The organism is Fusobacteriaceae bacterium (genome assembly GCA_031272775.1).
Lineage (GTDB): Bacteria > Fusobacteriota > Fusobacteriia > Fusobacteriales > Fusobacteriaceae > JAISST01.
This window is the reverse complement of sequence record JAISTB010000033.1, coordinates 1-53,182: the sequence shown is the minus strand read 5'-3', so window position 1 is coordinate 53,182 and position 53,182 is coordinate 1. Positions and strand designations below refer to the sequence as shown.

Below are 53,182 nucleotides of genomic sequence, written 5' to 3'. Positions count from 1 at the left end.
GCGTAATGCCGCTTGTCCGTTTCGTACTCGATGTGGGCGGTATTGATCGTGATGCCCCGTTCTTTTTCTTCGGGGGCCGCGTCGATGCTGTCAAATTCGACTTTTTTATTGTGCTTGGGGTCCTTTTCGGAAAGTACTTTGGAGATCGCCGCCGTCAGCGTCGTCTTTCCGTGGTCGACGTGGCCGATTGTCCCTATGTTTACATGCGGTTTCGTTCTTTCAAATTTCTCTTTTGCCATTCAAATGTACCTCCTATAAATTAAATTTTTAAATTTCCACCGTATTCTCAAACGCATATACTTAATATATACAACTTTTCAGCTTTTTTTTCCACTTTTTTTTGAAAATTTTTAAAAAAAATCCCATACACGTGCATGGTCCGGAAAATTTGGATGGTGGTGAGGGAAGGATTCGAACCTTCGAAGGCAGAGCCGTCAGATTTACAGTCTGATCCCTTTGGCCGCTCGGGAACCTCACCATGTGATCTCTATATTGTTTTGTTGGTAGTCCCAAGGGGAATCGAACCCCTGTCTCCAGAGTGAAAATCTGATGTCCTAACCCCTGAACGATGGGACCGTAAGCGCGTAACGACACTGCCGGGCCGGACACATCCCCTTTCGTATGACCGGAAACATCACCGGATAAGCGAACGCGACAAGACACAAGATTTATAATACATTATTTTTCGCTATTTGTCAACCCTTTTTTTGTTTTGCGCCCTATCCTTTTATCCAGTCGGGAATCTTGATTTTTCCGGATCCTTTCGGCTTTCCCGGGCCGGAATTATCTCTGTCTTCCGCGATTTTTCCCTCGTCGGCGGGTTTGACGGATTTTTGCGTCTTCCCGAAAAAGGAAAGCCCGGGTTCTTTTTTTTCATAGGTCGCGATCAGGATGATCCGGATCCCGTCCCCGACGCTCTTGTCTTCGGTCACGCCGTTGACGATCTCTTCGAGCATGGGGCCGGCTGCGTCCCGGATCAATTCCTTGATCAGATCGATTTCCTGAAGTTCCAGGCTCTCGTTGGCGTAGATGTTGAGCAACGCCTTTTTCGCGCCGTAGAGCCGTTGGTCGTTGATCGTGAAGTTGAGCGCGTTGTAAAAAGCCTCTTTCGCCCGGTCGTAGCCGTTCCCTTCCCCGTAGAGGAAAAGGGCGTCGCCCGCGTTTTTCAGGATAAATTCCACGTCTTTCATGTCGACGGTCAGCGTCCGCGGCAGCGTCAGAAGATCGAAGAAATTTCCGATACATTTCCGGATCATGCCGTTCGCCTTATCAAAGGCGTCTTCGAGCTTGCAGGGGATGTTGAACAGACGGAACAATTGGTCGTTCCGGATGAGGAGCGTGGCGTCGGCGTATTTTCGCGCCATGCCCAGGGCCGATTTGGCAATGCTCCGACGAACAGGTCCCTCAAAGGAAAAGGGTTCGACGAGGATCGCGAACGTCAGAATCCCCATTTGCCGCGCGAGACGGATGATCACCGGGGCCGCGCCCGATCCCGTCGATCCGCCCAGGCCCGCCACGAGAAAAAGCAGATCCGTTTGCTTCAAAAATCCGGCCGCGATCTCTTCCCGCGCCTCCATGGCCTTGACGCAGACGTTGGCGTTTTCCTTGGGCACGTCCCCGAAGTTGAGACACTCTCCGATAGCCAGCTTTTCGTTGGCGATCAGCCCTTCTTCAAAGTCGTCAGACGCGCAATCCACGGCCATGTATTTTACGTTGAAGGGGGTACTGCCCCGTTCCCGCAGGATTCTCGCGCCGGCGCCGCCCACCGATATGATTTTGATCTGTAATATGCCGCCGATCATGAACTTCACTCCCGTAGTCCCTGTTTTCTTTCTTTACGCCCTGCTCGCCCGGATCAGTCGGAGGTCTTGAAAATTTTTTTGAATTCGTCCTCCCCGTATTCCCGCTTGTCCCGCATATTTTTCACCAGCTCGGCGTCGGGCGCGATTTTTTCCGCAAGCTCCCTGACTTCCCCGATGATTTCTATCTTTTCGGCCGCATAGCCGAGGGAAATGATTTTTTCCCGAATGCGCTTCATGACGCCTGGGCTTGCGGGCGCGACCCAGTCCTCGGCCCCCGCCCGGGCCAGCGTGTTGAGCTGCCATTTCGTGATCCGGAGCGTCTTCACAAAGGCCGTCAGATCCGCGATTTCTTCATCGCCGTCGTTCAGCCCTTCGATGATAAAGGTTTCGAGGTAAATTTCCCCCGGAAAAGCCCCGCAAAAGGCCCGTAAATTATCCGTAAAAGCCGTCAGATCCGTTTCCGCGCCGCGACAGATCCGGTCAAAGGTCTCTTTGCGAACGCTGTTGATTTTCGTAAGGATGAGATCCGCCGCCATAAGGTCCTCCCGGACTGCCGGATCCGAAAAGAGGAGTCCGTTTGTGATGACCGCGGTCTTGACGCGGTCGTCTTGCCTGAGATCCCGCAGGATCCCGCCGAGGCTCAGGGACAGCGTCGGTTCCCCCGCGCCGGAAAATGTGACGTAATTGGGCCGGAAGGCCGCCAGCGCCTCCTTCAGTTCTTTTTTTACTTCCGCGGGATCTTTGAACACCCCCCGCGTCAACGTGAGTTTCTCCGTCTTTCCGCATTCGCAAAAAACGCAGTCGAGATTACAGGTCTTGGCCGTGACCAAATCCACGCCCAGTGATACCCCCAGGCGCCTCGAGGGCACGGGGCCGAACAGATGCCGATACATAAAAGCCTCCCGTATAGAGAAAAAAAGCACCTATCAAAATAGCTGCCGAAAAAAACTTTTTGGAGGCGACGACCAGATTTGAACTGGTGATGGAGATTTTGCAGACCTCTGCCTTACCACTTGGCTACGTCGCCCCGTTATCAAAATAATGGATGGTGGTCGCTATAGGACTCGAACCTATGACCCTCTGCTTGTAAGGCAGACGCTCTCCCAACTGAGCTAAGCGACCGCATGACTCCTTTGCCTTATTATGATACCTTATTTTTTAAAATAAATCAACAGTTATTTTTGATATTTCTGATTATTCCGGTAAACTTCCGCGAAAATTGGGGATTTTCGCGCAGAAAAAATTTCAGTTTGTAAAAATCTGCATGAGGGCCAGCTTCATATTGACCGGAAAACGCAACATGGCTTTGACCTCCAGCCGGGCTTCAAGTCCCTCGGCATAGCTCTGGGCATAGACGGCGTAGCGGATCAGCTCTTTCAGAAGTTCGCGGTTGTTGCTGTTTTTCGCGATATCTTCCGTAAATTGAAGCTTGTCCTTCAGCGTCAGGTAGGGACGGTTGTCCAAAAAACTCCGGATGGCCTTATAGATACAGACTTTGCTGAAAAAATCGTTCTCTTCGGCGTATTTTCGCAGATACACGCCGATCTTGTCGTAGGGGATGTCCTGGGCGAGATTGATTTCCGATTGCTTCCAGGCCGCGATATCGGCGCTGGCGCCCAGGAAAAACCGGTATATGGGTTCGGGGACGTCCAGTTCCTCCGCCGACAACTCCGGAATCCGGACAATGGCGCAGCGGGACTTGATCGTCGGCAGGATATTGAGCGTATCGCTCAAAAGAATATAAAAACAATGGGGATAGGGTTCCTCGATCAGTTTCAGCAGCGCGTTTGCCGCGTATTTATTGATATTTCCGACGTCCTTCAGGATGAAAATCTTGTTTTTCCCCTCAAAGGAGGTCACCGAAGACTTCTGTATCATTTCCCGGACGGCGTCAACCTTGATTCCCGTCGGATCCTCGACCACCTCGAGGTCGCTGTAGACCCCGTGGTTGATCTTGCGGCACGTGGGACATTCGTCACAAAAATCGCCTTTCATCGTGTCACAGCAAAGGCCCTTTGCCAGGACCAGCGCGCTCTTGAAGGCCTGATCCCTGTCCTTTCCGTAAAAGAGCCACGTTCCGAAGGTTCTCCCTGATTTGAGCTCGTTTTTCAAAATATTCCGCAGGCTTTCGCTTGCGATGGCGTCATTGATCATCAGCGTACTGCCTTGTCGATTTTTTTCAGTTTGTCCAGCAGATCAAGGGCCATCCCCGCGCCGCGCACAACGCTTTCCAGAGGAGCTTCGGCCAGTCGTACCGGAAGGTTGGTGTAGGTCGATATCATCTTGGGGAAATTGCGCACGAGAGAGCCGCCGCCGGTCATGACGATGCCGTTGTCGACGATATCCGAGGCGAGCTCGGGGGGCGCCTGCTCCAGTACGGATTTGACGCATTCCACGATCTGCATCAGGGATTCCATCATGGCTTCCCGCACCTCTTCGGAGCTGATCGTAACCGGTTTCGGAAGGCCCATAATCAAATCCCGTCCTTTGATGATCATCTGCTCTTCCTCTTCGAGGGGAATGGCCGATCCGATTTTGATCTTGATGTCTTCGGCCATGCGCTCGCCGATAGCCAGATTATGGGTCTTTTTCACATATTTGACGATGTCGTTGTCAAAATTGTTGCCCGCGGTCCGGATGGTCCTGCAGACGACGGTATTGCCCAGCGAAAGGATCGCGACGTCTGTGGAACCGCCGCCGATATCGATGATCATATTTCCTTCGGGCGCCGAGATATCGAGGCCCGCGCCCAGAGCCGCCGCCCGGCCTTCCTCGATCAGATAGGCCGTCTTGGCGCCCGCGTTTATGGCCGCTTCCAGAACCGCGCGTTTTTCCACGTCCGTCACGTCGATGGGCACGCAAAGCATGATTTCAGGCAGGAAGAAATGATATTTTCCGAAAACTTTCGTGATGAAATGCTTGATCATGGCTTCGGTAATGTCGTAATCGGCGATCACGCCTTCGCTCAGGGGTTTCACCGCCACAATGGATCCCGGGGTCTTGCCGATCATCTCTTTCGCTTCGTTTCCCACGGCGAGCACCTTTTTCGTCTCCCGCTCGATGGCCACCACCGAGGGTTCGTTCAGGATGATCTTTTTGTGTTTTTTGCTGTAAATCAGTGTGTTGGCTGTCCCCAGGTCGATCCCGATGCTCCTGTTTGACATAAACGGAAAATTCATTGCGTTTCCTCCTCTGCGAATTTTTTGACGATCTCCCCGATCATCGCGGTTTTTCCATTGATATACAGACTTGCGATCACGGCCTCGAATGCCGTGGCTTCCCGATATTCCAGCTGTGTGCAGGAACGGGGATATGTCTTGATATTGGCGTTTTTTCCTTTTCTTCCGTACTCCCGCCATTGGGGCGCCAGCTCAGGGAGCATCCGGCGGTAGAGCGCGCTTTGCTTTTTCGCGTTGACCAGGGCCTTGACCTTTCGGTTCAGGGTCCTTACATTTAGACTCCTCGCGACGTAATATTTTCTGACAAATAATTCCCAGACGGCGTCGCCCACATAGGCAAGGGAAATCCCGCTGATTTCATTGCCGGCGAGAAGTTTCGCTAAATCGTCCATGTGGTCTTGTCCTTGCCGTCTTTGATTTTGACGCCCAATTTTTCGAGGCCGTCACGGATTTTGTCCGAAGCGCCCCAGTCTTTTCTTGCTCTGGCGTCCTGCCGCACTTCGAGCAAAAGCTCCACAAGGTCCGCCGTCAGATCGCCCGAAGCGTGTTTTTCCAGCTTCAACCGGACGCCCAGGACCTCTTCCAGGATTTTTTTGAGGTAAGCGGCGGTATCCGCAAGGACTTCCAGACCCGCGGCGTTTATTTTCTCCGTGCTTGTGGCGCGGTTGAGGGAGCGGATCAGTTCAAAGATGACGCCCAGACCCTGGGCCGTATTGAAATCCTCGTCCATGGCCTCTTTGAATTTTTCTTCGTATGTCTCGAGGTCTTTCCGCAACTCCGCCAGGTCTCCGCCTTCGGGGGCCGGCCCCGAGCCGATCTTGTCGTAAGCCGTCGTCAGGGCGTTTTCGATACGCTCGAGGGCGATTTTCGTCTGATCCAGCTCTTTGTCGGAAAAATCCACGATCTTCCGGTAGTGGGAACTGAGGATGAACAGCCGCAAGACATTGCCGTCGTAATGTTTCAGGATATCCCGCAGCAGCTTGAAATTCCCGAGGGACTTGGACATTTTTTCCCCGTCGATGTTGATGTAGCGGTTGTGCATCCAATAGCGCGCGAATTCCCCGCCCACAGAGCATCTGGACTGGGCGATTTCATTCTCATGATGGGGGAAGATCAGATCCTCGCCGCCGCCGTGGATGTCAAAGGTCTTGCCGAGATAGCGGCCCGACATGGCCGAGCATTCGATGTGCCAGCCCGGACGCCCCTTTCCCCAGGGCGAATCCCAGCAGGGTTCCCCTTCCTTGGCCTTCTTCCAGAGCGCGAAATCCAGCGGGTCCTCTTTTTGCTCGTTGACGTCAATTCTGACGCCGTTCAGGAGATCTTCCGTGTTTTTCTTCGATAAGGCGCCGTAGTCGCCGTAACTCTTGACGCGGAAATAGACGTCGCCGTCAACGGCGTAGGCATGGCCTTTTTTGACGAGCTCTTCGACGATTTCGATCATCTCGGGAATATTCTCGGTGGCCTTGGGCCGGATCATGCCCTCTTCCTTGAGATTGAGCTTCGCGGTGTCTTCAAAATAGGCGGCAATGTATTTGTCGGCCACTTCTTTGAGACTCGTGTGTTCTTCGTTGGCCCGCTTGATCATCTTGTCGTCCACGTCGGTAAAATTCTGGACATAGTTGACCTTGTATCCACTGTATTCAAACCAGCGCCGCACCGTATCAAAGAATATGGCCGGACGCGCATTTCCCACGTGAATATAGTTGTAGACCGTGGGCCCGCAGACATACATGGAGACTTCGCCGGCCTTTACCGGCACGAATTCATCCAGATTTCCGGTCAGGGTATTGTGTATCTTTATCATAACATCCTCCGTTTTTTTCTTGAATCGCTTATAGTATCATTATATGCTTACTTTGTCCCGATTGTCAACTGTTTCCCTTTTGTTTTACGGATTTTTCTTTTTCAGGGCCCCGAGCTCCCGCGCATACGCTTCGAGAGTACAGGAAGCCTTGATTTCCACGCGGTTCCCCGATCCTTTGCCGCTGATTTCCGGAAACATCCGGAGCGCTTCCCAACCGTCCTCCAAAAATGGCGTCAAAAGGGAAGTCGCGATTCTCGCTGAGAAGAATTGCTTTTTGAGTACGGGGATCAGCGTTTCCGCCGTGGGTTCCGCAGGCGACGGAAGCATATTCAGCGCCGAAATTTTCACGTTTACAATCTTTTTGGCGGCGTCCACGGTTAGCGCGTCCCCTCCGACCTTCAGTTTCCCCGTCAGTTTGCCGGCGCGGTCCGTATCCTTCAGCGCCGCGGAGAGCGTGCGCTCGTCGGGGGAAAAGAGGATTTCCCGGTCGATATTGGCCAGTTCCTTTGCGATCGAAACGCCGCTCAGCAGTTCGATAAAAAAGAGCGCCTCCTTGGTGGAATTATTGACCCGATAGGGGCCCGAGAGCATACGCGCGGCTTTTTCGGGATCGTCCCCGAGTTCCGTCAGGACATCGTAGGTCATGAGGATGGCCTCGATATCGGAAAAATTTCGGAGCGAAAGATAGATCCAGCTCGTCCCCTTGAGCTTCGTGAGTTTTCTTTCGTCGGAAGAATCGTAAAAGGGGGAGACGATCTCCCGGTCAAAGAGCAGCAAGGCTTCCGCCGTAAACGTCAAGGCCCCGGCGTCCAGGGTCGCCGCCGCCATATCGAGTCCGAGGGCGTTTTCCCCGGGAAAATCATAGACCGCCGTCACGAACTTTTTTTCCTGTTCCGTGATCAGACTCCTGATCCGCTCGCACTTTTGATCTTCAAGGATAACCATGGGGTCTTTTTTCCGTTCGCCGCTCCTGACCTTATCCCGCCGTTCGGGTTTTTTCTGAAAATAGGCGATGTCTTCGGCCTCCTGTCCCACAAAAATGAGCCCGTTGGCAAAATTGCAGCGGAGCGTCCTCAGGAAGGCCGCTTGATCCCCCGCTTCGGCGAGAAATTCCTCCTTCAGCCTGTAGACGCCCTTTTCCCCGTCGAGGAAGGTCTTGAGCCTCATGAGCAGCGGATAATAATACAGGCCGGGATCCGCCACAAGGATGGGGATATCCTTTTTTGCCGCCGTCCCGTCGAGGATAAACCAGAGTTTTTTTATATATTTTTTATTTTGTTCCAGGGCATCGAAATCTTCGGCGCTGAGTTCCGGAAACACCGCTTCCGCAAAGGGCCGGATTTCCGCGAAGTTCTTCTTTTTTACGCCTTCCATGGCGACGATGGCCTTTGTGGTCAGGTCCACATAGTCCGAAGGCGCGTTTTTGATCTTGAAGCGCCAGCCGAAAAAGGCGATTCCCGTCGCCCCGATCAGCGAGATAAGCCTGCGCAATACTTTTTTCATGTATTTTCCCTTCTTTTCAGGTTCTGTCGAGATACCGGAGATCTTCTTCGGTCGTAATTTTCACGTTGTCGTAATCCCCCGGGAGGATTCTGACGCGGCCGCCCGCCGCCTCCACGAGCTGAGCGTCGTCCGTGGACATCCGGCCCTGACGGGCCGCTTCGTCATAGGCCCGCTTCAATATTCCCCAACGGAAGACCTGGGGCGTATTGGCCGCAAAAAGTCTTTTCCGCTCGGGCGTATTTACGATAAATCCCGCCTCATCAACGATTTTGATCGTATCCTTGACGGGGACGCCGACCACGAGGCCGTCCAGCGTCTCATCGGCCTCCAGAGCCGCCGCGCATTCCGTAATGTATTTTTCCTTGCAAAAGATCCTGACGCCGTCCTGGATAAAGATCAGCGTCCCGGGATCGGGATCATAGCTTTCCAGGGCCTCAAGGGTCTTCCGGATGGACTCCTGCCGTTCGCTTCCGCCGGGGACAACTGCCCGCAGCTTCGTAATGCCTTCGGCCGCGCAGAGGTCCCGGATTTTTTCCACGTACGCTCCGGGGGAAATCACGAAAATGGCGTCGACGACCGCGCATTTTTCGGCGCAGAGAGTGGGCCAGAGGAAGAGCGCCTTTCCGCCGTGGGTGAGGAATTGCTTGGGGAAGCCCGCGCCCATGCGCGTGCCAGCCCCCGCCGCCGCCACTACGAAAACGACTTTCATTTGAGCGTGGCTACCGTGCATCCCAATCCCCCCTCGTTCTGGTTGCCGATCCGAAATTCGCTGACATAGGGACAGGCCTTGAGGTATTTCAAAATCCCCTCCCGGAGCGCGCCGGTTCCTTTGCCGTGGATGATATAGACCTCGTTGTAGGAATTCATGACGGCCCGGTCGAGATAATTCTCGATCTCATAGACCGCCTCGTCCACCATTTTCCCGCGGACGTCGATCTCGTTCCGGACCCGGGTCTGGATCCGGGCCATGGGGATGAATTTCTTTTTCTTTTCCTCCTTGAGCGCCTTGATGTCGGACAGGGGAACTTCCAGCTTGAGGATCCCCGCCTGGACCTGGGCCGATTCCCGGGCGGCGTTGATCTTGATCACGACGCCCGATTGGGCGAGACTTTCGATAAAGATCTTGTCTCCGGCCTGATAGGGAATTTTCGCTTCGGGCGTTTTTTTCCTGACGACGTTTTTTTCTTTTTCCTGTAAAATCGCGTTTCGGAGGAGATTGAGATTTTTCTGAACGCTTTTCAAGTCTTCCTTGCGGTTTTCCTCGCGCCGGATATTTTCGATCATGGCGTTGGCCCGGGCCTGGGTTTCCTTGACCATCCGCTCGGATTTTTCGTAGGCTTCTTTGAGAATTTCGTTCTTTTCTTTTTCGAGGGTTCGGAGTTTTTCCTCGTAGTCTTCCTTTTCCCGCTGGGCCTCGTCTTTAAGAAAGGTGATCCGCGCCCTCAAGGTGTCCAGCTCTTCGGATTTATCGCGGATATTTTTAATCATGATTTCAACTTTTTTGTTGTCGTCGCTGATATAACCCCGGGCCCTTTCGATGACGCTTTCGGCTACGCCCAGGCGTCTGGCGATCGTGAGGGCGTTGCTCTCGCCCGGGATCCCCATGAGGAGCCGGTAGGTGGGGGAAAGGGTATTGACGTCAAATTCCATGGACGCCGTCTCGATTTCAGGATCGTTGTACCCGTAGGCCTTGACCTGGCTGTAATGGGTCGTGATCACCGAGCGGCACTTCTTTTCCTTGAAAAAATCAATGGCCGCCATGGCAAAGGCCGAGCCTTCGATGGGGTCCGTGCCCGAGCCCAGTTCGTCCAGAAGAACAAGGGACGTCCGCGTCACGTTTTCGAAGATCTCCTGAATATTTTTGAGATGGGCCGAAAAGGACGAGAGGGACTGCTCTATGCTCTGCTCGTCGCCGATATCGGCGTAAATGGATCCGAAAAAGCCCACGCTGGTCTCTTCGGCGGCCGGGACGGGGATGGCGGAAAGGGCCATCAGGGTCAAAAGCCCCGCGGTTTTGAGCGCCACGGTCTTGCCGCCGGTGTTCGGGCCCGTGATCAAAAGCGTCGTATAGGTTTTTCCGATCTCAAAGCTGAGCGGGACGACCCGGTCGGCCGGGATAAAGGGATGGCGCGCGGCCGCAAGGGAGAGGATCTCGCGGTTGTTGATTTTGGGGATCACGCATTTTCCCGCGCTCGCGAAAAGCGCCCGGGCGTTCAGCGTATCGAGGTAGAGGATCGCTTCCCCGGCTTTATCGACTTCTTCCCGGCGGCTTCGGACGAGATCCGTCAAGCGCAGCAGGATTTTTTTGATCTCTTCTTTTTCGCGGGTTTCAAATTCCCGCATTTTATTGTTGAGGGAAACGATGGACATGGGCTCGATAAAGACCGTCTGTCCGCTCGAGGAACGGTCATGTTCAATTCCCTTGATCAGGCCCTTGAAATCCATCTTGACCGGAACGACGCTCCTGCCGTCCCGTTCGGTCACAATCCTCTCCTGAAAGGCGTTGGCGAACTGGGGCTGCTCAAAAAGCTCGTCAAATTTTTTCCGGATGCTTGCCGCCAAGGCCTTTTTTCCGATCCGGATATCCCGAAGATCCAGAGACGCCTCGTCCCGGATCTCCTTGTTGTTGTCGATGGCGTTGTTGACGGCGTCCTCGATGACCCGCAACGCCGGCATATCCCGGAAGCGCTCTTTCAAGGCCTTGTATTTTTCGAGGTCGTCGAGGCGGTTCTTGAAAAGCCTCAGCATTCTCAGATTTACGTTGATGTCCCACAGGTCCCCGGGTTCGAAATACGTTCCGATGAGCCGGGTCTTTTCCGTAAGGGCCGGAATATCTTTCATCCCGGCGCTTTCAAAGCCGCCGTCCCAAGTCACGAAGTCGATAAAATCCCTCAGGATGTCAAGCTCCCGGTTCAGGAGGTTGATGTCTTTGAAGGGGCTCAGGTTGATGATTTTATCCTGATTGCTTTCAATCGCCGCGTATTGGGCGAGATCTTCGCGCAGGCGGTCAAATTCCAGCACTTTATAGCTGTGTTCCATAGATTCTTCATCCCGTTTGTAAGGTTACCCCTATTATATCATGAGACACGCTTTTTTGCGAAGATATTTTTTGGAACATCTGAAAGCCCGCCGCGGATTGTTCCACGGCGGGCTTTCTTGTTAAAACTTATAGCTGAATCCGGCGCCGCCCGTTATGCCTTCGCGCCTTCCGGCGTAGGCCTGCACGCCCAATTCAATGGTCAGGTTGTCTTTATTTCCCGCTTTGATCTGAATGCCCGCGTCGGCCACAAACGTCGTTCCCTTGAGCGTGGGCGGATCGATCTTGTAGCCGTATACGCTGCCCCGGGCTTTTCCGGAAAATTCCCGCTCCAGGGCGATCCCCGCATAAGGTTTGACCGCCAGTTTTGAGTCTCCGGTTAGTCTCGCGGCTATTCTTGCCCGGTGGGAATCGATCTCTTCATAGGTGATTTTTTCCCCTGTGGTAAGCCGCGTCTCCGCGCCATTCATCCTTGTCCAGTAATAGCCCGCTTTGACGTCCAATGTCGCCGCGCCGGACAGTTTGATCGTCCGTCCCACGGCGCCATGGGCGCTCATATAACCTGTTTCCGCGTGCCAGGCCGCCACGGTTCCCATGGCGTCTTTGAGCGTCAGGCTGTCGTAGTTGACCTTGATCCGGCCGCCCCGAAGGGAGCCTTCAAAATACGTATGGGCGTCGGTTTTGCTTTTGAAATCATAGCGGCCCATGGCCCCCGCGCCGGCGTATTTGGTGTCGCCCGCGCCCTGAACGGGGTCCCTGTCCGCGAAGGTATTCCAGGTATCGTAATTTCCCCTGCCGTACTCAAGGAATACGCCTCCGGTCAAAGCGCTTCCGTCTTCGCCGCTTTTCCCGCCCGCGATGCCGGCGACAACGTTCGTCCCCCGGGTATCGATGTGGGAGCCTGTCTTATGCCGCAGCCGGTTGCCGTTGATTTTGGCGAAGGGGATGCCTCCGGCCATATTTTCGCTTGATCCCGCGGTCGCCGCGTCGTCGATCGCTTCCGCTACCAGGTCGCCGCCCCTGACGAGCTGCGTCATCCCGGCGAGCCAGCCTTCCAACAGCGATTTCAGCTGCGGATTGACCTTGGGAACGACCGGGGTTGGCGAGGCGGGCGTCGGATTCGGTTCCGGCGAAGGCGTCGGATCCGGATCGGGATCCGGCGTCGGGGACGGATCCGGGGCGGGTTCCGGATCAGGTTGGGGATCGGGATCGGGATCCTCTTCCTGATGCAGGGACGCAATCAGTTTTTTTGGATTTTTCGGATCGTCGAAGGTCAGATCATATTGACCGTAATCAAGACTTACCCCCACCCTGGCCGTGACCTGGCTGTCTTTATTGGCGGGAATTCCCGTAATTCCGTATACCGTTTGAATCAGGATAATTTTCTCCCCGGGTTGGAGCCCTCCGTCCTCGCCGGAAAAGAACAACTGTATCGTACTGCCGGAAATATTCGCTTTATCCGTGACCCAAACCATTATTGTCCCGTCTTTGACGGTTCCGGAGAAATAATAATTCAGATTCTGAAAATTGTACAAACCTCCGACTCTGATGTTTTCGCTTCTGATTTCCAGCGTATTGTCCGAAGAAAGGCCGGATCCGCTGCGCCCGCCTCTGAGGTTTCCGACAATGGTGATGTTGCCCTCAAGGGAAACCAAATTTCCGTTGGCGGTTCCCGTGGAGGTAATGGCCCCGAAGAGGTCTTCGTTGATCGTAATATCGCCTTTGAGGATAACGCTGTTGTTGTTTGCCTCTTTGTCGCCCCAGCCGCCGTACAAAGCCACATTGAGGTCCATATCGCCCTCGAGGGTAACCGTGTTCCCGTTGGCGACTCCTTTGGGCGCGTAGCCGCCGTACAGGGAGCCGTTCAATTCCAGCTTGCCTTTGGCGTCAACCGCATTGTCGTTGGCGTTTCCGTTGTCGCTGCTGCCGCCGATAAGCACGCCGTTGACGCGGTAATCCCCGTCGAGGGTAGCCGTAAATCCGTTGGCGTCGCCGTCTGTGACTTTGCCTCCGTACGTGCTCCCGAGATCTTCTCCCGGGGCCGGCGCCGACAGGTAAACTGCCGCGATCAAGCCCATAATTGCCGCTTTTGTGGTCCTTTCTTTTTTCTTCCCATCATTGCGCATTTTCATCCCATGCGTCTTCATGACCCATCACCTCGCATAAATTTCCATTCGTCTGAAATCGGCGGGTTTTTCTCCCAACCCCAAATTTTCCTTTTTTTGTACAACAAAAGGAACCCCTGACAAGTGTTCAAGACCCGGACCCATAGCATATTATACCATATAAATCCTGTTTTGTCAATTGATAGGATAAAAATATAGTATTTATTGACGCCTGCAGCGGAAAATAAAAACCCGCCGCAGAGCGCCCCGCGACGGGTTTCCTTTTAAAATTTATATCCGAATTTGACGCCGCCCGAGATTCCTTTGCGTCTTCCGGCGTGGGCCTGAACGCCCAATTCGATCATCAGGCCGTCTTTTTTCCCCGGCGTAATGAGCAAGCCCGCGTCTCCCACGACCGTCGTTCCTTTGAGGGAAGGCGGATCGATCTTGTAGCCGTAAACGCTGCCTCTGGCTTTCGCGGAAAATTCACGCTCGAGGGCCAGTCCGATATAGGGTTTGACCGCCTTTTTTTCATCTCCGGAGAGTCTCGCGCCGATCTTTACCCGGTGGGAATTGACTCCTTCGAAGTCAATCTTCTCTCCCGTCGTCAGCGTCGCTTCCGTGCTGTTCATCTTTGTCCAGTAATAGCCCGCTTTGATGTCAAGGGTCGCTTCGTTGGAGAATTTGATTACGCGACCCGCAGCCATGTGGGCGCTCATATAGCCCGCGTTTCCGTGATACGCCGCCACGGTTCCCATGGCGTCTTTAAGCGTCCGGCTGTCGTAGTTGATCTTGATCCGGCCGCCCCTGAGGGAGCCCTCCAGATAGGCGTGGGCGTCGGTCTTGCTTTTAAAATTGATCCGCCCGAGGACGCCGCCGCCCGCGTATATGGTGTCGCCCACGCCGTGTATGGCGGCTCTTCCGATAAAGGAATTATACGTATCGTAATTTCCCCTGCCGTACTCGAAGAACACGCCGCCGATGGCGCTGCCGCCTCCCCGGGTGGTTTTCCCTCCGGAGATTCCAGCGATGAGGTTTATGCCCCGGGTGTCGATGTGGGAGCCGGTCTCATGTCGCAGTCGACTTCCGGTGATCTTGGCGAAGGGAATCCAGCCCGTTTTCTTTTGACCGGGTTCGGCGTCCACGGAAAGACCGGATAGCGAATCCGCCGCGAGATCCCCCCCTCTGACGAGTTGAGTCATGCCCGCGAGCCAGCCTTCCATCAGCGATTTCAACTGCGGATTCACGGTCGGCGTCGGGACCGGCGCCGGTTCCACGGGTTTCGGCTTTTCCGGCTCGGGTTCGGGCGCCGGTTCGGGTTCGGGATCTTCGGGGAGCGAGGCGATCAGCTTGTTGTCTTCCGTATAGACGTCAAACTCATATTCGAGGGAAACGCCCAGCGTCGCCTTGGCTTTGTCGTTTTGCGGATCCCCGGAAAGTCCTCCCGTCGACTGTTCCGCGTCGATGAGGATGACTTTGTAGCCTTCCCGGATCGGCGTAGAAGCCCCGAAGAGAGCGAGACTCACATGGGCGCCGTCGATTTCGGCCGTATCCGAGACCGTAATCATGGTCGCGCCGTTGTCGGCCGTCCTGTCCACATGAAAAACCATTTCCTGGAAACCGCCGAGACTTCCGACCGAAATGCCTTTATGTTTTACCGTAAGCGTGTTGTCTGCCGAGAGGACATTGCTGAAGCCGCCGTAAAGCCCCGCGGCAATGGTAATATCGCCGTTGAGGGTCACGCTGTTGCCGCTTGCCTCGCCGGTGGGGGCATAGCCGCCGTAGAGATTTGAGGCGAGATTCATCTCCCCGTCGAGGTTCACGCTGTTGTCCTTTGCGTCTCCTCCCGGAGCGTAGCCGCCGAATACCGACGCGTCCGCCTGCAGCTTGCCGCGGACATCGAGCGTATTGCCTTCGGCGTTGCCCGCGCCGCTGTATGCGCCCATCAGATTCCCGCTGATGACGGCGTCGCCGTTGAGACTGACGCGGTTCTCCATTGCGTCGGCGTTGGCGGAGAGTCCGCCGTAAACGCTTGTGGGCGAATTGTATTCGCCCGCGATGGAAACCTCATTTTCCCTGACGTCGCTACGTGCGGAATACCCGCCGTAAACGCCGCTCGTGACCTCGGTCTTGCCGCTGAGTTCGACTTTGTTTTTCAAAACATCGCCGTATGCGGTGTATCCGCCCATGATATAACCGCCGACGGTCGTTTCCCCCTTGAGGGACACGAGATTTTCCGACACATGGCTGTCATCAGCGGTAGGGGTAGTTTTATAATTCATCCCGCCGTAGATCGTGCCGCCGAATTTGTTTTTCCCTTCGGCCGTCACGCTGTTCTTTTCGACGATGCCCTTCCCAAGGCCGACGGAGGCGTAGCTTCGCCCGCCGTAGACAGTCCCTGTGATTTCGGTATTTCCCCTGAGCTTGACCTCGTTGTTTTGAACGAGTCCCTGATAACTCTGGCCGCCGCTGACGCTACCCGTTACTTTGATCAGCCCCGTATTTTCAGAAAGCGTGACGCGGTTTCCCGAAACTTCCCCGTAGTCTCCCTGCGCGCCGTAAATGTCCCCGGTCAGCTGGCTGGACCCGCTTACCGTGACCTGATTGTTCTTCGCGTCCGCGAACTTGGATTCGGCCCCGAAAATTTTCCCTGCGACAATACTGTCCGCAACGCTTACGCTGTTGTTCCGGACTTCCTGCTGGGCATAGGCCCCGTAGATCAGATCCGCCTTCACATAGCCCGAGCCGTTGACCTGACTGATCGTCACGGTATTGTCAATGCCTCCGGTATTGGTCCCGCCCTTTCCCCCGATAATCGATCCGTAACCGGGTGCCGCGCCGGAGGTATAGGTGACGTCGATCTGAGTCGCGCTTCCGCTGATCGTGACGCTGTTGCGCTCCACATTATTGGCGCCGGTCACGCTGCCTGCGCGTTGACCCACAGTGGCCCCCACGACGCCTGAGTAGGCGCCGCCCTTCGTGTGGTTGATGATGGTCCCGCCGGTAATCGTGACGCTGTTGTCCGTGGCGTAACCCTGTACGACCGTCGCCCCCTGCACCCAGGAGGAAAAGCTCCCGCCGCTGATCGTGACGCGGTTATTGACGGCGTTTCCGCTGCTCATGGAGCGCGCGCCGTCAACGGATTCCAAGATGGTCCCGCCTGAGACCGTGACGCTGTTTCCTGTCATTTCCCCGAGCGTTGTGTCCGCGCCCATGACATGGCTCACTTGCCCGCCTTCAATGACGACGCTGTTGCCGCTGACATCCCGGAGGGCGCTGACGCCGCCCACGTCGGTCATGATCCCGCCTCTGACGTGGACGGTATTCCCGGAGGCCGTTCCGTTGGTGAAAGCGCCGTAGACCTCGCCGACGTTTGCGCCGGGGTCAACCGTTACCGTATTGTCGTTGGGATCCGACGAGTACGTATCGTGGTTTGTCCCGTCATGATTGCCGTAAATATTCGTATTTTCCGCTGTGTTAATGGTTGTGTCCTGTCCCCCTTCGGCGTTTACCCCCATGAACGCCGCCGCTAAAAAACCCATAATTGCCATTTTTTTGCTCAATTTTAATTCCGCGGCGTCGCATCCGCCATGCTTGTGTTTTTTATTCATTTTTCATCACCTCATGTAAGTCCGCTAAGTAAAAAAATGGTGATACAAAACATCACACTACCGCTATTCCGCCTATGTTAATCTGTTTTTCGCCCGATGCGTTTCTCCAAAACGCCATATTTGGTATTATACCATATTTGCAATATTCTGTCAAATAAATTTCTTATAAATTTACGTTATAGACTTCTTCGGAAAACATTGAAAATGGCGATATACAGACGTTTTTTGCATTTGCTTCGAAAGGATCGATACACAAATTTCACATTTATTTGATATTCTCACCTTGGCGACAGTTCTCTTTTTTGTAAACAAAAAGACCCCGGCGGGGTCCTTTCGTCTTTTGCTGATTTTGCTTTATTTTCTCATTTGATCTTGTCAAACCCGTAGGCCATGGTATCGGGATCCGCCCCGAAAATCCGCTTGTCCCGGTTGAGCTCCTTGATTTTGGCGAGATCGTCGTCATCGAGACCGAAGCCGCCCAGATCATAGTTTTCCTTGATCCGTGAAGGCGTCACGGACTTGGGAAGCGGAATATATCCGTTTTGCAGATGCCATTTGAGAATGACCTGAGCGACGGACTTGCCATACTTTGCCGCGATAGCGAGCAATACGGGATTTTCCAGATTTCCCCGCATGAGCGGACTCCAGGCCTCGATCTGAATGCCTTTCCCCCGGCAGTAGGCCACGGTTTCCTCCTGCTGCATCTCCGGATGAAGCTCGATCTGATTCACCATGGGGACAATGGTCGCATGGGGCAACAGTTCTTCGAAATGATGGGGTTTGAAATTGCAGACGCCGATGGCCCGGGCTTTCTTGTCCCGGTAAATCTTTTCGAGGGCCTTCCACGTGTCGATGGTGGTCTCCATGCGCTTCGTGTTGGGCCAGTGGACGAGAAAGAGGTCCACATAGTCGAGCCCCAGACGCGTGAGGGAATTCCCGAATTCCGCCAGCGTCGCGTCATAGCCTTGATTGGCGTTCCAGAGCTTTGTCGTCACGAAGACGTCCGCCCGCTTTTTGTCGGGATTGGCCTCCAGGTAGGCTTTTATCCCCTTTCCCACAAATTCTTCGTTCTTGTAGATCTTGGCCGTATCGATATGGCCGTAGCCGGTCTCAAGGGCCAGTTTTACACAATCCGCGCATTTCTGCGGATCCGTCGATTCCCATGTCCCGAAGCCGATGGCCGGGATCAGGACGTCGTTTGCCAGTCTGAACATCATGATGGTATATCCTCCTTTTTTATTCCTTGCTCTTATTTGGCCTCATTTTCCATGGCTCTGATTTCGTTTACGGCCGCTTCCATGACGTTGGAAAAATTGTCGTGGATCACGAGGGACGCGTCCGCGTCATACTGCGTCGAGTCGGCGTTGATGATTACGAGATTTTTTCCCTCAAAATAACGGATGTAGTAGGCCGCGGGATAGACCGTGAGGCTCGTCCCCGCGATCAGGAGCGTGTCGGCTTTGCGGATTTCCGCAATGGCCTCGGAGGTCACGCGGTCATCAAGCATTTCTCCGTAGAGCGTAACCCGGGGTCGGACGACGCCGCCGCAGTCGCAGGTAAAATTGTGATCGGCTCGTTTGCCGCAGCTGAGGCAGTACCAGTCCTTCAGCGTACCGTGCAGTTCCAGTACCCGGCCGCTCCCGGCGTCCTGATGGAGATTGTCGATATTTTGTGTGATAATGGTCTTGAGTATCCCCATTTTTTCAAGCTCTACCAAGGCGGCGTGGCCTTTGTTGGGTTTGACGTTTTCGATGCTCATTTTTTCGGCCACATATTCGTTGAAGAGCTCCCGGTGGGACACGAAAAAGTCTATGCTCAGGATCTCCTCAGGCCGATACCCGCGCCAGTCGGTCTTGTAGAGGCCGTCCTTCCCGCGGAAATCCTTGATTCCCGAATCTGTGGACGTGCCGGCGCCGCCGAAAAATACGGCATATTTGCTGTTTTTCAAAATTTCCGCGAGTTTCTTGATGTTTTCCATAGCTCCTCCTTGATCAACTTCAGGTCTGAAAATTTCCTTTTTTCGCTTCGTAAAAGGCCTTTTCCTCCCCGCTTGGCCTCACGAGGACAAGGCCCGTCGTTCCGTCCGCGATGAGTTCATCCCCCGAGGCTGTCTCCGCCGCAATCCCCGCGAGTCCCATGACGCAGGGGATCCCCAAAGCCCGGGCCAGAATCGCGCTGTGGGCGATTTTCCCGCCTTTTTCCGTGACAATCCCCGCGATCCGCGCAGGGTCAAGACCGCCCGCCACCGAAGGGGGGAGCTCAAGCGCCACGAGGATCGTATGATCAGGCGCGTCGCTGAAGTCCGGCTCCGGAACGCCCGTCAACTGACGCAAAAGCCCGTCCCTCAGGTCCCTGACGTCGGCCGCCCGCTGCATGGTGCTCTCATCACCCGTCGCCAAAAAAGCCGATTCAAACATGTCGCAAACGCGGATGACCGCTTCTTCGGCCATGCTCCCCGAAGCGATCAGCTGCTCTATGCCGCCCTTGACATAGGGATCGGTCAGCATAAGCGCCTTGGCCGCCACAATTTCCGCTTCCCGGGGGCCCACGATCCGCCTCAGGCGGTCAGCCCCCGTCCGGGCAATCTCCGCGCATGCGCCCATAGCGTCGCGCAGGCGTTTCAGTTCTGAAGCGGCGTCTTTTGCGTTGTACCGATCGTAAGTCAAGGGAGCGGGACGGTAGATCAGGGCTTGTCCGATCCCGATCCCGGCCGATACGCCTTCGCCTTTTCGCATGGGGAACCTCCGGGGTTTGCGCCTCATCCGGCGCGCAAAGTCATTATATTATATTGTACGGGATTTTTGGGCGCTTGTCAATGGAGGGAAAAATAAAATCGACGACCGGGCGCCACCGGGATGAAAAGATTTTTTTCGGTTTTATAAAAAACAAAGTGCCCAAAATACGGGGATTTTGATCTGTATATGAAAATTTTGTAAGTTTTTTTGCCATAAGGAATTGACAAATCTTGTTTTTGGGGTATACTTATAGTGAGAGTAACTTAAATGACTTAACAAAGTAATTTTATGGAGTTTCCCATACGGGAGGTAACACAATGGATGCCGATGTATTGTTGGAAATCAGGGATATCACGAAGCGTTTTCCCGGGACCGTGGCCCTGAACCGCGTCCGGATGAGCGTCAGGAAAGGAGAAATCCACGCCCTCTGCGGCGAAAACGGCGCCGGGAAATCGACGCTGATGAATATCATCGGCGGGGTTTACGCGCCCAGTGAAGGGCACATTTTCTTTGACGGCAGAGAGATCGCTCCAAAAAATCCCCGGGAAGCTCAGGATATGGGGATCGGCTTTGTCCATCAGGAACTTTCTCTGTGCCCGCATCTTTCGGCCGCTGAAAACATCTTTATCGGCAGGCTTCCGGCCAAATGGGACGCTATTGACTTCAAACGCCTCTATGCCGAGGCGGACGAGATTTTGGGACGATTCAACGCCGGTTTTTCCAGCAAGACCATTGTGTCGCAACTGACCGTCAGCGAGCAACAGTTGGTGGAGATCGGCAAATCCATGAGCCTCAACTGCAAACTCTTGATTCTCGACGAGCCCACGTCGTCCCTCACGGACAAGGAGACCGTAAAGCTCTTTGAAGTCGTCCGGAACCTGAAGGAACAAGGGATTTCCGTCCTGTACATTTCCCACCGGATGGCGGAAATTTTTGAGCTTTGTGAAAGGGTCACGGTCTTTAAAGACGGCGGCTATATCTCGACCATGAACGTTACTGAAATCCGTCCCGAAGACGTCATCAAAGCCATGGTGGGGCGGGAACTCAGCGTCCTTTACCCCCCGAAAGCGCAAAATATAGACGACAACAGCCTGATCTTGCAAGTGGAAAAGCTCAATTCCCCCAAATTCCAAAACATCAGTTTCAAGCTGCGCAAAGGAGAAATCCTTGGATTTGCCGGCCTTGTGGGGGCGGGACGCAGCGAGATCATGCGGGGAATCTGCGCCATTGATCCCATAGAGAGCGGGGAAATCCGCCTGAACCATGAAAAAAAATCCTTTAAAAATTATCGAGAAGCCGTAAACGCGGGCTTGTGTTACCTGACCGAAGACCGAAAAAAAACAGGGATCTTTGCGGTCATGCCGATCCTCGACAATATGATCAGCGCCAACCTCAAAGGCGTTTCCAGGGGGATTTGGTTCGATAACGAACTGGCGCGAAAGCTGGTCGACACCTATGTAAAGAGCCTCAACATCAAGATTCCGGGCATGGATTACCTGATTTCAAGCCTTTCCGGAGGCAACCAGCAAAAATGCCTCGTGGGAAAATGGCTTTCGGTCCATCCGCTTGTCCTGATTATGGACGAACCCACAAGGGGCATCGACGTCGGGGCCAAGGCGGAAATCCACAATCTTTTGCGGGAACTGGCCGCGTCGGGGGTAGGCGTCATTATTGTGTCCAGCGAGCTTCCGGAGGTCATCGGGGTCAGCGACCGGGTCGCGGTGATTCATGAGGGAGATTTGATGGGCTTTCTCGAGGGCGACGCGCTCACGGAGGAAAACGTGATGATGCTCGCTTCGGGAAAACGGATGAAACAAGAAGGTGAATTGTATGCGTGAAGCTGAAAAAAAAGGATTCGTCAAGCGGGCTTTGGCCCAGCGGGAATCCACCGTCGCGATCATCATTGTCATTTCCGTCATTGTCGTGAATTTTTTACAACCGAAATTTCTGACCTGGGCAAATTTCAGAAGCATCGCCCAGGCCGTATCCACAGACGGGCTGTTCGCGATCGGCTTGTGTTTTGCTTTGATCCTCGGCGGAATCGAACTTTCCGTAGGCGGCGTTGCGGCCATGACCAGCGTAATCACCGGCTATCTTTGCCTTGCCGGGTGGAGCATCTGGACGGCTTGCCTCGTAGCCATTGCGGCGGGTCTGTTTGTAGGGATTTTCAACGGCTTCATGGTCAGCAAAGTAGGTTTACCGCCTTTCATCGTGACATTGGGTATGATGAATCTCTCCCGCGGCGTGGCTTACATTTTGACGAAAGGGTCGCCCTTGTCGCTTTCGGGTTATCTGCCCAAGGGTTTTCGTTTCCTTGCGACCGGTGATCTCGCGGGAATACCGATGCTTTTCGTCATTTTTGTTATCGTTGCCGTCATTGCGACGATTTTTACGAAAAAATCCAGCGCCTGCCGGAACATCTTTTTTGTGGGGTCCAATGAAAACGCGGCGAGATTTTCCGGAATCAACGTCGACAAAGTCAAAATGGTTGTCTATATTATCGTGGCGCTGCTTTCCACGTTGGCCGGTCTCTTGAGCCTTGCGCGTTTCAACGTGGCGACGCCCGTTTTGAGTAACGGGGCGGAAACAACGGCCATATCGGCCGCAGTCGTTGGAGGAACGGCGTTTACCGGCGGCACCGGCAGCATTATCGGAACATTCCTGGGGATCGTATTGTTGAAAGTCGTCAATTCCGCTTTGGTTATGCTCAATGTTTCCGTGTACTGGCAAAATTTCGTGCAGGGAGCGATTCTTGTCCTCGCCGTGACCATGGACTACCTTTCCCACCGGGAAGGCGGGCTTTTCAAATCGCTCAAATGGGATCGCAAAAAAACGACTGAATTTATCGGCAATATCGCCAAATCCGATCAAAATAAAGAAACGAAGGATGTTTGAGCACGTAGTGATCGTGCTTTCATACATAAAAACTTACTGAATATTATGATGAAGGAGGTTCTATGAAAAAATTTTTTACAGGCATTTTATTGTTCGTATTACTGGCGTGCGGCAGCTTGTTTGCTTCAGGCAAATCCCCCCTCGTGGGAGATCCCAAGGAAGAATATTACATGGTTACATTCCTTTCGGGCATTGACTACTGGAAGATCTGCTTTGACGGTATGGAAGACGCCGCAAAACTCTACGGCGTAAAAGCGATTTATACGGGACAGGCCGACGCCGACGTTTCCGGTCAGGTTGCCGTACTGGAAGGCGTTATCGCCAAACAGCCCAAGGGTATCGCGATCACCTGCGTGGATTCCACCGCTTTTGCCGACACCATTGACGCCGCCATCAAACAAGGCATCGCCGTCGTAACCTTTGACTCCGATTCGCCGACATCCCAGAGACCGTCCTACATTTCCACGGGAAATGAAGCCGCCGGTATCGCCGCCGCCAAATTCCTGGCGCCGTTAATCGGAAACAAGGGCACAATCGCCATCGTTTACACGATCGGATCCGAAAATCAAGAAACCCGCGTTGCCGGTTTCAAAGCCTGGCTGGCCGCCAATGCTCCCGACGTGAAACTGACCATCGTCAATGACGGCGGAGACACGACAAAAGCCGCCGATAACGTAGCCGCCGCCCTTCAGGCGAACAGCGACATCACGGGAATCTTCTGTGTTTCCGGAATCTCCGGCTTCGTAGTTCCGACAACCGTAAAAGAAAGCGGAAAGAACGTAAAGATTTTGACCTTTGACGTAGACAAATCCGTTCTGGACAAGTTGAAGACCGGCGAAATCGACGGAACCGTTGCGCAAGGTCAGTACAACATGGGTTACTGGTCGCAGGTATTCCTGTATCACCTGGCCCACAAGCTGCCCGCCAAGGCGCTTCCCGGTTTCCTTGATACCGGCGTTACCATCGTAACAAAAGACCAGGCCGACGAATATTACATCAAAGAAAAGAAATAACGTAGAATAGTCTGTTGAGGGGCTCCCGGAACGTTGTCCCGGGGGCCCTCAAATTTTATCCGGATTCATCATAATCATCTCTGCGGGAGGTTCTGTATGAAATCATTCAATTACTTCGCGCCGACGGAAATCATCTTCGGATGGGGCCGCGTCAGCGAAACGGGGGCCGTTGCCTCCAAATACGGCAAAAAAGCCCTTCTCGTAACGGTACCGGAATTTCCTGCCGTTGCGCCGCTTTACCAAAAAGTCAAAGACTCCCTGACCGCCGCGGGCCTTGAAGTAGCACATTTTGACGGCGTCATCCCCAACCCCACCACCGTCGAAGTCTCCGCGGGCGCGAAACTCGCCAAAGCATCCGGCGCGGAACTTGTGATCGGCCTGGGCGGCGGTTCCTCCATGGATACGGCCAAAGCCATCGCCGTCGAAGCAACCCATCCCGGCAGCGCTTGGGACTATCTCCATTATACGGCGGGGCCCACCGAAAAAACGCTGCCCATTATCGCCATCGGCACCACGGCCGGTACCGGCAGCCAGACAACCCCCTGCTCCGTCATTACCAACACCGCCAAAAAAGACAAATCCGCCATCTGGCATAAGAATATTTTCCCCAGGGTCGCCATCGTTGACCCCGAAGTCACGGTCTCCATGCCGAAATCCGTTACGGCGCAAACGGGATTTGACGCCTTCTGTCACAATTTCGAGGCCTATCTCTCCGTAAACGCCAATCCCTTGATTGAGGCCCTGGCCCTGGACGCCGTCAAGATCATCGTCGAATACCTCCCCAAGGCGCTGGCCGACGGAAACGACAAGGAAGCCCGCTCGCAAATGGCCTGGGCCGATACGCTGGGCGGCCTCACAAACGCCTCGGCGGGGGTTACGCTCCCCCACGGACTCGGGATGCAAATCGGCGGACATTGTCCGTCCGTCACTCACGGACAAGCCTTGGCCGTTCAATATCCTGAATTTACGCGATTTACATGGAAGTCCGCCATCAAGAAGTTCGCCACAGTCGGACGGATTTTCGATGCGACCCTCGCCAAAGACAGCGACGAAGTTGCCGCCGAAAAAGCCTGCGGCGCCATCGACGCCTTCCTCAAAAAAATCGACCTCTGGATCGATCTCAAATCCCTGGGCGTGACCATGGCCGATATCCGTGAGATCGCCGATTGCGGTCAGGTCCTGGGCGATTACAAGAACAACCCCCGGGTCGCCACGATTCCCGAAATGTATGAGCTTTTGACCCGCTGCTACGAGCGCAAATAAGGAGGATAGGACATCATGACAGAGACAGGTATACTGAACCGCGACATCGCGGCGGAAATGGCGAAACTGGGCCATACGGACAGGCTTCTGATCGCCGACGCCGGCCTTGCCATCCCGGCCGCCACGAAAGTCATCGACCTTTCCCTCGAGGAAAACGTCCCTACGGCCATCGAGGTCCTGAAAGCGGTGTTGAAACACTTCAGCGTGGAAAAAATCATTCTCTCCAAGGCTACGGAAGCCGTCAGTCCCACCCGAAAGAAAGATTTTCTCGCCTGCTTCACGGAAGAACTGCCCCTCGAAGAATTCGAACATCCGGTATTTCGGGACGAGCTCACGAAAACCGTGAAATTCGCGATCCGCACCGGGGATTTTACGGCAAATTCCAACATCATCCTGGTATCGGCGGGCGGGCCGAGATGGTATTGCGAGAAGTAGAAGGGGACTAAAGCCATGTACCCGATTTCGTAACAAAACCATCAGAAAAAACGTCTATATTAATGGCGGAGAAAATTACCCCGCGCCTTTACCCGCAATGGTAAGGACGAAAGATTTTTCGCCCATTTGAAAAGAATTGAACAAGGAGGCGCCACCATGAAAGCGTTGGTTCTGGAAGAAAAGAGAAAATTAAGCCTGCGGGATTACCCGATTACGGAAACCACGGGTCCCGATGACGTTAAGATCAAGATCAAAGCCTGCGGCATCTGCGGCAGCGATATCCACTATTACACCGAGGGGGCCATCGGCGATTTTATCGTCCGGGAGCCCATGATTATGGGCCATGAGGCCGCGGGAGAAATCATTGAAGTCGGCAAAAACGTAAAACACCTGAAAGTGGGCGATCTCGTCTGCATGGAGCCCGGCATCCCCAATCTCCACTCCAGGGAAGTGCTCGAGGGCATGTACAACATCGATCCCGACGTGGTGTTCTGGGCAACGCCGCCGGTACACGGCTGCCTGCGCGAGACCGTCGTACACCCGGCGCAGTTTTGCTTTAAACTGCCCGAAGGGGTATCGGCCGCCGAAGGCGCCATGATAGAGCCATTGGCCATCGGCGTCGAAGCCGCCAAGAAAGCCGCCATCAAGCCAGGCGACACGGCTCTCGTCATCGGTTGCGGCACCATCGGCGTCATGTGCGCGATCTCGGCTCTGGCCGGCGGCTGCAGCAAAGTCTGGATCACCGACGTCAAGCAGGCGAAGCTGGATCTCGCGGGGACCGTCGAGAATATCGTTCCGGTTAATACGGAAAAAGTCAATCTGCTGGACTATATCGCCAAAGAGACCGAGGGCAAAGGGGTCGACGTGATCTTCGAAGCCTCGGGCAGCCCGAAAGTGTATCCGGATTTCTTCCGCTGCGCGAAAAAAGGCGCGCGGGCGATCCTCGTGGGCATGATGAACGGCACGGTTCCCCTGGACGTCAATGTGCTCTCCAACCGCGGCATTACAGTGGAATCCATTTTCCGCTACACAAACTGCTTCGACCGGGCCATCGCTTTGGTCAAAGCGGGAAAAATCGATATCAAACGCTTCATCAGCAAGACGTACAAGCTCGATGACGCCATCGCGGCCTATGAATTCGCGGCCGAAGGGCATCCGGAGATCGTGAAGGTCATGATTGAGCTTTAGAAAACAGCGAATTGAACATTCGTTATCCAAGGGGGAATTTTTTTGGGCTTTGATGTTACGGCTTTGGGAGAGCTTTTGATTGATTTTACGCCCGACGGAACCAATAGCCGCGGGATTGCTTTGTATGCCCGGAATCCGGGCGGCGCGCCCGCCAATGTCCTTGCCATGATTACGAAACTGGGGGGTCGGACGGCCTTTATCGGAAAGGTCGGGAAAGACGCCTTCGGAGACTATCTCCGGGAGACGCTGGTCTCGGCCGGGATCGACGTCTCCGGTCTCATGACGGACCGGGAATACCCGACGACCCTGGCCTTTGTGAATCTCGACAAAAACGGCGACCGCTCTTTCAGTTTCTACCGGAAGCCCGGCGCGGATCTGCTGTTGACTCCCGAGGAAATCAAAAAAGACCTCATCGATGAGGCCCGGATTTTTCATTTCGGCTCGGTATCCCTGAGCGGGGAACCCTGTCGGCAAACGGTTCATGAGGCCGTGGCTTACGCCAGGACAAAAGGGAAAATCGTGAGTTTTGACCCCAATTACCGGCCGCTTCTATGGGATTCGGAAGAAAGCGCCCGACGGGAAATCCTGCGGCTCGTACCGCAGGCGGACATCCTCAAGGTCTCCGAAGAGGAAATGCTTCTTTTGACGGGACTTCCCCCCGCCAAGGCCGACGACCGCGACGCCCGGCTGGCCCTTTTCGAAAAAGGCGCCGCGGCCCTTTCCGCCATGGGGCCCGTCACGGTCCTCGTTTCCCTGGGCGCGGACGGAGCCTTTTACCGCTGCCCCAAAGGCTCGGGCCATTTGGCGACCTATGACGTCAAGACAGTGGATACCACCGGCGCCGGAGACGCTTTCCTGGGCGCGATCCTCTGGAAACTCCGGGAGAAGTCCCGTGAAGACCTGCGGCAAATGGAGCCCGCGGAACTGGCGGCCATAACGGATTTCGGAAACGCCGCCGGAAGCCTCACGACTATGGTTAAAGGGGCGATTCCCGCGCTGCCTGAGGCGGCGGCGATCGAGGCATTTACCTCCAAAATATAAAAAATCCCGGAAATTTCCGGGATTTTTATTTGTCTGTAAATGGGGCAATTGGTGATTATCCGATTCTCTTTTCCATTTCCGCGTCCATCGAATACCCAATCTCTTTATTTTGCCTTTTGTAAGCATTGATTAGGTACTGCTCCTCTGACAGATTATTTTCGTCAAACAAACTTTTCTGCTGTCGCTTGGGAAAATACTTTCCGAGTAGTCTGTTTTCCAGTTCTTCCTGTGTCTGAACAGAGCCGTCGGACAGAATGTGTCGCACGTTTATTCCTGCATCATGAAAAGATTTCGTGACAAGGATAGCCCTGTGACAGTCTAACGGATCCTTTTCTACACACATGAAAGCGATCCGGTTCCCGTTTTCAATTCCTTTTATGACGTTGTTCTTTCCTTGACTGAATTTTTCATCTTGTCTGACCTTATCAAAATCGAGATATCCCTCACTTGTATAGAGTTTTTTCTCAGGACGTCTCGCTCCGAAATAGTCTCCCATAAAGTAATAATGCACGCCATTTTCTTCCAGAAACCGTTTTAAGTTCTCCCGGTTATAGTTTTGGGCAAATTCGGAATAAGGATGGCTCCGCACATCAATCACGTAGTTGATTTCATGTTGTTTCAGCAGTTGCAGAAAATATTCAGGTTCATGCTGCGAATGCCCGATAGAAAAAACTGTTTTGTCGTTCATCTTTACTCCTATTCCAGAATCTGGGCCACCAGCTTGTAGTAATAGCCGTCACGGGCGTACTGATCAGCCAAGCTGAAAACCATTATATTTGGCAACAACGGATAATCGGCGTCTTCTTTGGAACCGAAGGCTTCTTTCAAAGACTTTTGCGTTATCCGGATAAACTTATAGTATTTATGCCTGTAAACGAAACTCATGGTAATCTGCGGATCCGCACCCTGTTCAAAGGTCTTTACCGTAATGATGGGTTTATGCACCTTCAGTAAAAGGAGGGAGGGCTCTCCTGAAAACGCCCAATTTTGTTGTAGCCTGTAATCCGTATTGCCGAAAATGCAATCCGGGTTATCGTAATCATGCAGTTTCAGGACCTCTTTCAGATTGCTCTGTCCCGTTTTTTCCCAGATCGCGCTTTCATCGTACAACCAATTCTCCGGCTGCACTCTTGTCGGAACGTGCTTTGCAAAATCAACAGAGATAATGTCATAAACGGATATTTCTGTTCCGTTCGGATAACAAATCCGTTCAGGAGGAACGGCGCCTTTGGTCTTCTTGTTATTTGACAGAATTCGAATCCAATCCCCTGTGCGCGCATCAATGCCAGCCAGACAATATCCGCCATATTTCACCGATTTTGTAAGAACAATTACCTCTTTTTTCATTGTCTCTACCCCCTGAATTTAAAGATTGATAATTTCACCGCCTAGTTGTTTTTTGATTTCCTGCGCCGCCAAAGACCGGTGACAGTGATCTGCTTTGTCCTCACTGCACAACAGGCATATGTTCTTGTCAAGGAAATCTCTGTATTTTTCTTGAATGTGATCTTTTATGTTCCGCTCTTCCAACAGCTTTTGATAAGCCAAAGTATATGCGTCCCAATTGATGTCGCCCTCTCTGAATCGTCGCAACATCTCTTTCGAAGGGGCAAAATCAGGATCCTGTATATAGCGGACATGAATGATCTTTTCCAAAAAATAAGGCAAATCCGGGTATCTGGAAAAGCCGGCCAGTTGAGACGTATTGTTCAAGCGAATATCTACAAGCGCTTCTATGTGCTGTTCCTCAAGGACTGAAAAAAAGTTCTCGGCGCTTTTTTTCGTGAATCCGATCGTGTATATTTTCATTCCGCACGCCTTTCCATTTATTTTAAGGCATTATAGCCCGTAAACAGATCTTTGTCAAGTAAAATTTCACGATCAAAAAAACTCTTGCAAAAGACAAAAAAATATGCTATGATTACTGAAATCATTTTTTCGTTCAGTGAGGCTTGAATTATGTCCGGAATTTTCACAGGATTTGTCGCTAGTGTCGTGGTGCTCCTCGGAGCCATCACAATTTTATAGCGCGCCCCTGTGAAAAGGTTTCAGACCATTTTCCCCAAAAGAAGCATCAAACGGCAACAAGCCGCCTGGTATCGGCGGTTCACGATAAAAGCGATTCACACAAATCTGACAACCTGAGCGGTTGTCAATTTTTTTTTAGGAGGTTGTATGAACATCAACGTTACAAAAGCGCAGCAATTGAAGGAGAAACCCGATTGGAACGATCTGGGCTTCGGAAAGTACTACACGGATCACATGTTTACCATGGACTACACGACGGAAAAAGGCTGGCACAACGGCGCCATCGTGCCTTTCGGGCCCGTCCCCATGAATCCCGTGGCCCTCGTTTTGCATTACGCTCAGGAAGTATTTGAGGGAATGAAGGCCTACAGGGCCAAAGACGGTCGGGTGCTCCTGTTCCGCCCCGAGATGAACGGGAAACGGATGGCCCGCTCCTGCGACAGGCTCTGTATGCCCGAACTACCCGTGGATATGTTTATCCAGGCCGTCAACGATCTCGTAGCCTTCGAAAAGGACTGGATCCCCAAACTACCGGGAACGTCTCTCTATGTCCGGCCCTTTATGTTTGCCTGCAATCCCGACATCGCGCCTCACATCGGGAGCGCCTACAAATTTATGATCGTTTTGACCCCTGTGGGAACCTATTATAAAGAAGGGATCAATCCTGTCAAAATCTACGTGGAAGAAGAATATACCCGGGCGGCGCGGGGCGGCACGGGCTTTACCAAATGCGGAGGCAACTACGCGGCTTCGCTGATTGCCCAGAAAAAGGCCGAAAAGGAAGGCTTTACCCAAGTGCTCTGGCTGGACGGCGTCGAGCGCAAATACGTGGAGGAAGTGGGCACCATGAACGTCATGTTCAAGATCGGCGGAGAAATCTGGACGGCCCCCCTGGACGGCAACATTCTTCCGGGCGTAACCCGGGACAGTTGCCTCAAGATTCTCCGGGACTGGGGCCTTACGGTCCGGGAGGAACCCCTTGCCATTGACGCCCTCATGGAAGCGGGAAAGACCGGGGCGTTGGAAGAAGCCTTCGGAACAGGGACCGCCGCCATTATTTCGCCGATCGGATCGCTGCGCTACAAGGGCGATACGATTACGGTCAACGACTTCAAGACCGGCGCTCTTACGAAAAAGCTCTATGATTATCTGACGGGGATCCAATACGGCGATATTCCCGATCCCTACGGCTGGGTCTACGAGGTGAAGGGGTAGAATTCCAAAGGGCATGGCGCGCCATGCCCTTTATTTTTTCCCTTAGATCGGCAGACTCCGCTCCCGCCAGAGCGTATTGAGGAGCAGGCGGCACACGCCGGCGGCCGTGCTGTTTTCCCCTTTGATGCCACGCGTTATGACCAATTGGCGTCCGGTTTGCTTCATTTTGTGTTTCTCTATGCTCGCCTTGATTTTCTCGAAAAACGAGGCGTCGTTTCGCATGAGACCGCCGCAGAGGACCAGTCTGTCGGGGTCAAGGACGTTGATTGCCATGGAGAGACCGATCCCGATGTATTCGGCGGCGTCATCAATTATTTTCATGGCCGCCTGGTCGCCCCGCTCCGAAGCCATAAAGACTGTTTTCGCCTCAATCTCTTCTCCTCTTCCGCCGCAGAGCGCGTAAATCCCCTCCGCTTCGCCTTTTTCTATGGCGGCCCGCCCTTTTTTCGCGATGGCGTCGCCCGAAGCCACGGCCTCGAGACAGCCTCTGTTTCCGCACATGCAAAGAGGCCCCCCCTGCTCCACAATGATGTGTCCGATCTCGCCCGATGTGCCGCCGGCGCCCATGTAAAGTTCCTCCCCCAGGACAAGGCCAGCGCCGATTCCGTGCCCGAGATTGACCGTAAAGGCCGTATGGGTCGGTTCCCCGTCTCCGGCGAAATAACTTTCATTCAAGGCAAGGGCCCGGTTGGCGTTTTCGACGAGAATCGTAAAGGGGAGTTTATCTTTGAGCCAGTGCTTCAGCGGAATTTCCGTCCATTCAAAATCCGGCGAAAAAATGACCCTGCCGCTCTCTTTTTCGATCAGACCCGGCATGGCGACGCCGATCCCGACGATCTTTTCCGGGGCGATACGCCCCTTTTCCATGAGATTCAGCACGAGATCCCCGATTCGCGAGATAAAGTCCCGGGCCGGCAACGGGTTCCCCGTCAACTCCTGCAGCTCCGCCACCTGCCCTGAGGCCGCGTCCGTCGCGATCAGACGGATGGTCGTCCGTCCGACGTCGACCCCTACGCAATAAAAGCAACGGGGATCCAGTTCAAGCATTTCCGGCGGCTTCCCGCCCGACGATTCTCCCTTGCCGATGGACCGGATGACGCCCTTGTCCAGCAGCTCCGCCGTAATGGTCATGACCGTAGGGATGCTCAAATTGGTCATTCTCGCTATGGCCGCCCGGTTGATGGGCCCGTTTCGGATCAGGCAGCGGAAAACATTGTATTTATTTGTCTGCGCGATTCGCAGCTTGTCCATTTTCTGATAAAATTCCATGCGCTCACCTTCTTTCCCAATTATAGCAAATCCGCGTCTTTTTCGCAAGATATAAACCCCGCGGGCGGTTTATATTTTTCGGGATTCGCGCAAAATTTACCCGGATAATCGGTAAAAATCGGTGGACAGCGGACGGATTCCTTGGTATAATATGGCCATAATCTGTGACTTTATGTCACGAAGGGGGAATCTTGCATGGAAAAGGCCAAAGTTTATTTTACGGATTTTCGGACCATCGCCTTCGGCGACGGTTTGCCGGTAAAGCTGCAAAAGCTCATCAAAGCGGCGGGGATCGGTAAGATAGATATGGACGGGAAATTTGTCGCGATCAAGATGCATTTCGGGGAAATGGGGAATATCAGCTTCCTGCGGCCCAATTACGCCAGAGCCGTCGTTGAGGTCGTGAAAGCGTTGGGGGGGAAGCCCTTTTTGACCGATTGCAACACGATGTACCCGGGGAGCAGAAAAAACGCGCTGGAACATCTCCAATGCGCCTGGGAAAACGGATTTACCGCCATGACCGTCGGTTGCCCGATTCTGATCGGCGACGGGCTCAAAGGGACCGATGACGTGGCCGTTCCCGTCGCGGGCGGCGAGTATGTCAAAGAAGCGAGGATCGGCCGGGCCGTCATGGACGCCGATGTCTTCATCAGTCTCACGCATTTTAAAGGACACGAAATGACCGGCTTCGGCGGCGCCATCAAGAATATCGGCATGGGTTGCGGGTCCCGGGCAGGAAAAAAAGACCAGCACAGCAGCGGGAAACCCGATATCGATCCCGAAAGCTGCCGGGGCTGTCGCAAATGCTATCCCGAATGCGCAAACGGCGGACTTTTCTTTGATGAGGCGAAAAAAATCATGACCGTCGTCAAGGAAAATTGCGTGGGCTGCGGCAGATGCCTGGGCGCCTGTAATTTTGACGCTATTTCCTTCGAAAACGACAACGCCTCGGCGCTTTTGAACTGCCGCATGGCCGAATACTGCAAGGCCGTCGTGGACGGCAGACCCAATTTTCATATTTCGCTGGTTTTGGATATTTCGCCCTACTGTGACTGCCATCCGGAAAATGACGCGCCGATTCTCCCCGATATCGGAATGTTCGCCTCCTTTGATCCGCTGGCGCTCGATCAGGCCTGCGCCGACGCCTGCCTCAAGACGGCGCCTTTGCCCAACGCCGTCCTTTCTGACAATATGGCCGCGCGCGATTTCGTCGATCATCACGATCATTTTGTGAATACCTCTCAAGAGTCCGAGTGGCGGACCTGCCTGGCGCATGGCGAAAAAATAGGCCTCGGAACGAGGGCCTATGAGCTTGTTGTCATAAAAAACGGGTGAATCGCAGAAGCGCCTTGTTATTCGAGTCCGTAGGCGTTCATCTTCGTCCGCAGGGTGTTTCTCGTAATACCCAAAAGTTCGGCGGTTTCCACCTTTTTCCCGTTTGTCATTTCCAGCGCCTGTCTGATCAGCTCTTTTTCGACTTTGGAAATCACATTGGAATAGTAATTGTTCCGGCTGCTGCCCCGATTGACAAAAATCTCGTTTTTCACCCACTCTTTGAGGACGGAATTCTGCCCGTCCCCTTTTTTCTTTACGATTTTTGTCCCCAATACCGTCCCCGGCAGATCTTCCACGAGGATGGAATTGCCCCGGCAGAGAGCGACCGCCGACTTGATCGCGCCCTTGAGCTCGTTGACGTTTCCGGGCCACTCATAGCGCAAGATGCGGCTTAAGGCCGGTTTGCTGACCCCTTTGATGTTCTTGCTCATGGCTTCGTTACATTCGGTCAGGAAATTGTCGATGATCAGCGGAATATCGCCGATTCTGTCTCTGAGCGGCGGGATATTCACTTCGAGAATTTTCAATTTTCGATACAATTCATCGATGAATTTCCCCTGGCTGATCATTTCCTCGATATTTTCGCTCGTCGTCGCGATGATCCGCACGTCGGAGGAAATGTCTTCTATACCGCCCATGCGGCAGAATTTTCCCTCTTCGAGAAAATAGAGCAATTTTGACTGCAAATCCAGTGTCAGGGCCTCAATATTCCCCAGATGAAGCGTCCCTCCGTTGGCCTTTTCAAGATCCCCCATCTGCGGGAGCAGCACCTCTTTGAAGGCGCCGGTCTCATATCCGAAAAGTCTGCGTTCCAGAAGATCCATGGGAAAGGAAAGACAGTTGATGCTGATAAAAACGTCGTCAGCCGAATCCGTAAAGCGGTGGATGGCCTTGGCCACGCTGGCTTTCCCGGTCCCTTTTTCGCCCGACACCAAAACCGGCAGACGAATACTGGCCACCTTGCCGATCATCTTGTACATTTCCACGATTTCTTTGCTCTGCCCGATCAGCGTCCCGCCGGTGATCTTGCTGCGGGAAATCTTTTCAGCCAGCAATTTTCTGTCTTTGACGGATTTTTCGATGATGCGGATCACGTTGGCGGCCTCTTCCGGGATCAGGATATAGTCGTAAGCGCCCGCTTTGATGCAACCCGCGATGAGTTCCAGGTTTGACGTCTCGCCGAATATGATAATCACGGCGTTTCGTTGCAGATTTTTGACGAGACGGATCAAAGCCAGGAGGTTGTCCTTCTGGAAGGTCGTTTCCTCCAGCAAGATGGCCTCATAGCGCTTGGATTTTGCGTAGCGCAAAAAATCATCCTCGTGTTCCGTAAACGTCAACTCGTTTTCGACATTCCCCTCCAATTGGCTCCGTAACGCGCCATAAACTCTGAAACCCAATAGATTCACGGTTTTCCCCTCCACTTTCACGGAAGATCCCGGGACCTTCACGCGTTTTTCATGTTCAACGGCTTTGTTTTTCTTTGCGCCGCTCCTTTCTAATTGTATCCCCGCAAGGTAAAATTGTAGTCAAGAATGACGTCGCCCTGCACGTTGAGGCCCCTTTTGCTGAGGTAGATCTTCCAGGTCCGCCCCACTTCCTCGATGGCCTGATTGATCTCGGGGACGCCGCTGCCTTTTTCCATGACAAATCTCGTGATATTGCCGTTTTCATCGATGGTCACCCGGATGCGCACCGTGCCGTGCATACCCCTGAGCTGGGCGCTTTCGGGATAAACCGGCTCCTTGTTGCCGTCATCCCAGCGGGCCACGACGTCGCCGTCCACGGTCCCCAGCCGGTAGCCTCCGGGAAGACCGATGGTCTCCTCTTCCTCCTCAAGGATCCGGTCAAAGGTGATGTCGTTTCCGACTTCCGTATTGATGGCGATGACGTCAGGCGACTCTATGCGCAGTTTTTCTTCCCGTTCCCGAATTTCCGTAAGGTCTCCGGGGTTTGTCTTCTGTATGGCCAGATCCTCGGCGTTGACCGCGATCCCCTCCGAAAGGTCTTTTTCCCGGATTCCCGCCGCAATGCCGGGATAGCCGCTTTCCCGCTTGCCGGCCTCGCTGGCGAGGACGTTGATCTCGGGCTTTTTCGCGCTTTCATTGATTTTCTTCAGGGCTTCTTCTTTTTTCAGAGCGGCCGCCGTTTCGGTTTCCACCTTGTTTTCGTTTTTTGTTTGATTGGAAATATTGCTGCGGCTCGTGTTTTTTTTGGCCTCGCCCTTGGTCTTGACCTGGACTTTTGTCGTATCCTCATAGGCCACGAGGCCTACTTTTATGGTCTTGTCCGTCACGGTCTTCGTCGTGATCTGGGGGATCACAAAAAGGATCGCGATATTGACGGCCAACGACAGGATATAGCTGAAACAATCTACTAACTTCATGGCGTTCATCCCCTTATTGCCCGTAACGGAAACCTGAGCGTCACTTCTGCTCGGCGGTATCCAGATCCAGCGAAGTCGCTCCCGCTTCTTTGACGAGGGTCATGACGTCTATCAAAAAACCGTAGTCGGTCTTTTTGTCGGCGCTGATCAGTACGTTTTTTTTGGCGCTCATGGCGAGCCGGTTTTTCACTTCGTCCTTGAGCCGGTTTTTGTTGACTTTGAGCTGGACAATCTTCGCGCCCTCTTTATAATTGAGGACAAGCTCTTTGTTGGCGGCGATCAAGACCTGGATGCCGCTGATGTCCTGTATCTCCCGGACCGTGGACTGTGGCAGGTCGATGCTGATGCCGCTGCTGAAATCCTCAAAGGTCGTCGCCACGAGGAAAAAGATCAAAAGCAGAAAGACAACGTCGATGAGCGGCGTAATATTGAGGATCAATTCCCCTTTTCGCTTGCGCAATCGTTCGATTTTCATGATTCACTCCGTGTTTTTCCGCGGTCAGCGGAATAAATTGATCAATTCTGTCGAGTTTTTCTCGATATGGCTGACGGTCTCATCTATTTTCCGGTTGAAATAATTGTAGAAGAAGAGAGCGGGTATGGCGGCGATCAATCCGGCCGCCGTGGTAATGAGCGCTTCGGAGATCCCCGCCGCGAGGACGGACGCGTCTCCGGTTCCGTAAATGGATACGGCGTGGAAGGTTTTGATCATGCCCGTTACCGTACCGAGGAGCCCCAGGAGCGGCGTCGCGTTTGCCACGAGGGACAGCAGCCACATGTTGCGCTCGATCATCGGAAGTCTCGCCATCGCGCTTTCTTTGGCCTTCTCTTCCAGGGAAATCACATTGGCGCTTTTCGTTTTGTAGTAATAGATCAGCACGTCGCAGAGTACCCGCGAACTGGAGCTTTTTTCCTTGTCCAGGGCCAGAACGGCTTCTTTGATGTTGCCGCCTTCGATGCTTTTTTTGACGGCGGGCGTGATCTCTCCGTTGTTGTGCCGTTCCCGGATGCCGAAATAGATCAGTCGCTCAATGATCACCGCGAAACCGATCACGGACATGGCGACGATAAAATACATTAAAATTCCACCGCTCTTCAGCCAATACATACAGTTCTCTCCTTCATCAAGTGCTTTTTGTCATACTTACAAGGCCACGACGAGGGCCGCCGTAACGCCGATAGCGCCGAGGATCCATTTGATCGCGCCGCCCCGCTTCTTCTCCTTTTTGGGAACCGTCGACACTTCCCGGGTCAGCCGGCTCTTGTCCTGCTCGGCCACTTTGATCTGTTCCTCTCCCCCGGCTCTGGCGCTGCTGACGAATTCGCCCGTTTCCTCTTCGTCGATTTCTTCCTCTATCGTGATATTCTCCGCGGAAATTTTCTTCTGATCGAGCTGGGCCTTATTCACGCCCACCACTTCTTTATCGAGCACCACTTCACGGGCGCCGGACGCGCAAAGGGAAAACACAAGCAACAGACCCAACGCAATTTTTTTCATTTTCTGCCTCCTTGATTCTGATGGTCAAACCGTTATTTGATGATCTCGGCATATTTGTCCGCAAGGCCCTGGTTGAGTCTGGCCAGTTCCGTATTGTACTTCCGGGCCTCATCTTTCCGGTTGGACTTGATGGAATAATAAACCATACGCTCTGTGACAAATTCCTTGTACGACAACGCGTCTCCCATTTGGTACAACTCTTTATAAATATTGATTGCTTCCTGCAATTTTCCGGTCTTTTCCGCCATCTGTCCCGCTTTGATCTTGGCAACCTGGTAATATTTGCCGAGATAGAGCACGTAGCATTTTGTGTAGCCCCGGTAGGCCTGTTCCCAATTCCCTTCCATCTCGTCGCACGCGGCCAGCTGAAACGTGGCGAGGTCCTTGTATTTGCTTTTTTCCATATCGAGGGATTTCTGATAGTTCTCTCTGGCCTTGGCGAAATCTTTTTTCGCGAAATAATAGGTGCCGGAATTGAGATAGGCGTAATCGCCGTATTTGGGTGAACTCTTGAGTTTTTCGTATTCCTTGAGGGCCGCGTCCTCGTTGCCGTCCTTCTCATAGATGATGGAGCTGTAATACATCTTCATTTCCCCTTCGGGCATCTTGACGACAAATTTTTTCGCGTCCTCCACTTTGTTGTTGATCAGGAGAATCTCCATGATCCTCTCGGCGGCGTTGGCCTTGATGTTCTCATTTTTTGAGCTGTCATAGAGGTTCTGATAATACTCGACGGCCTTTTCGTTATCCTTCATGGTCTCATAAACCGCGCCGGAAAGCATCAGGATGTTGTCCCGCATCTGGCTTTTGGGGTATTTTTCGAGGAAGAGACCCTTGTCCCGATCAAAGGCGGACATGTCCCCCATATTGGCAAGCGTATTGAGATACCAGTAATAGGCTTTTTCCGAATATTCTCCGTTCGGGAAGCGGTCGTAAACGGCCTTGTAGCTCTCTCTGGCTTTTTGCAGGTTCTTTTCGCCGTACCAGCTTTCGGCGATCTGGAAATTGGCGTATTCGTCATACTGCGGGTTCCCCGCGAGCTTCTCGTAGGTCTCGCGGCTCTTGGCGAAATTGTCGAGGCGGAACCAGCTGATGCCGATTTTGTCCAAAACCTCCTCCTTGTCGGGAGCGTCCTTCAGCGTCAGATAGGCGTCGCCGTCCTTGATCGTATCCTGATATTTTCCGTTGAGAAAATCCGTCCGGACTTTCCCCAATTTGGCCTTGGCGGAAAGTTCCGGGTCGGCCGCGCCGTCGGCGATCACGAGGTCGAAGCTCTTCTTCGCCTTGTCGTAGTCGGCAAGACCCAGGGCCGCGATGCCTTTCAGATAATTGTTTTCGGCCGTAACGGGACTTTTTTCGAGATAGGTCAACAGTTCGCCGTAGCGCTTTGTATTGAGGAGCATGGCCTTGAGATTTTCAAGGATCGTGGGATCTTCGCCTTTTTCGAGATACTGCTTGTAAATGTCGATGGCGTCGTTGATCCGGTTTTTGTCGTAATAGGTCGTCCCCATGGCGTTGTAGATCCGCGTCCGGTAGACCGCGTCGTCGGGCCAGGCCTTGACATAATCCCCGAAAGCCTTTTCGAGGGACGGAATATCACCGTTTTTCGCGGCCACGACGATGACTTTGTACAAATTTTCCGCGGACTGATTCTTTCCGTAGATATCGCGGTAATAGGTATTGGCGAGAGCCATGTCGCCGGTCTCGTAGGCGGCGTTGGCGATGATCTCCCGGATGTTGGCGGCGTCGTCCTGGGAGAGTTTCACCTTATCGAGGACGTTGCGCTTTTCAAGGATCCGCTTGTAGTCCTTGAGCTTGAAATCGCAGTTGAAGCTGTAAAACAGGGAACGCGCGTAATAAGAGGTATTCGCCAGTTTGTCAAACTGCTTGCGCGCCTCGGCGTACTGCCCCTGCCGATAGTAGGAATAGCCCAGGCCGTAGATGGCCTGCAGGTTTTTCGGATCGGTATTTTTCTGATAATAAGAGACGGCCTTGGCGTAATTTTTGCTGTCGGCGGCGCCGTCGCCCAGCATCACATAGATCTCGTTTTTTTCTTTGTCGCTCTGGACCGCGCCCAGAAGTTTTTCGACGTCGGCCGTGCGATTGGCTTCCATATAGAGCTCCGCCAGCGAGACGAGGGAGCGCTTGCCGTAGGTGGACGTCGCGTCTTTATCGGTTACGGCCTTGAAGTATTCCATGGCCTGGGTTTTCTTGTTCGTTTTGGCGGCAACGCTGCCGAGGAGATAGTTGACAACGGCAAAATTCTTGTCGTTCTGCTTGATCTGGCCCAGTTGATTCAGGCGCCCGGCCGCGGCGTCGTATTTTTTCGAGTTGTAGTCCATCAGAGCAAGGCCCAAAAGCGCGTCGTTTTTGTATTTTCCGCCGCTCAATACCAGTTCTTCGAGTTTGCCCGCGGCGGCGGAATAATTCTCCCGGGCGATATATTCCATGCCGACCTCGTAGACCCCGCGCTGGTAATATTCGCTGGACCGTCCGATCAAAAGCTGGTAATAGTCGCTTTCTTTTTTATTGCCCATGGCGGCGTAGGCGCGCATGAGGTAATAATTGAGCTCGTCGTCCGATTGTTTTTTGTTGGTATCGGCGGTAAGCTTGAAAAATTTTGCCGCGTTGGCGTAATCCCCTTCGAGGAAATAGGTTTTCGCGAGGCGCTCGGCCACCCTCGGGATGTACCTGGACTTCGGATACGCCGAGATAAACTTGTTGGATTCCTCGATGGCGAGGGAGAATTTTTTCTGGCTGTATAATTCATCCAGATAGGTGAGATCATCCCGCTCCCCGGCGAAGGCCGTCAAGGCCCCGCCTAAGAATATCGCCAAAATCAACAGTGCTCTTTTCATTTTTCCTCCAATTGATTTGTAGTCTCCACTGACCCCGCCCTTCAGTTTTGGCAGACCATCGCTAGGACCGCCTCTATTTTCTCCGCGGAAACCGTGGTATCGAGGCAGGGTTCGTTGACTATTTCATTGAATATGCCGTAGACATCCACCGCCGGGATGGTATCACAAATTCCTGAAATCAGATCCCGTTTGCACGCTACGGCGATTACCAGTTTTGCTTTTATTTCTTTGATGTATTTTCTCGCCAAAGTCCCTCCTGTCGCCACTTTTGTAGAGACTTTGTATGTGTCCGAAAGTTGCTGGAGCCTGCCGATCACGCATTTTCCGCAGTTTTTACAATTCCTGATTTCCGTGGTGATCCTGAGCGGGCAAAAACTGCTCTGCAAACAGTGAGGCAGCAAAATCAGGATCCTGTCCGGGGAAACCTTCCCGTTCCGGTATTTCCGCAGAACCCTCTTGTTATTGAAGGCCACGAAGCCTTCGGCGACCGTGCTCCATTCCTTGTGCCGGTCGGATTTCCCCATTTCGCTGAGCAGGTAACGGGCATAATAGCAGCGATACAGCATTTTTATCAGAAAATCTTTAATCATTTCAGCCCTCTTGATCCATATATTTCATTATATCACCTCATTTCCCGATTTGTCTATAGTTTTTACGCTTTTTTTGGAAAATCAGGCGTAATTTTTCAGCAAAAAGAAAATTTCCCGCGTCGAAAAATTTTTGCTCATTTGAAAAAAAAGCCTTGACATTATAAGATTTTATGTTATAATTCGTATATATAGTTATTTATAGTTTTATTTTTTCAACACGGGAGGGTGTGCCATGGCGAGACCAAAGGGAGACAACAAAGAAAGCAAAGAAAACAAAGAGATCAGACTGATCAAAGACGCCAAAGAAACCGGGGAAGCCGGAGAAAGCGGAGAAAACAAAAAGACCGGAGAGACCGGCGAGACCATGAAACGCGATCATATCGAAGGGAGGGAAAACATGAGCGAGATCAAAAATATCAAAGAGATCAAAGAATTGAAAGAAAAAGAAGGCAAGGAGAGCGGAAAAGAAATTTCGCGGGAGCCCCTGAATCCTGAAAAAGTCAAGGCGCTGGATCTTGCCATGAAGCAGATCAAAAAAGATTTCGGCGACGGCTCCATCATGAAGCTGGGCGAAAGTCAGAGCATGGCCGTGGAAGTCATTTCCACCGGGAGTCTGAACTTGAACATGGCCCTTGGCGTAGGGGGCGTTCCCCGGGGACGAATCATCGAGGTCTACGGGCAGGAGAGCTCGGGCAAGACCACGATCGCCCTCCATATCCTCGCCGAGGCCCAAAAGGCCGGCGGAATCGGCGCCTTTATCGACGCGGAGCACGCCTTGGATCCTGAATACGCCAAAAATCTGGGCGTCGATGTGGACGAACTTCTGATTTCCCAACCCGATTACGGGGAACAGGCCCTGGAAATCGCCGACATGCTCGTGCGCTCCGGCGCCGTGGATGTCATCGTCGTCGATTCCGTTGCCGCCCTCGTCCCCAAGGTCGAGATCGACGGCGAGATGTCGGACCAGCAGATGGGCCTTCAGGCGAGACTCATGTCCAAGGCCCTGCGCAAACTGACGGGCACCTTGAACAAATCCAAAACCACCATGATCTTCATCAACCAAATCCGGGAAAAAATCGGCGGCTTCGGCTTCGGGCCCCAGACGACCACGACCGGCGGGAAAGCGCTCAAATTCTACTCTTCCGTTCGTATGGAAGTCAAACGGATCGGTTCCGTCAAGCAGGGCGACGACGTGATCGGTAACGAAACCATCGTCAAGGTCACGAAAAACAAAGTGGCGCCGCCCTTCAAGGAAGCCGCCTTCCAGATCATGTACGGCAGGGGTATCACCCGGACCGGGGAAATCTTTGAGCTGGCTCTTGAGAATAACGTCATCGCCAAAGCCGGCGCCTGGTTCAGCTTCGGGGATATGCGTCTCGGTCAGGGCAAGGAAAATGTCAAAGCCAAGCTCGAAGAAGACAAAGCGCTGTTTGCGCAAATCGAGTCCGCGGTTCTGGCGATTATGGCCGAGCACAAGCTCAAATCCTCCAAAAAGGGTTCCCCGTCCGTCTCCGGAGAAGACGCCGGCGCGGAATTACGGGAAGAAATCGCATAACGCTTGATACAGTCATTCCCTGCTTGCGAAAGCAAGTTCATATAGAAAAACGGCGAAAACAAATGACACGGCAAAAGGGCGCGACAAGCCATCGCGCCCTTTTTGTCCGCCATCGGAAATTTCGCGTCGGAAAAGCTCGACAGGAAAATTTCCGCGCGTCTTATAATCCCGTGGATTCCACGTGTTTGCGGATTGTCGCCATGGTCCGCTCCAGTTTTTTCTTTTCGTCCTCACTGATCGGCAGCTCGATGATATATTCGACGCCGTTCTGTCCAACGACGGCGGGAACGCCGGCATAAACGCCGCTGTAGCCGTATTCGCCGTTGAAGAGCGTGCTGACGGGGAAAATTTTCTTTTCATCCCGGTAAATGGCGTTGGCAAGCCGCGCCAGCGTGCATGCGATACCGAATTCCGTGCTCTTTTTGCCTTTGAAGACTTCCCAGCCGGCCTGGGCCGCTTCGGTACTGATCGCGTCAAAGTCCAGTTTTCCGAACACTTCCGGTTTTTCTTTCATCAATTCCGTCATTTTCTTTCCGGCGAAGGAAGCGCATGAAAGCGCCGCGAACTGCGAATCTCCGTGTTCGCCGATCATATAGGCGTCGATGGAGTGGGGATCCACGCCGCTGTGTTTACTCAAAATCCGCTTCAGACGGGAGGAGTCAAGCCCCGTTCCCGTCCCGATGACCTTGTGGGACGGCAGTCCCGAAAGTTTCCACACGGCGTAGGTAATGATATCGCAGGGGTTCGTGATCACCAGGATGTATCCGTTAAAGCCCGTTTTCATCAGGTCGGGAATCACTTGTTTGACGAGGCCCACGGAGATGTCGCGTTCGGCCAGCCGGTCTCCGGCGATGATGGATCCCACGGAAATCACGACCATGTCGGCGTCTTTGAGATCGGCCATTTCGCCGGCCGTGATCGTCACCCGGTTCGGGCAGAAAGGCGCGGCGTCCATACAATCGAGGGCCTGGGAATAGGCCTTGTCCTTATCAATATCCACCATGACAATTTCGTCGCATACCCCTTGAAGGCTCAGGACCAGGCCCACATGGCTTCCCACGTGCCCAGCGCCGATGATGCCCATCTTTTTTCTTTGAATATCCATTTACATTTTCCTCCTTTTTACGTTTGGATGATCTGACACATTATACCTCTTTTTTCGCATTTTTCCAACAGTTTTTTCCGATCAGATCGTCCAGTTGGGGAAAACGATGAAGGTATAGATCATCGTCGCGACCATATAGACGGGAATCAGGAAGAAAAAGGCTTTGAAGGTCTTTTTCATAATGGCCCCTTCTTTTCCGATGACGCCCACAGTGGCCGCCGCCGCGATAACGTTGTTGGGACAGATCATATTCCCGAGGGAACCGCCGGTATTGGACCCGGCGAAGATGGTCAGGACGTTCAGGTTGAGGTTCTGGGCCGCGATCAGGTGCATGGGGGCAAACATGATATTGGAGCCGAGGCAGGTGCCCGTGATGAAGGCGCCGATACCGCCGATGAGTACCGCCATGGCCGGATAGATCCTGCCCGCGATCCGGGCGCAGTATTCCGCCATGATCCGGATCATGCCCGAGTGGTTCATGAGGCTGCTCACGACGAGCAGGGAGCCGATGGTGATAAAGGCCGGGAAAAGGGTCTTGAAACAATTCCCCACGATCTTGAAATAGTCGGAAAGTTTGACTTTGAGGATCATGGCCCCGAAGAAGGAGCAGAGGAAGAGCACCGTATTTACCCATACGATATAGCCGAACATCGTGAGGATCTTCCAGGGTACCGTAAAGCGCACAATGGGAAGGCCCAGCACGATGAGGATGTAAGGCGCGAAGGCCTGCAATTTCCCATACTGGCTGCTCTGCGCGGTCAGGGTGACGGTCTGTTTGTATTCCTCGGGCGTCTTGAATTTGACCAACATCAGGAAGGCCGCCGAAAGAGCGAGGGAAATCGCTCCTGTGCCGAGGCTGCCAAATTCCGGACCCAGCACATGAGTCGTGAAAATCAGTACCACGGGCGTCGACAAACTTGCCCAGAGCAGGTAGCCCTTGAGGTTTTTGAACCCTTTCCGCCCATACACGAGATAAATCATCAGCGCGGGCGCGATCATATATCCCCAGATGTGGAGACGGGCCGCCATCATACCGTTCATCTTGGCGGTCGCGACGCCTTGCTGAACGAGATAGGCCCCGCCGCCGATCGTCGAGAGCCCTGCGCCGCCGTAAGACGTACAGATGCCGTCGCCGATGAGGGCAATGGCCGCAGAAAGCACGGGATCAATCCCCAGCGCCACGAGGAAGGGACCGGCCACGGCCGCGGGACTGCCCGCTCCCGCCGCTCCTTCGAGGAACACGACGAAAAGCTCGCCGATCAAGATCAGCTGGATCCGTTTGTCATCCGTAACGCCCGAAAGCGCTTCTTTGATCTTTTCGATGGCGCCGGTATTCATCAGCGTCTTCAGCACAATAAAGGCCGGCCAGATCAGACAGAAGATCTTGAAGCCTTCTTTGGCCCCCTGGTAATAATCGACGCCGATCACCTTGGCCAGACCGTTTGTCACCATATAATCCGCTTTGTTGAAATAGAGAATACAAATAATCGCCGCGTAGACGGAAGCCGCAGGACCTACGTATTTTCCCGAAAGATTGAAACCGATCATGCCGATCAAAACCAGCAGAATCGGACTCATTGCAAAAATAAACAGTAACATGTTCTCACTCCTTTTCAATATGATATTGCCTGTAGCCTTTTTCCGTAATGCAATCGCTGTCGTTACGCTAAGTCATATATTCACCCCGTCAGTCTGTGATAAAAAAAGCAACCTGCTCATTTTCAGCCAGGTTGCCGTCTTTGCTTGATGATTACGCGGGGAAGTCCGCGGATACGCTTTTTCCCCTTGTTCGCTACCTAACCGGATTATACAGCATAAAGTCCATCGCTCCAATGACGGGCAATAGACCGAGAAGTATGCTGATAATGACGACGGTACGCGACATGAGTATCCCCCAAAAGTTAAAAACTTGTGTAGAGTATACTACAAAACAAGAATTTTTGCAAGCAAAATTTTGTATTTTTTGTATTTATTTTTGTTCAATCCCGACAAATATCACTATGTCGTTGACATTTCAAACCGTTTATTATATAATTTAACTATGTTCAGAGGATCGGTGATGATATGTATTTGACGGAAAAGGGCGCCCCGGAACTTGGGGCAAGCGTTCGGGACGATGGCGTAAATTTTGCGATATACGCAAAAAATTGCGAACAGGTTACCTTGAATCTCTATTTCAACAATATTGATCTGACGCCGGACAAAACCTTTGTGCTGGATCCTTCCGCAAACAGAACGGGAGACATCTGGCATATTTTTGTGAAAAATCTCAAAGAAGACGCCATGTATACGTGGATTATCGATGAATCTCCAGAACTTTTGGACCCCTGCGCCCTTTCCTATACGGGCGACGGGCAGTACGACAAGAAAAAAAATATCGTGGTCCGGAAAACAAAAAACAAGACGAACCACCTTCGCATACCGATAGAAGACCTTGTGATCTACGAGGCCCATATCGGTTTTTTTACGAAAAACCCCAATTCTCACGTGCTGGCCCCCGGAACCTATTCGGGCTTCGCGGAGAAAATTCCCTGGCTCAGGGATCTCGGCGTCAACGCCGTGGAGCTGATGCCGGTTTTTGAATGGGACGACAAGACCCTCAACAAGAGCCTGACCGGGGAGGCGCTGAAAAATGTTTGGGGTTACCATCCCATAGGCTTTTTCGCGGCTACGAAAAAATACTCGTCCAGTTCCCTTGGGGACGGCGCCGACGAGATCGCCGAATTGAAAGCCCTTGTCCGGGAATTGCACGCAAAGGGCATGGAAGTCTATATTGACGTCGTCTACAATCATACGGCCGAAGGGAACCGGAAGGGCCCCGTCTACAACTTCAAGGCCATGGACCGGGAGACCTTTTATATGCTTGAGAAAAACCGCCTCGATTACAAGAATTATTCGGGCTGCGGCAATACCTTCAATTGCAGCGCGCCGATCTCAAAACGCATCATCATGGAATCCCTGCGCTACTGGTATGAAATTGTGGGCGTGGACGGCTTCCGTTTTGACCTCGCGTCCATCCTCGGGAAGGACGCCGACGGCCAATGGCTCTCCCCCTCGATCCTGGACGACATCGCGGAGGACCCTGTCCTCAAAGACGCGAAGCTGATCTCGGAAAGCTGGGACATGGGCGGCTACTATCTCGGCGACATGCCGAGGGGCTGGAGCGAATGGAACGGCAAATACCGCGATGTGGTGAGACGTTTTGTGCACGGAGATTTTGAGCAGATTCCGGAGCTCTTGAAGCGGATATTCGGAAGCCCCGATCTCTTCAAAAAAGACGAGCGCAAACCCGGCGCCAGCATCAATTTTGTAACTTCCCACGACGGATTTACGATGATGGACCTCGTGAGCTACAATACAAAGCACAACCTCAATAACGGTGAAAACAACAACGACGGCGAAAACCAGAATTTTTCCGCCAACTGGGGCGAGGAAGGCATTACAAACAACCCCGCTTTACGGGCCTTGCGGAAAAAACTGATTAAAAATATGTTCCTGATCCTCCTGATCTCCCAGGGGACGCCGATGATCCGGATGGGGGATGAATTGGGCCATACGCAGTTCGGCAACAACAACCCCTACTGCCAGGACAATTTTTCGACCTGGATCAACTGGGATAGGGCCCAGAGCAATTTTTCCGATATCCACGCCTTTGTCCGGAACATGATCGCCCTGCGGAAAAAATACAAAATCTTCAGAAATCCCGTCTATCTTGAGCTGGAAAACCTCCGGGGCGGCGATGAATACGATGTGGCGCTCCATGGAGTGAATTTGAACGCGCCCGATTTCAGCCGGACGTCTTTGAGCATTGCTTTTACGCTGTTTGACCGAGAAACCGGCGTCCGCTTCCACGTGGCGCTCAATTCCTATCACAGTCCGCTGACGTTTGTGCTGCCCGCGCCCGTTGCGGGAACGGAATGGCGCGTCCTGGTCGATACGGCCATAGAGCGGGAAACGGATTTTACCGGGGAAGGGGAGGACATTATCGGAAATTACGTCCTCGCGCCCAACAGTTGCTTGATTTTGATCAGTAAAAAATAACTCAGAGGAATGTCTCCGGTTCGGCTCTTCTCGCGTACTGCAGCTCCAATTCCTCCTTGTGATAGAGAAAATTGGGATCGTCAAAATACTTTGCCCCGACGGGGCATTTTTTTACGCAGGCGCAGCATTTCATGCAGATTCCCTGGAGTTCTCCCACATACTCGTACTTGATGGAGCCCATGGGGCAGACGATCGCGCAAAGCTTGCAATTGACGCATTTCCCGTTTGTTTTGGGCGTGACTTTCCGGATATCGATGGGATTGCCCTTGGAATCCCTCGGTTGGTAGTAGGGCCGGATGGGCGTCTCGCCTCTTACCGCCACAAGCTTGTCCTCGTCAAAATCCGCGCCGGAAATCTTTTTCGCCACTCCGGCCGCAAAATCGCAAGCGACATCGAGATCTTTCCCGTCGGGCCGCCCTTTGCCGAGAATATCCGAAAATGAATGCTCTCCGATAAAGGCTGCGGCGGCTACGGGTTTGAAGCCGCCTTGGGCGAGGATGTCCCTGAGTTCGATCAGCGCGTCGTCATAATTCCTGTTGCCGTAGAGGACAAGGGGGACGCAGAGGGCGCCGTTTCCCGCAAGGGTTCCGAGGTACTTCAAGAGAACATTGGGGACCCGCCCCGCGATGACAGGCGCTCCGAAAATCACAATATCTTCCGGTCCGAAGGCCTTTTTGACCGCCCGGACGTTGGGTAGCGTAAAATCAAATTTCTCCACGGGAAGCCCCAGGTCTTCGCCGACTTTTTTCGCGATGGCAAGGGCAATTCTTTCCGTTGTGCCGGTGGCGCTGAAATACATCGCCGTCACTCTTTTTCTTTCCATAATTATTCCTCCTGAATTTGTTTTCAATACTCCTCCCCCGCGTAGGGGTCAAACCGCCCGGGAAAGAGGTTTTCCTCCACAATGCGGGCGCAGTCCACGATGCAGCCCATGCAGCTGCGAATGGGCGCGGAACCTTCCCGGATTCCCTTCAGATCCACGCAGTCGATGGATCCGTGCTTGTCGCGGAAAAGCTCAATCAAGCGCTGATCAATTTCATAGGTGCTTTTCTTGGTCGCGGGCGCGTCCAGATCCCCGTCGCTGTTAAGAAGCCCAGCCAGTACCGCCATGGCGCTGACGGCGCCGCAGATGGAATACACGCCGACGCCCGAACCCAGGCCTTCCGTCATGCGAAAAGCGTCTTTCGCGGGAATCCCGGCGAGATCCGAGTATGCGCAGACGATAGACTGACAGCAGTTGTAATTTTTGTTGTGATTTTGAATCGCGGTGTCAATTCGGCTTTTTGCCATTTTCAGCTCCTTTTGTTGCGTTTTCTATCTTCCAGTTTTTGATTTCTTCCAGGAAAAGGTCGCCATACCGGTCAAGTTTCGCTTTCCCCACTCCGGAAACATCGAGAAATTCTTTGCGGTTTTTGGGTAAAATCCGACACATGCCATATCCGAATTTTTTCTTTAAAACGTCCGTGATTTTCATGCGTGGGCTCCTTAATAATTCCGATGATCATATCCTGTCAACCTATTGGGTTTACGATTGGGCAATTCCCTCATAACGCCTCACCTTGCCTGTAATAACAGACTGCTTTTCGCTTGAAAGAGGATCGGGAATTATAATGGATATCCCGCTTTGTAGGATTCAAATAAATATTCCGGATTTTCAAAATACATACTGGAATTATAGTCTTGTATTTTTTTGTCAACCCATGAAGAATACACCTTGATCAACGCGTCAATAATGGGTAAATTCTCTGCCCGGGCAATAGAAAGGACAAGACGTTTATATACTTTGCCGATGTCGAAAAATGTGGGAACATTATACTTACATTCCGCAACATTGTCAAAATTTCCTTCCGTTATCCCATAACGATCAATCAATTCTGACGCGGTCTTTTCAATCGGTTCACAATGAAATACATCGGCCAGGTCCATTAACCTCTGCAACTCCGTTTTTCCTACTTTTGAAACAATCTCACTTCGGTTGTTTTTTGTCATACGTCCTATATATTCAATGACTGAGCAGACAAAGAATAAATCATTTTCTTTTTGCCTTTCTCTTCCTTTCATGATTTCACCTCGTAGGAACCTATAAATTTAACGAAAGACAACGCGCGCTCTGTGCAAAACGCCACTTGATTGGTCGGGTATTTGAATTTGGCGAGAACCCAAAACTGTTCTCTTGTCAATATGCCAGAAATAAAATCCGCGATGTAATTCCAGATCTGATCGTTTGCCATGGCGCCGCTGACAATATCATACTCGTGAGGAATCCGCTCCTGCAATTGACGATGAAGTCCAGCAAGGTATCCTCATTTTTGATGATATCCCCTTTTACTTCAGCAATTGACTTTGAATTCAACAAGTCCTTGATACTTTTCAGATTCGTCGCTTTGACCAATTCATCCTCGAGATTATGTTCTGACACACGACAATTGTCTGCTTCAAATTCGGGGCATTTTGAAACAATTTTATATTAGACATCAGAAGCTCATAATTTCCTGTTTTTCTTTTAAATATATCGCCGTCAAATACCAGAACGCAGATTGTATCTGGCTTCAGTTGCCGGATTTTTTCTCTGATTGAGCGTTCTCTTCCTTTTTGGGCAATCGGGAGTACGTATGATTTTCCCGGTAGGATGTACGTTCCTTTGATTGCGTCGACTACAGCTTGCTCAGTTTCACCCTCCACGAAATAGACTACCGGAGGTTCACTATAAATTCTCCTTTTCTTCATCGGTCACCTCGAAAAGCCTATCCAATAAATCAGTATTCGGTATCGTCCGAAGCACATCATTTTCCACAGCGATTTTGAGATTTCTGTCGTTTTTTTTGATTACCCGACCGGGGTCGATGGCTTCCACTTTATTTTTCTTTCTCAGGAAGAGGAATGCATGCATCGGCAGATTCATTTCCAGAATATTGGTATTGTGCGTGGTATAAAAAAGCTGCGATTGCTTTCCCAGCAATTCGATCATTACGCTCAGAATTGCGATTTCAAGATCACTTTGCGTCCGGGAAAAAATCTCATCTATATAGAAAACAGCGCTTGTTTGTGAACGTATCCGTTCGACACAATGCGCGATTTTGATTGCCTCCAGTGTTCCGCTGGACAAGCGTGAAGGATTGACAACCTTGCCGTCTTGAATCAACACTTTATCTCCGTTTTTGAATTCTATGTATGAAGATTCCTGCGCTTCTTCAAGTTTCTTTACACGGAGTATCGATTGATCAAACGTTCTCAAAACAATATCCATGGTTTCAGACAAATGGTTTCTATCCGGACTGGCTTGCAAGGCGTACTGTGATTCTTCATATAAATTGGAAAGATACAAATGATAGGAGAAACACGTTCTGATGGCATCCAGGGAGGCAATAATCCTGGCGCTTTCATTTACCTTTGTCTCAAAAGTATCATCGGAATCAAAATGCGCAATTTCAGTCAACTTTGAAAAAGCGTTCTCAAAGGAGTCGTTATTCTTGATTTCAGTAGCTTCCAATCCCGCAGATAACGTTGTTTTATCATTTATTGTAAAATAAAACCTGTAAAGTGTCAGGCGAAAGACAAAACAAAACTCACATGAGGCTGTCTTTGCTTTGTCAGCTATTTTATCCCCCAATCCAAATGGAGCGGGAAATCCAGCAATAAAACCAGCGATATCCCTCATCAATCGTCCCATTGACGTCTTGCCGCTTGCATTGGCGCCAAAAATAATATTGACCCGTTTAAAACGAAAATTTGGCCTTTCTTCCAGGTATTCGTATTCTATGGTTGATTTTACGATTTTCTTCGGATAGGAAAAATCAAGTTCAAAGTCATCAAAACAATACAAATTATCTGCTTTGAGTTTCATGATAATCATGATATCACCTCAGCCATAGTATACCACATTGTTCCAAAAATTGGAAGCAATATTTTGGCCCCGAAGTTGAACTGTCCGTCTTTTGTGAATTCGCCGGACATGACGTTCTGCAGATTTTCGAAGTCTTTCGCGGCCTGCTCTTTCAGGTTGCAGGACAAAAGAGATAAGGCGGGATACTATTTTGTATCATCAAGAATCCTTATTTGTCGTCGACGAAAGATATTCTCCGAAGGGCTGAAGATTCTCAGAATTTCACGACGCGGGGTTCCGCAGTAAAACTGTAAAAGGTCGCCGTCGCGTCTTTCAGGGCATAAACGACGCAATTGCCGTCGCCTGCGGTATACATTCTTTTCAGCGATTGATATTCATTCAGCATACTCTCCTGCGCTTCCTGACGATTGTCCTCCACAAGGGTCGCGGACATCCTCAGCCACTGTTCTCCATCAAAGGCGCTCAATTCCACTTTGGGATTGGCAGCAACCTGCTTCGCGAAATCCTTTTTCTTCCCTGACTGTATCCAAAGCTTCTCCTCAAAAAGGTGGATTGTCCCGAAGGGGCGCACTCTCGGGCTGTCGCCGTCAATGGTGGCGATGTAATAGGTTCCGACCTTCTTCAAAAAATCATGCACGTCTTTCATTTTATCCTCCTCTGAATATGTTATTTTTTGATTGATCCATTCTCAAACGCTTCCGGCGGGATCCTGTTGAGGATAATATTCCTCCGCAACCTGCACAAATTTTGACAAGTCCGCCTCGTGTAATGTCGGATACAGTGATAGAATTTTCTGAAATGTGAGTCCCTTGTTTTTTATTTCAATGAAACTTTTGCCCGTAATCCATTGGTAATACGCCAAGGCCCAACCGGCCCAATATTCAGCGCTCTTTTCAATATTGCAAACTGCCGTTTGAACCGGTTCAGAGTTTCGACCGGTAACTTTATCGGCAAGTTCTATGCCGGACAATCCGGCAACATATTTCGGGTTTCCGTGTTCGACATAACGTGCGACCTCGCTTAAAATAAACATATCGAAAAAATCACCGGGAGCATAACCGCAGTCGTTGATGGCGTAATCGAACATGTCGCCCAAATTGTTCATCGCGTCATTCAGATATGTTTCGGCGTAAGCGTGCGTCGTCATTTTTCCAACCTCCTCGCAAGATATCAATGAGGTAAATACTGTCAGCGGCGCGGGCGATTGACTGCATGGTCCTATATGCTTGCCGGGCCTCTAGATCTCTTTTCGCTCTGCTCGGATAATAGACTTCCTTTTCCGCAGAAATGGCGTCTTTGAAGCGTAGACACCCAAAGGCTCTTTTCGACTTCAAGACCGTCTGCATGCCCAGCTTCCCCAGAACCATCGCTTTGCTCAATTGTTCGAACGACAGCGCATTATTGAGAAACGCGTTGGCGAAAGAAAAATAAGAATCGTTGGCGCGGTAGCCGACAATGATGTCAGCGTCACTTGTGTCGGGCAGAAAAACCTTTGTAAGGTATTGTTTTCCTTCTGTGGCGATATCGCTGGTAATTCTGAAAGTACGGTTGTTTACAAGCAGTGCAAGCCAGTTGAGAATATTGTAGTCGTCTGACGAGAGATTTATAATCGTCAATCCCGACAAATCAATTTCATACTTATTGGCGTATCCGTTCGTCTCTTCAGTGCAAGCCCATTCTTTTGCAAGGTCAATGGATTCCGTACAATAAAATCCAAGTCCATAGTCATTGTGTGAATTACCCGTTCCAAAAACGGGTTGTTTGATAATGTTTCGCGAACCATGGTAAAGCAGCATTTTGGTCAACTCCGATTTCGTTTAAAAATAAAGTGTCTGGATTTCAACTGA

General features: G+C 52.3%; 48 protein-coding genes and 4 tRNA genes. 11 read left to right on the top strand and 41 right to left on the bottom strand.

The features are described 5' to 3' along the window. The 19 genes from tuf to LBQ97_07760 all read right to left on the bottom strand — a co-directional run. The coding region (tuf, locus tag LBQ97_07850; GenBank protein ID MDR1832621.1) for an elongation factor Tu at positions 1-239 on the bottom strand (239 nt) is incomplete at its 3' end. 154 nt (positions 240-393) lie between these two features. Continuing rightward, positions 394-478: transfer RNA gene (locus tag LBQ97_07845), tRNA-Tyr, on the bottom strand. 23 nt (positions 479-501) lie between these two features. Then, positions 502-576: transfer RNA gene (locus LBQ97_07840), tRNA-Glu, on the bottom strand. 143 nt (positions 577-719) lie between these two features. Next, positions 720-1,802: a cell division FtsZ family protein gene (locus LBQ97_07835; GenBank protein MDR1832620.1), complete on the bottom strand. Its 1,083-nt coding sequence runs from the start codon at positions 1,800-1,802 to the stop codon at positions 720-722. A 53-nt stretch (positions 1,803-1,855) separates the two neighbouring features. Next, positions 1,856-2,695, bottom strand: a complete 840-nt coding sequence (locus LBQ97_07830; GenBank protein MDR1832619.1) for a radical SAM protein — start codon at positions 2,693-2,695, stop codon at positions 1,856-1,858. A gap of 60 nt (positions 2,696-2,755) precedes the next feature. Beyond that, positions 2,756-2,829: transfer RNA gene (locus LBQ97_07825), tRNA-Cys, on the bottom strand. Positions 2,830-2,848: 19 nt separating this feature from the next. Next, positions 2,849-2,924 (bottom strand) — tRNA-Val (locus LBQ97_07820). A 123-nt stretch (positions 2,925-3,047) separates the two neighbouring features. After that, positions 3,048-3,956, bottom strand: coding sequence for an ATPase (locus LBQ97_07815; GenBank protein ID MDR1832618.1), 909 nt, complete (start codon positions 3,954-3,956; stop codon positions 3,048-3,050). Beyond that, positions 3,956-4,981 carry a rod shape-determining protein gene (locus LBQ97_07810; protein ID MDR1832617.1) on the bottom strand — a complete coding sequence of 342 codons (1,026 nt, stop codon included), beginning with the start codon at positions 4,979-4,981 and terminating at the stop codon, positions 3,956-3,958. The genes LBQ97_07815 and LBQ97_07810 overlap by 1 nt, the downstream gene beginning before the upstream one ends. Continuing rightward, positions 4,978-5,373, bottom strand: coding sequence for a Mini-ribonuclease 3-like protein (locus LBQ97_07805; protein MDR1832616.1), 396 nt, complete (start codon positions 5,371-5,373; stop codon positions 4,978-4,980). Before LBQ97_07805 ends, LBQ97_07810 begins: the two co-directional genes overlap by 4 nt. Next, positions 5,361-6,785, bottom strand: coding sequence for a cysteine--tRNA ligase (gene cysS, locus LBQ97_07800; GenBank protein MDR1832615.1), 1,425 nt, complete (start codon positions 6,783-6,785; stop codon positions 5,361-5,363). The genes LBQ97_07805 and cysS overlap by 13 nt, the downstream gene beginning before the upstream one ends. A gap of 84 nt (positions 6,786-6,869) precedes the next feature. After that, positions 6,870-8,288: a hypothetical protein gene (locus LBQ97_07795; protein MDR1832614.1), complete on the bottom strand. Its 1,419-nt coding sequence runs from the start codon at positions 8,286-8,288 to the stop codon at positions 6,870-6,872. A 16-nt stretch (positions 8,289-8,304) separates the two neighbouring features. Then, positions 8,305-9,018 (bottom strand): 2-C-methyl-D-erythritol 4-phosphate cytidylyltransferase, encoded by a 714-nt coding sequence (gene ispD / locus LBQ97_07790; GenBank protein MDR1832613.1) that lies wholly within the window; start codon positions 9,016-9,018, stop codon positions 8,305-8,307. Beyond that, complete coding sequence (locus LBQ97_07785; protein MDR1832612.1) at positions 8,994-11,327, bottom strand: endonuclease MutS2; 2,334 nt, start codon at positions 11,325-11,327, stop codon at positions 8,994-8,996. The genes ispD and LBQ97_07785 overlap by 25 nt, the downstream gene beginning before the upstream one ends. Before the next feature lie 120 nt (positions 11,328-11,447). Then, positions 11,448-13,472, bottom strand: coding sequence for an autotransporter outer membrane beta-barrel domain-containing protein (locus LBQ97_07780; protein ID MDR1832611.1), 2,025 nt, complete (start codon positions 13,470-13,472; stop codon positions 11,448-11,450). A gap of 242 nt (positions 13,473-13,714) precedes the next feature. After that, positions 13,715-17,041 (bottom strand): hypothetical protein, encoded by a 3,327-nt coding sequence (locus LBQ97_07775; protein MDR1832610.1) that lies wholly within the window; start codon positions 17,039-17,041, stop codon positions 13,715-13,717. A gap of 362 nt (positions 17,042-17,403) precedes the next feature. Beyond that, complete coding sequence (locus tag LBQ97_07770; GenBank protein ID MDR1832609.1) at positions 17,404-18,255, bottom strand: aldo/keto reductase; 852 nt, start codon at positions 18,253-18,255, stop codon at positions 17,404-17,406. A gap of 35 nt (positions 18,256-18,290) precedes the next feature. Next, complete coding sequence (locus LBQ97_07765) at positions 18,291-19,019, bottom strand: NAD-dependent protein deacylase (GenBank protein ID MDR1832608.1); 729 nt, start codon at positions 19,017-19,019, stop codon at positions 18,291-18,293. Positions 19,020-19,038: 19 nt separating this feature from the next. Further along, a complete protein-coding gene (locus LBQ97_07760) occupies positions 19,039-19,776 on the bottom strand; it encodes a hypothetical protein (GenBank protein ID MDR1832607.1) in 738 nt (245 codons plus the stop codon). A 317-nt stretch (positions 19,777-20,093) separates the two neighbouring features. Between LBQ97_07760 and LBQ97_07755 the strand changes: the two genes are divergently transcribed. From LBQ97_07755 to LBQ97_07725, 7 genes are all read left to right on the top strand, one after another. Next, on the top strand, positions 20,094-21,614 hold the full coding sequence (locus LBQ97_07755) for a sugar ABC transporter ATP-binding protein (GenBank protein MDR1832606.1): 1,521 nt from the start codon (positions 20,094-20,096) through the stop codon (positions 21,612-21,614). After that, a complete protein-coding gene (locus LBQ97_07750; protein ID MDR1832605.1) occupies positions 21,607-22,671 on the top strand; it encodes an ABC transporter permease in 1,065 nt (354 codons plus the stop codon). Before LBQ97_07755 ends, LBQ97_07750 begins: the two co-directional genes overlap by 8 nt. A 62-nt stretch (positions 22,672-22,733) precedes the next feature. After that, positions 22,734-23,684, top strand: a complete 951-nt coding sequence (locus LBQ97_07745; GenBank protein ID MDR1832604.1) for a substrate-binding domain-containing protein — start codon at positions 22,734-22,736, stop codon at positions 23,682-23,684. Positions 23,685-23,780: 96 nt separating this feature from the next. Continuing rightward, the gene (locus LBQ97_07740; protein MDR1832603.1) at positions 23,781-24,947 is read left to right on the top strand and encodes an iron-containing alcohol dehydrogenase; all 1,167 of its coding nucleotides are present in this window, start codon (positions 23,781-23,783) and stop codon (positions 24,945-24,947) included. A 15-nt stretch (positions 24,948-24,962) separates the two neighbouring features. Beyond that, on the top strand, positions 24,963-25,382 hold the full coding sequence (gene rbsD, locus LBQ97_07735) for a D-ribose pyranase (protein MDR1832602.1): 420 nt from the start codon (positions 24,963-24,965) through the stop codon (positions 25,380-25,382). Positions 25,383-25,538: 156 nt separating this feature from the next. After that, positions 25,539-26,570, top strand: a complete 1,032-nt coding sequence (locus LBQ97_07730; GenBank protein ID MDR1832601.1) for an NAD(P)-dependent alcohol dehydrogenase — start codon at positions 25,539-25,541, stop codon at positions 26,568-26,570. Positions 26,571-26,612: 42 nt separating this feature from the next. Further along, positions 26,613-27,611: a carbohydrate kinase gene (locus LBQ97_07725; GenBank protein MDR1832600.1), complete on the top strand. Its 999-nt coding sequence runs from the start codon at positions 26,613-26,615 to the stop codon at positions 27,609-27,611. Positions 27,612-27,666: 55 nt separating this feature from the next. Here the strand turns inward: LBQ97_07725 and LBQ97_07720 are convergent, their stop codons facing one another. Genes LBQ97_07720 through LBQ97_07710 form a run of 3 tightly spaced genes read right to left on the bottom strand, consistent with a single transcriptional unit; the run spans position 27,667 to position 29,420 of the window. Further along, positions 27,667-28,299, bottom strand: coding sequence for a DUF488 domain-containing protein (locus LBQ97_07720; GenBank protein ID MDR1832599.1), 633 nt, complete (start codon positions 28,297-28,299; stop codon positions 27,667-27,669). Positions 28,300-28,307: 8 nt separating this feature from the next. After that, positions 28,308-28,958 (bottom strand): hypothetical protein, encoded by a 651-nt coding sequence (locus LBQ97_07715; protein ID MDR1832598.1) that lies wholly within the window; start codon positions 28,956-28,958, stop codon positions 28,308-28,310. 18 nt (positions 28,959-28,976) lie between these two features. Then, positions 28,977-29,420, bottom strand: a complete 444-nt coding sequence (locus tag LBQ97_07710) for a DUF488 domain-containing protein (GenBank protein MDR1832597.1) — start codon at positions 29,418-29,420, stop codon at positions 28,977-28,979. A gap of 366 nt (positions 29,421-29,786) precedes the next feature. Between LBQ97_07710 and LBQ97_07705 the strand changes: the two genes are divergently transcribed. Then, positions 29,787-30,854 (top strand): branched-chain amino acid aminotransferase, encoded by a 1,068-nt coding sequence (locus LBQ97_07705; GenBank protein MDR1832596.1) that lies wholly within the window; start codon positions 29,787-29,789, stop codon positions 30,852-30,854. A 42-nt stretch (positions 30,855-30,896) separates the two neighbouring features. On the opposite strand, the gene LBQ97_07700 is transcribed toward LBQ97_07705, so the two are convergent. Then, positions 30,897-32,123, bottom strand: coding sequence for an ROK family transcriptional regulator (locus LBQ97_07700; protein ID MDR1832595.1), 1,227 nt, complete (start codon positions 32,121-32,123; stop codon positions 30,897-30,899). A gap of 195 nt (positions 32,124-32,318) precedes the next feature. Between LBQ97_07700 and LBQ97_07695 the strand changes: the two genes are divergently transcribed. Further along, a complete protein-coding gene (locus LBQ97_07695; GenBank protein ID MDR1832594.1) occupies positions 32,319-33,458 on the top strand; it encodes a DUF362 domain-containing protein in 1,140 nt (379 codons plus the stop codon). Between the two features lie 17 nt (positions 33,459-33,475). On the opposite strand, the gene LBQ97_07690 is transcribed toward LBQ97_07695, so the two are convergent. The 7 genes from LBQ97_07690 to LBQ97_07660 form a co-directional block, all read right to left on the bottom strand. Further along, positions 33,476-34,867: a sigma-54 dependent transcriptional regulator gene (locus tag LBQ97_07690; GenBank protein MDR1832593.1), complete on the bottom strand. Its 1,392-nt coding sequence runs from the start codon at positions 34,865-34,867 to the stop codon at positions 33,476-33,478. Between the two features lie 89 nt (positions 34,868-34,956). Then, positions 34,957-35,844, bottom strand: a complete 888-nt coding sequence (locus LBQ97_07685) for an energy transducer TonB (GenBank protein ID MDR1832592.1) — start codon at positions 35,842-35,844, stop codon at positions 34,957-34,959. 40 nt (positions 35,845-35,884) lie between these two features. Next, on the bottom strand, positions 35,885-36,319 hold the full coding sequence (locus LBQ97_07680; GenBank protein ID MDR1832591.1) for a biopolymer transporter ExbD: 435 nt from the start codon (positions 36,317-36,319) through the stop codon (positions 35,885-35,887). A gap of 24 nt (positions 36,320-36,343) precedes the next feature. Beyond that, positions 36,344-36,952 (bottom strand): MotA/TolQ/ExbB proton channel family protein, encoded by a 609-nt coding sequence (locus LBQ97_07675; protein MDR1832590.1) that lies wholly within the window; start codon positions 36,950-36,952, stop codon positions 36,344-36,346. Between the two features lie 36 nt (positions 36,953-36,988). Then, entirely contained in the window at positions 36,989-37,342 is a 354-nt protein-coding gene (locus LBQ97_07670) for a hypothetical protein (GenBank protein MDR1832589.1), read from the bottom strand. A gap of 32 nt (positions 37,343-37,374) precedes the next feature. Further along, the gene (locus LBQ97_07665; protein MDR1832588.1) at positions 37,375-40,200 is read right to left on the bottom strand and encodes a tetratricopeptide repeat protein; all 2,826 of its coding nucleotides are present in this window, start codon (positions 40,198-40,200) and stop codon (positions 37,375-37,377) included. A gap of 41 nt (positions 40,201-40,241) precedes the next feature. Next, positions 40,242-40,790, bottom strand: a complete 549-nt coding sequence (locus tag LBQ97_07660) for a DUF116 domain-containing protein (GenBank protein ID MDR1832587.1) — start codon at positions 40,788-40,790, stop codon at positions 40,242-40,244. 397 nt (positions 40,791-41,187) lie between these two features. Between LBQ97_07660 and recA the strand changes: the two genes are divergently transcribed. Further along, a complete protein-coding gene (gene recA / locus LBQ97_07655) occupies positions 41,188-42,345 on the top strand; it encodes a recombinase RecA (GenBank protein MDR1832586.1) in 1,158 nt (385 codons plus the stop codon). Between the two features lie 160 nt (positions 42,346-42,505). Here the strand turns inward: recA and LBQ97_07650 are convergent, their stop codons facing one another. Next, entirely contained in the window at positions 42,506-43,450 is a 945-nt protein-coding gene (locus LBQ97_07650; GenBank protein ID MDR1832585.1) for an L-lactate dehydrogenase, read from the bottom strand. Between the two features lie 81 nt (positions 43,451-43,531). Then, positions 43,532-45,049: an L-lactate permease gene (locus LBQ97_07645; protein ID MDR1832584.1), complete on the bottom strand. Its 1,518-nt coding sequence runs from the start codon at positions 45,047-45,049 to the stop codon at positions 43,532-43,534. Between the two features lie 465 nt (positions 45,050-45,514). On the opposite strand from LBQ97_07645, the gene LBQ97_07640 reads away from it, so the two are divergent. Then, the gene (locus LBQ97_07640) at positions 45,515-47,491 is read left to right on the top strand and encodes an isoamylase (GenBank protein ID MDR1832583.1); all 1,977 of its coding nucleotides are present in this window, start codon (positions 45,515-45,517) and stop codon (positions 47,489-47,491) included. A gap of 1 nt (position 47,492) precedes the next feature. Here LBQ97_07640 and LBQ97_07635 read toward each other — a convergent pair whose 3' ends face one another. The 9 genes from LBQ97_07635 to LBQ97_07595 all read right to left on the bottom strand — a co-directional run bounded on the left by LBQ97_07635 (position 47,493) and on the right by LBQ97_07595 (position 53,131). Further along, positions 47,493-48,314: a 4Fe-4S binding protein gene (locus LBQ97_07635; GenBank protein ID MDR1832582.1), complete on the bottom strand. Its 822-nt coding sequence runs from the start codon at positions 48,312-48,314 to the stop codon at positions 47,493-47,495. Positions 48,315-48,337: 23 nt separating this feature from the next. Next, positions 48,338-48,781 carry a C-GCAxxG-C-C family protein gene (locus tag LBQ97_07630; GenBank protein MDR1832581.1) on the bottom strand — a complete coding sequence of 148 codons (444 nt, stop codon included), beginning with the start codon at positions 48,779-48,781 and terminating at the stop codon, positions 48,338-48,340. Further along, on the bottom strand, positions 48,762-48,965 hold the full coding sequence (locus LBQ97_07625; protein ID MDR1832580.1) for an HRDC domain-containing protein: 204 nt from the start codon (positions 48,963-48,965) through the stop codon (positions 48,762-48,764). Before LBQ97_07625 ends, LBQ97_07630 begins: the two co-directional genes overlap by 20 nt. 131 nt (positions 48,966-49,096) lie before the next feature. Then, complete coding sequence (locus LBQ97_07620) at positions 49,097-49,552, bottom strand: hypothetical protein (GenBank protein ID MDR1832579.1); 456 nt, start codon at positions 49,550-49,552, stop codon at positions 49,097-49,099. After that, entirely contained in the window at positions 49,549-49,767 is a 219-nt protein-coding gene (locus LBQ97_07615; protein ID MDR1832578.1) for a DUF3990 domain-containing protein, read from the bottom strand. The genes LBQ97_07620 and LBQ97_07615 overlap by 4 nt, the downstream gene beginning before the upstream one ends. A gap of 428 nt (positions 49,768-50,195) precedes the next feature. Further along, complete coding sequence (locus LBQ97_07610; protein MDR1832577.1) at positions 50,196-51,335, bottom strand: ATP-binding protein; 1,140 nt, start codon at positions 51,333-51,335, stop codon at positions 50,196-50,198. Positions 51,336-51,588: 253 nt separating this feature from the next. Next, on the bottom strand, positions 51,589-51,981 hold the full coding sequence (locus LBQ97_07605; protein MDR1832576.1) for a pyridoxamine 5'-phosphate oxidase family protein: 393 nt from the start codon (positions 51,979-51,981) through the stop codon (positions 51,589-51,591). A 42-nt stretch (positions 51,982-52,023) separates the two neighbouring features. Then, positions 52,024-52,482 (bottom strand): hypothetical protein, encoded by a 459-nt coding sequence (locus LBQ97_07600; protein ID MDR1832575.1) that lies wholly within the window; start codon positions 52,480-52,482, stop codon positions 52,024-52,026. Continuing rightward, the gene (locus LBQ97_07595; protein ID MDR1832574.1) at positions 52,445-53,131 is read right to left on the bottom strand and encodes a DUF3990 domain-containing protein; all 687 of its coding nucleotides are present in this window, start codon (positions 53,129-53,131) and stop codon (positions 52,445-52,447) included. The genes LBQ97_07600 and LBQ97_07595 overlap by 38 nt, the downstream gene beginning before the upstream one ends. Between the last annotated feature and the right edge of the window lie 51 nt (positions 53,132-53,182).

Coding starts and splice junctions, on each gene's coding strand:
- LBQ97_07660 (MDR1832587.1), bottom strand. CDS start 40,790: ATGATTAAAGATTTTCTGATAAAAATGCTGTATCGCTGCTATTATGCC.
- LBQ97_07740 (MDR1832603.1), top strand. CDS start 23,781: ATGAAATCATTCAATTACTTCGCGCCGACGGAAATCATCTTCGGATGG.
- LBQ97_07600 (MDR1832575.1), bottom strand. CDS start 52,482: ATGACGACGCACGCTTACGCCGAAACATATCTGAATGACGCGATGAAC.
- LBQ97_07750 (MDR1832605.1), top strand. CDS start 21,607: ATGCGTGAAGCTGAAAAAAAAGGATTCGTCAAGCGGGCTTTGGCCCAG.
- LBQ97_07805 (MDR1832616.1), bottom strand. CDS start 5,373: ATGGACGATTTAGCGAAACTTCTCGCCGGCAATGAAATCAGCGGGATT.
- recA (MDR1832586.1), top strand. CDS start 41,188: ATGAGCGAGATCAAAAATATCAAAGAGATCAAAGAATTGAAAGAAAAA.
- LBQ97_07705 (MDR1832596.1), top strand. CDS start 29,787: ATGAACATCAACGTTACAAAAGCGCAGCAATTGAAGGAGAAACCCGAT.
- ispD (MDR1832613.1), bottom strand. CDS start 9,018: ATGCACGGTAGCCACGCTCAAATGAAAGTCGTTTTCGTAGTGGCGGCG.
- LBQ97_07700 (MDR1832595.1), bottom strand. CDS start 32,123: ATGGAATTTTATCAGAAAATGGACAAGCTGCGAATCGCGCAGACAAAT.
- LBQ97_07630 (MDR1832581.1), bottom strand. CDS start 48,781: ATGGCAAAAAGCCGAATTGACACCGCGATTCAAAATCACAACAAAAAT.
- LBQ97_07610 (MDR1832577.1), bottom strand. CDS start 51,335: ATGAAACTCAAAGCAGATAATTTGTATTGTTTTGATGACTTTGAACTT.
- LBQ97_07835 (MDR1832620.1), bottom strand. CDS start 1,802: ATGATCGGCGGCATATTACAGATCAAAATCATATCGGTGGGCGGCGCC.
- LBQ97_07810 (MDR1832617.1), bottom strand. CDS start 4,981: ATGAATTTTCCGTTTATGTCAAACAGGAGCATCGGGATCGACCTGGGG.
- LBQ97_07770 (MDR1832609.1), bottom strand. CDS start 18,255: ATGTTCAGACTGGCAAACGACGTCCTGATCCCGGCCATCGGCTTCGGG.
- LBQ97_07645 (MDR1832584.1), bottom strand. CDS start 45,049: ATGTTACTGTTTATTTTTGCAATGAGTCCGATTCTGCTGGTTTTGATC.
- LBQ97_07815 (MDR1832618.1), bottom strand. CDS start 3,956: ATGATCAATGACGCCATCGCAAGCGAAAGCCTGCGGAATATTTTGAAA.
- LBQ97_07730 (MDR1832601.1), top strand. CDS start 25,539: ATGAAAGCGTTGGTTCTGGAAGAAAAGAGAAAATTAAGCCTGCGGGAT.
- LBQ97_07720 (MDR1832599.1), bottom strand. CDS start 28,299: ATGAACGACAAAACAGTTTTTTCTATCGGGCATTCGCAGCATGAACCT.
- LBQ97_07695 (MDR1832594.1), top strand. CDS start 32,319: ATGGAAAAGGCCAAAGTTTATTTTACGGATTTTCGGACCATCGCCTTC.
- LBQ97_07715 (MDR1832598.1), bottom strand. CDS start 28,958: ATGAAAAAAGAGGTAATTGTTCTTACAAAATCGGTGAAATATGGCGGA.
- rbsD (MDR1832602.1), top strand. CDS start 24,963: ATGACAGAGACAGGTATACTGAACCGCGACATCGCGGCGGAAATGGCG.
- LBQ97_07605 (MDR1832576.1), bottom strand. CDS start 51,981: ATGAAAGACGTGCATGATTTTTTGAAGAAGGTCGGAACCTATTACATC.
- LBQ97_07785 (MDR1832612.1), bottom strand. CDS start 11,327: ATGGAACACAGCTATAAAGTGCTGGAATTTGACCGCCTGCGCGAAGAT.
- LBQ97_07675 (MDR1832590.1), bottom strand. CDS start 36,952: ATGTATTGGCTGAAGAGCGGTGGAATTTTAATGTATTTTATCGTCGCC.
- LBQ97_07745 (MDR1832604.1), top strand. CDS start 22,734: ATGAAAAAATTTTTTACAGGCATTTTATTGTTCGTATTACTGGCGTGC.
- LBQ97_07665 (MDR1832588.1), bottom strand. CDS start 40,200: ATGAAAAGAGCACTGTTGATTTTGGCGATATTCTTAGGCGGGGCCTTG.
- LBQ97_07680 (MDR1832591.1), bottom strand. CDS start 36,319: ATGAAAATCGAACGATTGCGCAAGCGAAAAGGGGAATTGATCCTCAAT.
- LBQ97_07685 (MDR1832592.1), bottom strand. CDS start 35,844: ATGAAGTTAGTAGATTGTTTCAGCTATATCCTGTCGTTGGCCGTCAAT.
- LBQ97_07775 (MDR1832610.1), bottom strand. CDS start 17,041: ATGAATAAAAAACACAAGCATGGCGGATGCGACGCCGCGGAATTAAAA.
- LBQ97_07755 (MDR1832606.1), top strand. CDS start 20,094: ATGGATGCCGATGTATTGTTGGAAATCAGGGATATCACGAAGCGTTTT.
- LBQ97_07760 (MDR1832607.1), bottom strand. CDS start 19,776: ATGCGAAAAGGCGAAGGCGTATCGGCCGGGATCGGGATCGGACAAGCC.
- LBQ97_07650 (MDR1832585.1), bottom strand. CDS start 43,450: ATGGATATTCAAAGAAAAAAGATGGGCATCATCGGCGCTGGGCACGTG.
- LBQ97_07765 (MDR1832608.1), bottom strand. CDS start 19,019: ATGGAAAACATCAAGAAACTCGCGGAAATTTTGAAAAACAGCAAATAT.
- LBQ97_07780 (MDR1832611.1), bottom strand. CDS start 13,472: ATGAAGACGCATGGGATGAAAATGCGCAATGATGGGAAGAAAAAAGAA.
- LBQ97_07635 (MDR1832582.1), bottom strand. CDS start 48,314: ATGGAAAGAAAAAGAGTGACGGCGATGTATTTCAGCGCCACCGGCACA.
- LBQ97_07795 (MDR1832614.1), bottom strand. CDS start 8,288: ATGAAAAAAGTATTGCGCAGGCTTATCTCGCTGATCGGGGCGACGGGA.
- LBQ97_07595 (MDR1832574.1), bottom strand. CDS start 53,131: ATGCTGCTTTACCATGGTTCGCGAAACATTATCAAACAACCCGTTTTT.
- cysS (MDR1832615.1), bottom strand. CDS start 6,785: ATGATAAAGATACACAATACCCTGACCGGAAATCTGGATGAATTCGTG.
- LBQ97_07640 (MDR1832583.1), top strand. CDS start 45,515: ATGTATTTGACGGAAAAGGGCGCCCCGGAACTTGGGGCAAGCGTTCGG.
- LBQ97_07625 (MDR1832580.1), bottom strand. CDS start 48,965: ATGAAAATCACGGACGTTTTAAAGAAAAAATTCGGATATGGCATGTGT.
- LBQ97_07620 (MDR1832579.1), bottom strand. CDS start 49,552: ATGAAAGGAAGAGAAAGGCAAAAAGAAAATGATTTATTCTTTGTCTGC.
- LBQ97_07710 (MDR1832597.1), bottom strand. CDS start 29,420: ATGAAAATATACACGATCGGATTCACGAAAAAAAGCGCCGAGAACTTT.
- LBQ97_07830 (MDR1832619.1), bottom strand. CDS start 2,695: ATGTATCGGCATCTGTTCGGCCCCGTGCCCTCGAGGCGCCTGGGGGTA.
- LBQ97_07670 (MDR1832589.1), bottom strand. CDS start 37,342: ATGAAAAAAATTGCGTTGGGTCTGTTGCTTGTGTTTTCCCTTTGCGCG.